Genomic DNA, 57,671 nt, shown 5'->3' with positions numbered 1-57,671 from the left:
TTTTAAAAAACATGGCCTCTGTGCAGGTGACAATAACACTGACTCTGGATGTTGAGGTTACCGAACATAAGCCTTCTGTGGAGTGGGTGGAAACCTGCCCGTTTAATAAGGCTGAAGAAGTCCTGCAGGGAAGTCAGTGCACGGAAGCCGGAGGGAACAGGACGATTAATATCGACGGGAAAACCTATACCGTTTACAGCGACTGCTGGGCCTGGAAAGACACGTATCTGAAACAGGAAGCGGATAACGGCAGTTGTGATGTGTATATGAAGAATCCGGCCTGTACGGCATCGCGCGTGAACTGCCAGGAAAAGAGTGGCAGCGCCTGTCTTCAGGAAGAAGTGACCTTCTCCTGCGAGAAAAAGGTGACCGGTGAAGCGCAGTTATGCAGTGGCCAGCTGGTTTGTGCAAACGGTGAATGTGATGCCATTGAAAACAATACGTCTGATGGTTTCGGTAAGGCTGTTTCGGCGCTGGCTGCGGTGACAGCGGCCGCAAAGGATGTGGCTGCCATGAATGATGTGAATGTCCGGGCATTCACCGGTAAACCAGTGGAGTGCCGGATGGCCATTGCCGGATTCAGCAACTGCTGTAAGGACTCCGGCTGGGGGCAGGGCATTGGTCTGGCACACTGCGACAGCGAAGAGAAGGCGCTGGGAAAAGCCAAAGAGAAACTGCTCACCGTTTATGTCGGCACGTACTGCTCGAAGAAGGTGCTGGGCGTGTGCCTGCAGAAGAAGAAAGCCTACTGTCAGTTTGATTCGAAACTGGCACAGATTGTTCAGGCGCAGGGGCGTAAAGGGCAGCTGGGTATCGGCTTTGGCAGCGGTAAGCATCCTGACTGCCGGGGCATCACGGTGGAAGAGCTGCAGTCGCTGCGGTTTGACCGGATGGATTTCAGTAACTTCTACAGTGACCTGAACGCTGGTACCACCATTCCGTCAGACAGCGAACTGGCTGAACGTGTGAAAGAGCAGGTTGCTTCGGCGCTGCAGCAGTCCGCAGGAAAGGGGCAGTAACATGAAGTCTGCGATGCTGTATCTGGTTGCGACAATAAGTCTGCTGGTATCCGGTCAGACAGTTGCGCAACGTGAACCGGTCCGCACTTATGTGGACGAACCGATAGTGGGCTGGCACTGGTACAACGAACCTCAGAAACAGGATGAGGCGGAAACGCCGCCACCGGCCACTGTTCCCCTGACATCTCTTCCTCCGACAGCACAGATGAAGGTCCTTCAGCGAATGACGGAGGAGCGGCTGAATACCGCCATTCTCTACCCGACAGTGGAGAATTTTACGGCCTACATGAAGATGCAGAACTTCTGGACCAGCCAGGCCAGCCGTTTCAGTGCTGTGGCCACCAAATCCCTGCTGATGCATCCGGAGCTGGATTACAACCTGCAGTACAGCCACTACAACAGCACGGTTCCGCTGCAGCTGCAGGCTGACCAGAACCGTCAGGTGGCTGCCATTCGTCAGCTGGCCAGTCAGTACGGGCTGTTCTTCTTTTACCGGGGGAATGATGCACTGGATGGTGAGCTTGCAAAGGTGGTGCAGCGTTTCTCTGACGAATACAACGTTGCGCTGATTCCGGTCAGTATGGACGGTGCCCGGAGCGAGGCGCTGCCGCAGACGCGTCCTGACAGCGGTCAGGCTCAGCGGCTGGGCGTGACGCATCTCCCGGCACTTTTCCTGGTTGAACCGGGGGCAGAGCGTTACCAGCCGCTGGCTTATGGCTTTATGACGCAGGATGACCTGATGAAACGGTTTTTAAGTGTGGCGACAGATTTTGCGCCACGGTCGTGAAAAACATTTATTTTATCCGGATGGAGATTTTTCTTATGAGTAAGAAATTATGTTTGTCGACTTTATTCTGTGTATCACTTATTTCATTTTCAGCTGTCAGTGCCGGAAATAACACGGATAAATATACGGGAGATTATCTTCAGAAACTGTCCGGTGTTCAGCCGGATATCGCCAGTGTTGCGTCGGATGTTGTGAGTGCAAAAAAACAACGCTGTAATACCAGTGTGACAGTGGAGGAAATTAAAAGAATTATTTCACAGGATAAATCATTTCATCAGTTACTGGAAATAAAAAGTGCCGGACATGGCGGAAATAAACATTATCAGAAAGTCCTGGAAAATATGTGGAAAGAATGTGAGAGGCAATAAATGGAGAGATATATGACTCGCGAACGTTTTACTGAAAATCTGCTGATGTACCCGGGAATGGCGCTGATGGTTGCCTCCGTTATCTGGTTTTATCTGGTCGGTCTTCTGTCCCTGCCTGCAGAGGCTGTCAGCGATGAACTGGCATATGCCCTGTACCAGATGACGCTGGTTCGTGATGCACTGGCGATATTTGTTATCGGGGCGACGCTGGGATTATCCGGTCTGGGGCTGGCTGCTTTTCATGCCTGGAAGAAATGGCATGCAGCACCGGCAGGAGAACAGTGACATGTGGAAGCAGGTCCTGACGGGCGTGTTGCTGATAGCTGCCGGTGCACAGGCGTCCACGCTGGAAGAACTGCGCCAGCTTGAAGCGCATAAGACAACGCCGGGTAAGGCCAGCCAGATACAGGCAGTTGCCACTTCTTCATCACCTGTGGCTCCTGCAGCCCCTGAACGCCGGGATTACCGTCTGCCGGACGGACGGGTAGTCAATCTGAAGAACTACAAACTGGTGTTGTTCATGCAGTCACGCTGTGGTTACTGCCAGCAGTTTGACCCGTTACTGAAGCGTGTAACCGCACAGTTGGGGCTGGATGTTTTCCCGTATACCCTGGACGGTATGGGCGATGTGTCTTTTCCGGATGCCATTCCGGCAACAGAAGCTGTGATTCGTGATATGTGGAGCAATATGCGACCGGTGACCCCGGCAGCGTTCCTGGTGGAAGTGAATACCCTGAAAACACTGCCATTGCTGTATGGCATTGTGGATGAGCAGACGCTCAGGCAGCGTATTGATGAGGGGCTGGGATTTGCGAATGCTGCCGGAACGGGAGTAAAGAGTAAAACAGGAAGTGAAAAATGAGAGCCATGAGTGAAAAAAAGAAGGATATGCAGATCCGGATATTCACGGAAAAGCTATGTATCGTGTTGATAATATGTGGAGCCATGTTTCTGATCGCTGGCTGGATAAGTGACTGGTTATGGCAGGGAATGTTTGCGGCAATATATGGGCAGCATACCGGCGATACAGGGATCGCTGGCATGGCTACTGACCCTGTTATTATCGGGGAATATGCAACACTGAAACCTCGCATCAATCTGGTGATGTACCTTATTCCCTGGACTTTCTATGCACTTGGTTGCGGTGCTATTGTGACAGGTGTTGCGGGACAGTTACTGGATATTACGTATGAAGGGATTTGTCGTATCTTCAGAAAATTGAGGGCAAAACAGCACGTCAGCCGGTAATACCGCAGCGTGGCAGTTTTAAGCTCACCTTCTTCCATTTCTTACCTGATTAATTCCTTACCATTATGAACCGAAAACCTTCTTTCCTGCTCCGGCGGGTAACGTTGTCATGTCTGGTTGCTGCTGTGCTGGCGTTGCCTGCGCAGGCTGACGTCAATAATGACCTGAACAAATTCTTCAACAAGCTGGGCTTTGAGGGGAATGCCACCCGCGCAGCTGTCTGGCAGGGGCAGGCGGCAGGCTATGCCACCGGCGGCAACCTGTTCTTACGCAATCAGGTGAATAATCTGCAGATAGCCTCCTTCACTCCACCGCATATTACCGCCGGTTGTGGTGGTATTGATGCCTATCTGGGCTCCTTTTCCTTTATCAACAGCGAACAGATTGAGCGTTTTGTGAAGCAGCTGATGGGGAACGCTGTGGGGTACTTTTTTGACCTGGCTCTGCAGACTGCCGTACCGGGGATGAAGTCGGTGAAGGACTTTATGCAGAAACTGGCCAGTGAACTGAATAACATGAATATCTCCTCCTGTCAGGCCGCGCAGGGCATCATCGGCGGTCTGTGGCCGAAGAACACCGTACAGTCACAGAAAATCTGTCAGGACATTGCCGGTGAAACCAATATGTTCTCCGACTGGGCTGCCTCGAGGCAGGGATGCACGGTGGGCGGTCAGATGAACAAGGTGCTGGATAAGGCGCCGGAAAACATGAAAGACCAGGTGATGCGTAATAAGAATCTGATGTGGGAGATTCTGAAGAAGAACGACATGATGAACGGTAACACCGAGCTGATGGAGCTGGTGATGAACGTTACCGGAACGCTGATTTTTGATGATAAAGGTGAAATCCAGTTTATCGGGCCACAGGCTAATCACCAGGGGCTTATCCGGGCGCTGATGTATGGCGGACAGGCCACTATCTTTGGCTGTACATCCACGGGGGACTGTCTCAAGACACGCAACCGCACAGTGACGGTCAGCCAGAACAACAGTCTGAATCAGCGTGTACAGAACATGATAAAGAATATCTCTGACAAACTGGTCAGTGATGACCCGCTGACCAGCCAGGAAAAAGGGTTTATTGAAAGCACCAGTGTGCCCATTCTGCGTTACCTGGTGGACCCGCAGATGCTGAACATCTCCACTTTCTACCCGTCACTCTCTGATTACATTGCCTATGACATCCTGCTGCAGTACCTGAACGAACTGTTGAGTCAGGCCCGGGTGCAGGCCGGCAGTAAAAACTTCCCGGAAGAGCAGATGAAAATGTTACGGGAGAACTTCTCTGAAGCCTCCCGCCAGCTGGAAGGACTGCAGGCTCAGGTGGATGTGAAGGCGAACACACTGATGGAGCTGGAGCAGCGCATGGGCTATCTGCGTCAGCAGGTATCCACGCAACTGATGAGTCGTTATGAGCAGAACCTGAACTATACATCTGTATCCTCTGCACAGCTGACGACGGGAGGCAACTGATGAGCATGGTGGATACCGTTTATGTCATGAGTGGTGGCGAGTTCTTCCAGGCGGCATTTAATGGCGTGGCCACGCTTATCGGCACATCCACATGGGATTCCCTGTTTCATATTGTGGGATTCTTCTCCGCGATGGCGCTCTTCTTTGTCTATATCCGGGGGCATGACCCGAAGGAAGTGCTGAAGTTTATTGCGGTGTTCATTCTGATAACCAGTGTGCTGGTTATTCCGAAACGTACCGTGCATATCATCGATATGACGAATCCCACACTGGTGCTGCGGGTGGATAATGTGCCGACCGGGCTGTCGGTGCCGTTCCGGTTTATCACCGGTATTGGTGGCTCTCTGACGAAAATTTATGACTCCGTGTTCCATACACCGGATTCTGTGGCATACAGCAAAACCGGTATGTTGTTTGGTGCCACACTGATGGCCAACACCACGGATGTGGTGGCACAGAACGGTGACCTGGCCATGCTGCTGAACGAATATGTGCAGCAGTGTGTTATTGGCGACATTATGCTGTCACACAAGTACAGCATGGCTGAACTGATGCAGTCATCCGACCCTTATGAAATCATCTTCCGCAAACCCAGCCCGCTGCGTGGCGTGATTGTGCCACGTGGCAACAGCCTTGCACAGGCAGGATTCCAGACCTGTGAGGCGCTGGCCAACAACGTGCTGAAGCGTGAACTGAAAGTGGATACGACAAAGGGCGGAAAAACCTGGGATTATTATGTTAACCGCTTCATTGGCCCCCGTGCCAGCGCCGATACGCTGTTCGGTATGATGATGGCGGACAGCTATGGTTTCTACTATCAGGGCGGACGGGATGCCAGTGAAATCCTGCGTCAGAATGTGGTGATGAATGCCATAAAACAGGGTATCACCACCCATACGGCAGCCAGCGGCAACGTCGCCAGTCTGGTGAATATGGCGGACCAGTCATCAAACAGCAAAATGCGCCTCAGCTGGGCGGCGTCAGGTGGTCTGGCAGCCACATTTGTGCCGGTGATGCATACCGTCCTGATGGCCATGCTGGTCGGGATGTTCCCGATAATCATTCTGCTGGCCACCATTCATGGTCTGACACTGCCGGTGCTGAAAGGCTATGTGTTCTCCCTTGTTTATCTGCAGAGCTGGCCACCACTGTACGCCATTCTGAACTACGCGATGGCGTTTTATCTGAAAGGCGAAACGAAAGGGATGAATTTCTCCCTGTCGAATCTGAACACCATCCAGCAGACTCACAGTGATATCGGGTTGATGGCAGCCTGGCTGTCAAACTCAATTCCGTTTATTGCTGCTGGTCTGGTATTCGGTTTGTGGCGTGTGGTTTCACAGGCAGGGAACTATCTGGGCTCATCCATTAACAGCACCGCCTCGTCTGCTGCCTCTCAGGCTGCAGACGGTACGTGGGCGTTTAACAACATGCAGATGGAGAATGTCTCCGGCTTTAAATGGGACACCAACCAGTCCGTGCGTGACGGTCAGATGCTGACCCAGCATGCCAGCGGTGCGACAACAACAAAAACAGCGGGTGGTGGCATTCTGCATGATGGTAAATCGGCGATTTCCAGTCTGGCGACGGATATTCAGTTTGGTCGCATGCTCAGCAGCAGTTATCAGGCACAGCAACGCGAAGCGGAAAGCCAGGTGCAGAGTCTCAGTAACAGCATCAGTCATGGCAGCCAGCTGGTCGGCAGTCAGCTGACGCAGTGGGCGCAGCAGCGGGGCAACAGCGATACGGTGGTAAGCGGTGCGGACAGCAGCCGGGCCACCACACTGACGCAGGCCATCAACAAACTGAACAGCGTGGCTGATTCACTGGCAAAACGTGCCGGTATCAGTACGTCCGAAGCGGTTACGGAGGTACTGAATAAATCACAGAGCGGTGATTTTACTGCCGGTGGACATGGCGAAGCCGGTATTGATACCAGGAAAAATATTCTCGGAAAAGCTGTTGAGTTAACAACCGGGGCCAGTGCCAGTGGAAAGCTGTATACCGACATTAGCTATAAAGGTTCGGATCGGTCATCGCATGGTATTAATTCAGATATCAGCTCAAAAACAGGGCATGACCGTAGCCTGACAGCGCAGGAAACAAAAGATGTGCGTGATGCCATGGATGTCATTAATAACCATCGCACGACGGATAACAGCAGTCATACTGACAATGCCTCTTCGTCCCTGTCTGAGCAGCTGGCCAGCAACCTGAGCGATTTGCAGAGCCAGATTAAGCAGTATAATGATGCACTTAACCGCAGCCATGAATATGCTCAGATGGCCAGTTATGCGGAAAACAACAGTGCAAGTATTAACAGCAACTACAGTCAGGAGTTTGTTAACTATGTGCATCAGTCTGCTCCGGGACGTGCCACGACCGTGCTGACCGATGCCGGAAATCCGTCACTGCGGGCGGAGCGGGAACAACTGGCGCAGGCATTTGTGGATGAGAAACTGAAACCCCAGCTGGAGCAGGAATTCAGGGAAAACCGGTTGCGGGCTTCAGAAAGTATGGGCAGCGTCGGGCCAGTCGTGGATATGCAGAGTGACCTGAAGCGAGCGTATGCAGAGAATTTTGCTGACATGCAGCAACGGGCTTCCGGCGCATCGGTTCAGGGTGCAGAGCAGATCCAGAAACAGGTGCGTGATACCCGTCAGACTGTGGAATCACAGGTGCTGAAAAATGAGCAGGAAATGGCATCATCCCAACAGGAACTGAAGACACAACGGAACACACTTGCAGAGCAGCATAAGGAGAGTGAAGGAGCATATAACGAAGCATTGAAGCAGGAGCGCTCAGAACAGAAATTTGGATGGAACTCAGATAAAGATGAAGAGAATATGCAACGTCTGAGGGATGCTGCAAAGTGGAAGGATAAATAAGAAAGAGAGAGTTATGTCCGGGCTATTAACTGAAAAATTAAAAACGTTTAACTGGAAAGATGACAGGCTACGTATGTGGCCTGGTTGTAAATCTGGTGTGCAGATAACAGCATGTTGTATTTCAGTATCATTTTTTATGACGTTATGTGCAGCCCTGGTTTACGGTGAAAATGCTATGTGGCTATTAATATGTCTTCTGGTTGTGCACTTTTTCTCTGCAATTATTACAATTGTTGTGCTGTGGGACATAACTTCCACTCAGTATGTTCTTATGAAAATAGAGCCTGAAACGGATATTATTTCAAAATCAGAACAACTGAAAAAACGATGTGTATTATCTGCCTGCAGAGTGGCCCTGGTCATTATCGCTGTTGCTGTTGGATTTGGACTGCAATTTGTCCTTTTCTCGGGGGCGGTGTTTGCTTTATTGGGGGCAATTTTTACATGTGTTTTTTCTTATAAAGTGAGAAAACTATATCCTGACGATTTTGTCCGATTTGTTTATGTTAATCTGCCTGGAGAGAGCCGATCAAAAGACGATGTGTGTTGTTCCAGTAGTAATGAAGTTAACCCGGCAACTGGACTTCTCATGTTAGATGATACAATTGATGTGGGGGGGAATGCCTGGGGTAGTGATGACAATCGCTGGGATGACCGTTGGTGAAAATACAGGTACGATTCATGCGATAACCCAGAGGTGTTATCAGCAATTGTTTTTTGTTTAAGGATAAATTTATGTTGTTAAATCGTAAAAATAACTTTATCGCTGCGATTGTTCTGGGGGCGTTTCTCCTGTCTGGCTGTGGTGCGATGAGCACCGCAATTAAAAAGCGTAATCTGGAAGTCAAAACCCAGATGAGTGAAACCATCTGGCTTGAACCTTCCACTGATCGCACTGTTTATCTGCAAATCAAAAACACCTCCGATAAGGATATGAGTGGCCTTCAGGGAAAAATTAACAGCCAGGTACAGGCTAAAGGCTATCGTATCGTGAATAATCCTGCCGACGCGCATTACTGGATTCAGGCGAATGTGCTGAAAGCCGATAAAATGGATTTGCGGGAAGCACAGGGCTTCCTGAGTCAGGGATACCAGGGCGCTGTTCAGGCTGCGGCGTTAGGAGCAGGCATTACAGCCTATAACTCCAACTCTGCCGGTGCCACGCTGGGGGTGGGACTGGCTGCCGGCCTTGTGGGAATGGCGGCTGATGCGATGGTGGAAGATATCAACTACACCATGGTAACTGATGTGCAGATCGCAGAGCGCACTTCCGCGCAGGTGACGACTGACAATGTGGCTGCGCTGAAGCAGGGAACGTCGGGTTATAAAGTGCAGACCAGCAGTGAAACCGGTAACCAGCATAAATATCAGACGCGTATTGTGTCCAGTGCCAACAAAGTTAACCTGAAATTTGAAGAAGCCAAACCGGTTCTTGAAGATCAGTTAGCAAAATCTATTGCTAATATTCTGTAATTTTTCTGATTCCCGCTGAATCCGCCAGCGGGAATTCCTTTACTGACATTTCACAAAATCTTATTCAACAGCGAAAAAATAATTTCTCTTTTCGCAGTGTCTGACCTGTTCACATAATGGAGTTTCTATGGCTACTCCTGTAGAAGATAAACTTGTTGCGCCGCCAGAATATATTCATGAAGCACCAATACCAACCACGCATATACAATATATCAATAAACCCGCATATAACCTTGTCGATTTCATTAATGATAATATTGGTATAATGACCGTTTTATGTTTTTTTATTCTGGTAATGATAATTGCCTGGTTCTTTTTCCGGAGAAATAAAGAAAATCACGCTGTTGAGTGTTATGACTATTCTGCGTGTCTTTCAACGCGAAAAGAGTACCATCTCCTTACTCTCGTTGTTGTGGCTCCGGATACGTTACCATTGTTACAGCTTTGTCAGCAGATCGGGGATATCATTCGTCAGCATGGGCAACAGCTGGTCTGGATGCCGGGAATAAGCCGTATTGACGGGATTCAGGAGGATAATGTGACCTGGGCATTGCATTCTGCCTGCCTGGATGAAAAATCCGGCGAAATACTTTCAGGAAGAATCAACCCAGAAGGCGGATATTTTTTTCGACCAAAAAAATCTGGCGGCCCGGAAACACATCAGCGCCTGTGTCTGCAAATTCAGTATAAAAGCGGAAAAGATATTCAGTTTGTCACTGGCTTAATTGAAAGAGCATTGCACATGATGAACTGCGGCTATCGTGCCGGAGGGCATATTTTCCGGGGAGAGGGATATACGTGGAATATGAATGGAGACTGATAATAAATGGAGTATGTTGTTTTTCTGGCAGTAATACTGCTTATCCTGATCCTTCCCGGAAGAACGAAAAAATATACCGGAAATCAGAAATACATTGACCGGCTTTTAAAAAAACATCGTTGTTATCAGTCAAAGCATTTTATGACTGCGCGCGAACGTGAATTTTTTCGTGAACTCTGCCGCGCGCTGGCGGGATACCCTTTGCTGGTGATGGCGCAGGTTCGTCTGGTTGATGTGGTTCAGGTTTGCCCCGGGTTCTCTGAGGCAGAGAACAGAAGGTTATTCCGGCAGATTTCACAATGGCACTGTGATTATGTGGTTGTGGATCAGCAGGATTTCACTGTCAGGGCCATTATCGAACTGGATGATCGCTCTCATCTGCGCCCGGAACGTCAGCGCCGGGATACGTTATTTAATCTGGTTGTTATTCAGGCTGGTATTCCGTTGCACCGACCCCGTTCTGTTAAACAGGTGAATGACGTCGCCGCCAGTATTATTCGCCATATCTGACTTTTATTTTTCTGATGTTCTTTAATAACCGGGTACTTATATGAGCTCAACCAAACATATCACGCAGGGTGGGCAGGTATTCAGCTATATGCTGAATATGTTCATGCAGGTAAACAAACGCGTTTCATTCTGGTTAATCTGGTTTTTCGTTATCTTTTTGCCGTTATTTTTCTGGTTGCGTCTGCCCTGGGAAACTATCCGTAATGGCGGGCTGTACTGGTGGTTGTCACTTACTGCCCGTGGAGAAAAGGCGCTGTACCGGGTTCCTCCGGTTTATGACATTCCCTGGAACGGACAGGTGCTGCACGCAACGTCGGAGCAGATTCTGAAAGACGATTATATGGTCTGGGCCGGCAATATGTTCCTCCAGGAGCTGTATCTGGCCCTGTTCTGGGCGTCTGTGGCAGTTGGTGTGCTGGCCTTTCTGATTTTCCGTTTTCTGCGACGTCTGGGGGAAAAACAGGCTCAGGATGAGCGCATGGGGGGGCGTGAGCTGACTGATGATGTAAAAGCGGTGGCCCGGGAGATGCATCGCCGTGGGCAGGCTTCCTCCATCTGTATCGATCAGCTTCCGCTGATATTAAATGGCGAAGTGCAGTATCTGATGATGTATGGCACGCCGGGATCAGGTAAGTCCAACACTATCAACAAGCTGCTGAAGCAAATCCGGGCACGCGGTGATATGGCCATTATTTACGATAAAGGCTGTTCCCTGATTAAAAAGCACTTTAATGAACGGGATGACACCCTGCTTAATGCGCTTGATCGCCGCTGTGCGTACTGGGATATGTTCCGTGAGTTTGAGTCCATTCCGGATTTTGACAGTGCAGCAAGCACGCTTATTCCGATGGGGGCAAAAGAAGATCCCTTCTGGCAAAGTTCAGCCCGTACCATTTTTTCTGCGGTGTCATATCGTCAGAAAAAGAAAGGTATTCACTCCTACAACGCGTTGTTGCGCACGCTGCTTGCCATTGATCTGAAGGCTCTGCGCGACTACCTGGCAGGTACGGAGGCCAGTAACCTGGTGGAAGAGAAGGTGGAAAAGACCGCCATCTCCATCCGCAGTGTGCTGACCAACTATGTCAAGGCATTACGTTATCTGCAGGGTATTGAACGTACCGGACGTCGTCCGTTTACCATCCGGGAATGGATGAGTGCTGTCAACGACCCACAGATTAAGCAACATGGCTGGTTGTGGGTGACCAGTAATGCCCGCCAGCATGAGTCACTGAAGCCACTGATTTCCATGTGGCTGGCCCAGGCGGCTAACTGTCTGCTGGGTATGGGAGAAAATCTGCACCGCAGAGTCTGGTTTATTTACGATGAGCTTCCTTCACTGAACAAACTGCCGGAGCTGCCGGGCGTACTGGCGGAGGCACGACGATTTGGTGGGTGTTTTGTGCTGGGGTTTCAGGCCAAAGCCCAGATGGATTTTACTTACGGAAAAGAGACGGCTGACGCCATGCTGGGGCTGGTGAATACCCGTTTCTTTTTCCGCTCACCATCCAGCACAGAAGCGGAATGGGTGCAGCGTGAGATTGGCCAGCGTCGGGATAAAGTTTTCAGTGAGCAGTACAGCTATGGTGCGGATACCGTGCGTGACGGTGTCTCCTTCAGCAAGGTGGAAGAAGACCGCTATCTGGTGAACTACACCGATATCCAGAAACTGCCCAATCTCAGCTGCTATGTCACGTTTCCCGGTGATTATCCGGCTGTTCGTATGAGTATGCGTTACGAAAAGATAAAGGACTGTGCAGAGGATCTGCAGATGCGGGAAATCAACGACAGCCTTGATCCGGAGATTGAATCTGAAATCAGCCGTCGCGAAGAGGAAGATGGCGATATTACGGCGCTGTTGGCCCGGCTGGAGCAGGGTGAGGTCAGAAAAGATGATGAACAGAACAAAACGGCGTCTCAGGCCGGACAGGCAGAATCGCTTAACAATCCGGTACTGACTGCAGCTGTGACTCAGGGGGCAGCGGCTGCGGTGACGGGCGGAACAGGTGAGAGCAGCCCTGTGGAAGAAAAGGCGCCTGTGGCAGAGCTGACCGAAATTGTGGACAAAGAAACCGGGGAAATCCTGTATCCGGACGATGAGCGGTATGACGAACTCTGCAGAGATTCAGACCAGGCACAGGAAGCAATGCGACAGGATGAACGCAATCTGGTGAGTCACCAGACGAATGAAGCGCGTGAACAGGATGATGACCGCGAGGTAACCTGGTAATGCTGAGTATTGCACCCATTGCCGGTGGTGGCGCAGGCTATTACACATCGCAGGATAACTACTATTTTCTGGGCAGCATGCAGTCCCGGTGGTTAGGGGAAGGGGCAAAATTGCTGCAACTGGAAGGACCGGTGGATGCTTTCCGGCTGGATGAGTTGATTGCAGGACGTCTGCCCAATGGCGTCAGTCTGGAGAGAATGGAAGGCGGCATTAATGTTCATCGCAGCGGTTATGATCTGACATTTTCTGCCCCCAAAAGTGTGTCTGTACTGATTGCGCTGTATGGTGAGAATCGTTTACTGGAGGCCTGGAACAGGGCAGTAAGTGAAACGCTAAAAGAAGTTGAATCGCTGGTTTCCAGTCGGGTGATGAAAGAGGGAGAGACAGAGACACAACTGACACAGAAAGCGGTTATTGCCACATTTAATCATGACACTTCACGGAATCTGGATCCGCAACTTCATACCCATGCTTTGTTCCTGAATATGACACCAACGGAAAGTGGCTGGCGAACGCTGGCAAGCGGTACGGTCAGGAAAGACGGATTTATTGAAGCTGTTTATGCGAACCAGTTAGCTCTGGGGCAGATACAACTGAATTTATTGCGTCGCCAGGTTGAGGCGATGGGCTATGAGACGGTGGATACCGGGAAAAATGGTCTGTGGGAGATTAAAGGTGTTCCGGTCGATATTTTCTCAACCCGCAGTCAGCAAATCCGGGAAGCGGTCGGGGATGATGCATCGGCTAAATCCCGCAGTGTGGCTGCGCTGGATACCCGTCGTGCCAAACAGAAAGAGCCGGACAGAGAAGAGCTGCTGACCGAGTGGCATGAGCGTATTGACCGGACAGGATTCAGTTATCAGGCATTGCGGGAGAAAGCAGCAGAACGGGAAGCCCTGCAGCAGTCTGCCCGTTCTGTTTCTGAACCGGAAAAGGCTGTTTTGTCAGGAGAGGCCGGAGGGTATTCTCAGCGGGAGACATCGTCTTCATCCATTTCTGGTCAGCGTGAAGGTGTGACCGTACCGTCAGTGATGCGGGATGCTGTGTCACAGGCTATTTCCCTGCTGAGTGACCGCAGGGCGCAGTTTACCTACTCCGATGTCCTGAGCAGGACGCTGGCACTGGTGGAGGCTGAACCGGGCAGTATTGCCCTGGCCCGTGCCGGGATTGAGCAGGCCATCAGCAGCGGCGAACTGGTACCACTTGATAAGGAAAAAGGGCTTTTCACCTCCTCCATTCATCTGCTCGATGAGCTGAGCGTGCAGCAGCTGGCACAGCAGGCGCTGCGTGAAAACCGGGTGATGGTGACCATGCGACCTGAAATGCCCCTGCAGGGCGCGGCTGCGATTCTGGCTGACACACTTCCGGCGGTGGCCATTATCAGTACCGGACGGGGAATGGCGGCACAGCGGGAGCAGATACAGGCTGTTGTGGCGATGGCAGAAGGTCAGGGACGTCAGGTGCAGGTGATGGCACCGGACAGGAAGATGACTACTTTTCTGGCAGAGCAGCAGGGGCTGAACGGAAAAGTGAGCGGGAAGGATTTACTGACCGGGGAAGGGCTGAAGCATGACAGCACGCTGGTGATTGCCGGCGCGGAAAAACTGTCTGTTAAGGAGACGGTCACGCTGCTTGACCAGGCGTTGCGTAACAATGTGCAGGTGGTGCTGATGGACGGTGGTGGTCGTAAGGGCACCGGAAATGCGCTGGCCACGCTGGAAGATGCCGGTGTGGTGCGGCTTCAGGGGGGGACGGACAGGGGCGTCAGGGTATCGGTGATAAGTCATGGTGACCGCCGGCAGCGTTATGAACAGCTGGCCCTGGATTATGCTGTTCTGCATGCACAGGGCGAGAGCGTGGTGGCGCAGGCCCCTGGTCGTGAGCAGCGGGCGCTGACGGAGGCCATCCGTCAGTCACTGAAAGCGGCCGGAGAGCTGGGCGACAGGGAAGTAACGGTATCCACGCTGACGCCGGTGTTCCTTGACAGTAAAAGCCGCAGACTGACGGACAGCTACCGGGAAGGACAGATACTGGAGCGGTATGATGCAGAACGCCGGACGTCTGAGCGTTACACTATTGACCGGGTGACGGCCCGCAGTCGCACACTGACGCTGACGGATGAGAAAGGCAGAAGTCAGCTGATAAAGGTCCGGGACATGGACAGCAGCTGGCGGTTGTATCAGCCCGGGACGCTTCCGGTGGCTGAAGGTGAAAAGCTGATGCTGCTCGGCAGTCACGGAAAACTGCGCGCAGGTGACAGTGTCACGGTTGAGCGCATCACAGACCGGGCGCTGACGGTCCGGCAGGGGGAACGCCGGCATCGCCTTCCGGTTGCTGGCAGACTGAAAATCAGTCAGGGATATGTGACCACGCCCGGAAAAACGGTGAGTGAACAGGGGATTGTTCTGGCTGCCGTTTCTGCCCGCGACACGCAGGCACAGACGCTGAATACACTGGCCACCAGTGGTGACCGGGTACAGATTTATACGTCACTGTCAGAAGAAGACGCGCATGCGCGTCTTGCACGTTCTCCACTGTACCGGCAGGCCCAGGAACAGGTCAGTCCGGAGGGTAAGCCACTGGATACAGCCATACAGCAGGCCCGGGACGGTCTGATGCCGGTGACCGAAAAAGCCGTACGTCAGGCCATAACGCTGGCTCAGGGTAGCAACGTGGTCTTTTCCCGTCAGGACGTGGTACTGGAGGCACTGAAAGCGCATCCGTCAGTGACACCAGGCGATATTCACCACACATTTGCTGAACTGGTTCAGCGCGGGGAAATCCTGTCTGTGCCGGGTGACGGGAGTGCCAGTCGTTATGTGCCGGCTGAAACCTGGCTGCAGGAAAAAGCCATCCTTCGCACAATGGCAGAAGGAAAGAACACGCAACGCCCGCTGATGGAAACTGTGGACTCGTCTCTCCTGGCGGGTCTGACGACAGGCCAACAGGCAGCCAGCCGGTTGATTCTTGAAAGCACGGACCGTTTTGTGGCCATTCAGGGCTATGCCGGTGTGGGGAAAACCACACAGTTTCGCAGTGTCCTGGCGGCGCTGGACACGTTGCCGGAAGGGCTGCGGCCGGATGTGGTGGGGCTGGCGCCCACACACCGGGCCGTCAGCGAAATGCAGGGTGTGGGGGTGAAAGCGCAGACCATCGCTTCTTTTCTGATGGACACGGAGCGACGTCAGCAGAGCGGTGAACAGCTTAACTTCTCAAAAACGCTGTTTCTTATTGATGAAAGCTCCATGGTGGGCAACCGGGATATGGCTGACACACTGGCCCGCATTGCCGCCGCAGGTGGGCGTGCGGTTCTGTCCGGTGACAGTCTGCAGTTACAGCCGGTGGCCAGTGGTGCGCCCTTTACCCTGATGCAGCAGCGCAGCGCCATCGATGTGGCGGTGATGAAAGACATTGTGCGTCAGTCACCGGAACTGCGACCAGCGGTGTATGCACTGCTGGAAGGGCGTACCGGCGAGGCGCTGGACACGATACGCCGCGTTTCACCGGAACAGGTGCCCCGGGATAATGGTGCATATGTACCGGCATCATCGGTGACTGAAATTCGCCAGACCCGCGAACAGAGAGAAACGCAGGGAGACAGGGTGATATCTGCCATCGTGGATGATTACACCGGGCGCACCGCAGAGGCCCGGCGTCAGACGCTGATTGTCACCCAGACAAACGCGGATGCAATGGCCATCAATGCCGGCATTCATGACCGTCTGCATGAGGCAGGAAAAACCGGTGGGTATGAGCTTCCTGTAACGGTGCTGGTCAGGGAGAAAACGCAGACGGAAGCCCTGAAATCCGTGGCAGGACTGGCGCAGCACAGCGGCCACATTGCCCTGATAAACCAGCAGTATTACACCATTCACAGCCCTGATGCAGCAAACGGTGTGGTGATGCTGCGTGATGCAGAAGGCCGGGACCATCTGCTTTCCGCTTTTGAAAGCAGTCTGCGGGATATTGCGGTATTTTCCCGGCGTGAAATCCGGCTGTCAGAAGGTGACCTGGTGCGCTTCACTCGTCAGGACCGGGAGCAGGGACGGGATACCCAGGTGCTGTGGGAGGTCATCCGGGTGGCAGATAACGGCGATATCACGCTGAAGCACGGTGAACATACACGGCTGATTCAGCCGGGGCGTGAGATGTCGGATATGCATCTGGATTACGGCTATGCCGGTACGGCACACCGTGCTCAGGGGGCCAGCGAGGCCTTTGTGATAGCCCTGGCCGGTGCAACCGGCGCACGCCAGCGGCTTGCCTCCCTCAGTGATGCGTATGTGGCGCTCTCGAGGATGAAGCAGCATGTGCAGGTGTATACCGATGATATCGGGAAATGGCAGGCATCCGTGGCGGCCAGTAAAAGCAGGGAGACAGCCCATGATGTGCTGGACGTTCAACAGGATTTTCGTGCCACAACAGCACAGAATCTGTGGGACAGTGCCCGGACGCTTAATCAGAATGCGCTGGGGCGGGCGTTGTTGCGGGAAACCGGGTTACCGGACCACAGTGAAGCCCGCTTCATCAGTGGCAGCCGCAAATATCCGGCACCGCATGTGGCCTGGCCGGCTTACGACCGGAACGGCAGACAACAGGGTATCTGGTTGCAGGAAATCCGTATGGATGAAGAGGGGCGAATGCAGGGACTGGATGAGCAGGGAAGATGGCTGGGGCGTGATGATGCCGGCGTTGTGGTTCTGCAGCAGAGCCATAATGGCGTAACGCTGACGGCATCAGACCCGGCATCTGCACTGGCGCTGGCCCGCCAGCACCCTGAGAGTGGTGTTGTGCTGCAACAGGATACCGCGCCACTTCCCGGCTGGCTGCTTCAGAAGTTAACGCAGGGACAGGGAGAAACGACACCTGAAGCCATAAAAACTGTGCAGGCTGTACAGAATACCGACGCAGAACTGCTCAGTCTGCAGACGCCGGAAGAGCGGGCACGCCAGGAAGCAGAAAAAGCGGTCAGGGAAACCCTGCGACAGGATGAAACGCGGAACATCCTGCCGGCAGAGAGTGAGACCCTGCAGGCTGCAGAAAACGTGGTGGCAGAACAGGAAATCAGGGCAGCCAGACAGGCGGCAGCCCGTGAAGAGAAAGAAAACGCGCAATTACTTCAGCATGAAGTGGCTGCCCTGAAACACATAAACGGACAGGAGCAACTGCGGCAGATGGAGAAAGAACTGGTGATTGACAGGGAGAAGACGCTCTGATGGAAAACCAGGAATGTTTCTGCGAGGATGATGTACGGAATCCCGGTGCTTTGCCTTTGCTGTCTCTGGCACCATTACAACGTGACATTATCAAAATCGTGGCATTTCTGGCGATGACAGGTGACCACATTGCTACAGCATTTCATGTGGGGACTCCCTGGCTTAACCTGACCGGGCGGTGCGCATTCCCGCTTTTCGCACTGATGGCGGGCTGCAACCTGGCGGGGCGGCAGATACGACAGGCTGCCGTAAATCGCCTGTGGCTGATGGCAGTGCTGGCGCAACCGGTATTCTGGCTGGCATTTCGGGGTACAGGAAATCAGTGGTGGGAGCTGAACATTCTGTTCTGCTTTGCCGTGGTGATGCAGGCGGTCTGTTTCTGGCAACGCCCTGATGCCATAAAAGGTGCCATAACCGGCACCATGCTGGCACTGTATCTGTCGTTCAGTACTGCCAGTTATGGCTGGCAGGGGCTGGTGATGCTGCTGGCAGCCGTATCCGTCTGGCAGGTGCCGGAGCAGTACCAGGGGCGGTTATTTTTACTGTGGCTGTGCTCTGTTGTATGGCTGAACGGTGCAAACGGTGCCGTCCCCGTGCTGGCCGGTATGGGCATGACACTGCTGGTATTGTGTCTTGTGCATGAGTATGTACCTGCATCATCAAAGCGCCTGCAGATAAGCCGGTGGTTTGCAGAAGGTTATGCCCTGCATCTGCTGATTATTGCCGTCATTGTTTACGGGCCGCAGACTTAACATACCGTGATGAAATGTGGCATAAAAGCGTCGAAGTAACGCCAGCGGCAGAATATAACGACAGGTATTCGCAAATGACAGAACAGAAACGACCGGTACTGACACTGAAGCGGAAAACAGAGGGAACAACACCTGTCCGCAGCCGGAAAACCATCATCAATGTTACCACGCCACCAAAATGGAAGGTGAAAAAGCAGAAACTGGCGGAGAAAGCGGCCCGGGAAGCAGAGCTGGCGGCTAAAAAGGCGCAGGCCAGACAGGCGCTGTCCATTTATCTGACCCTGCCCACGCTGGATGAGGCCGTGAACACCCTGAAACCCTGGTGGCCGGGATTATTTGACGGTGACACACCCCGGCTTCTGGCCTGTGGTATCCGGGACGTGTTACTGGAAGACGTATCAAAGCGGAATATCCCGCTCTCGCATAAAAAACTGCGCCGGGCGCTGAAAGCCATTACCCGTTCAGAAAGCTATCTTGGTGCAATGAAAGCCGGTGCCTGCCGGTATGACACGCAAGGGTATGTGACTGAGTATATTTCTCAGGAGGAGGAAGCGTATGCGGCAGAGCGTCTGGCAAAAATCTGCCGTCAGAACCGGAGAAAAGCTGAACTTCGGGCTGTGCTTGATGAGTAATAAAAAGGCCTCCCTCAGAAGCAAGGGAGGCAACAATAAGGCTTAAAAGGAAATAGCTTCCCTTCCCGAAAAGAAGCCAGTCCACTGAATTATTTAACACAGAAATACTGACAGGGGAAAGAGAGGGCAGATACAAATGAACGGATTCAGAAGCCATTCACGGGACGCTCAGGTCTGGCGTTACCAGCGCACCGGAAACCGGGCCGTCAGTCTGGAGCTCAGGGGATTCTGGAAGGAGGCCGCTGAAGCATGGCTCCAGGCTGCCCGTGTGGCGCCCCGTACAGACTGGCAGCAGTTTGCCCGACAGAGAGCTGAACGCTGCCAGCGGCGGGGATAATGAAAAAACGGCAAAAAAAAGACCTCCCCTGAGCAAGGGAGGCCAAAAATCATTCATGACGTATCACTGGCATTGAATGAATGCTCTGTACATCAACCCTGTGAAGCTACCACCGGTTAATGCCGGGAGGTTGCGGGAAAGAAAGATAACACACAGTAATTACATGGTTAATACCCGTGGGGATGTTTTTGCGACAGGAAAGCGTCAGGTGAATAAAAAAAGACCGCCATGTGACGGTCAACGTTGTCCTGTCAGGGACAAATGCATTCAGTAAGGAGAGCAAATAATAACATCACGTTGCCCGGTTGTTAATATCAGGCGATGTTAAGTGTTATTTATGACTCTTTTATCTGGTTGTGAAGTCTGTTAATCAGGAAGAGAAAATGGCGACCGGAAAATCAGAGAAGCAACAGGTGATTGCCTTTATCGATTACGAGAACTGCAGTAATCTGACAGAAATTGCCTTAAATATATATACGGAGTTAATTATATTCGCGGGCGCGAAACAGAATAATGTGGCACTGCCAGTAAACGCTTTCCCTGAAGCAGTAAAAGTTACACTCCGGCATGTCAGCGAAGTCTCCAGGAACAATGTTGATTTTCATCTGGTGCTGGAGCTGGGGCAGTGTGTATGCCATTACGGGCCGGAGAAGGAATACCATATTGTTTCCGCTGACAAGGGATATGACGGTATTGTCCGGACACTGCAGGCGCGCGGGATTTGCTGCCGTCGCGTCTCCCCGGATAAGGCGTCATCAGTAAAGATGGCTGCACCCGACATGGATATCGTTATCCGGTGGGCAAACAAAATTCAACAGGCAGCGCGGGAGGTTCGTAATATGCCGGTAACAGCAGAGACATTTAATAATTATTTAAAATCACAGATGCGCGGTGAATGGCGTGATGTCCTGACCAGAGGTATCCGGGATGAACTGGTTCGTCGCGGGGTAATGAAAATTCAGGGGAATAAAATCATCTGGTAAGACTGCCAGAAGAAAATAAAATGATATTTATTTTATTTATAAAAACAGAAAGGTCGAAAATCAATAATGGCATTTATTTCCATGACAAGACAGAGAGCGCCGCACAGATATAAAAGTAAGACCCGGTTATCGATAAGGCGAATAGATTCAGGCTCTGCCGGGTGTTATGTGACGGTTGCCGTTCGGGGGGAGCAGGAATTTATTATTGCTGAACTCGATTCAGAAGCCCGGAAAATCAGACTGAAACTGACGGACTCCTGTGAAGAAGGGGTAAGGCTGTCTTCGGGCACGTTTACGCTTCCGGCCAGATTCTGCAGGGAAATACTGCCGGATGACGTCAGGAGTATCACTATTATTCTGGAAAAAAGCGACGATGAGTGGTGGTACGGGAGCTACTGATACGGGGCAAAACCCCGTACAAATGTAACACTGACGCCTTCGCGTTGCTCAGTTGTCCAACTCCGGAAGCGGGAAAAAGCAAGTTTTCCCCGCTTCCGGCGTTTTCATAACTGAAAACCATACTATTTCACAGTTTAAATCACATTAAACGACAGTAATCCCCGTTGATTTGTGCGCCAACACAGATCTCCATCACAATTCTCAAGTCGCTGATTTCAAAAAACTGTAGTATCCTCTGCGAAACGATCCCTGTTTGAGTATTGAGGAGGCGAGATGTCGCAGACAGAAAATGCAGTGACTTCCTCATCTGGCGCAAAACGAGCATACAGAAAGGGGAATCCGCTTTCTGATGCAGAGAAACAAAGATTATCAGTGGCCCGTAAAAGAGCTTCGTTCAAGGAAGTAAAAGTATTTCTTGAACCAAAGTATAAGGCCATGCTCATGCAAATGTGTCATGAAGATGGTCTGACCCAGGCTGAAGTTCTGACCGCACTGATAAAAAGTGAAGCGCAAAAACGATGCATGTGATGATGGGCTTACATTCTTGAGTGTTCAGAAGATTAGTGCTAGATTACTGATCGTTTAAGGAATTTTGTGGCTGGCCACGCCGTAAGGTGGCAGGGAACTGGTTCTGATGTGGATTTACAGGAGCCAGAAAAGCGAAAACCCCGATAATCTTCTTCAACTTTGGCGAGTACGAAAAGATTACCGGGGCCATCTAAAAACCGTATAGCCAACAATTCAGCTATGCGGGGAGTATAGTTATATGCCCGGAAAAGTTCAAGACTTCTTTCTGTGCACACTCCTTCTGCGCATTGTAAGTGCAGGATGGTGTGACTGATCTTCAACAAACGTATTACCGCCAGGTAAAGAACCCTAATCCGGTATTCACACCCCGTGAAGGTGCCGGAACGCTGAAGTTCTGCGAAAAACTGATGGAAAAGGCGGTTGGCTTCACCTCCCGTTTTGATTTCGCCATTCATGTGGCACATGTCCGTTCGCGTGGTCTGCGCCGGCGCATGCCACCGGTGCTGCGTCGACGTGCCATTGATGCGCTGCTGCAGGGGCTGTGTTTCCACTATGACCCGCTGGCCAACCGCGTCCAGTGCTCCATCACCACGCTGGCCATTGAGTGCGGACTGGCGACAGAGTCTGCTGCCGGAAAACTCTCCATCACCCGTGCCACCCGCGCCCTGACGTTCCTCGCAGAGCTGGGCCTGATTACCTACCAGACGGAATATGACCCGCTTATCGGGTGCTACATTCCGACCGACATCACGTTCACACCGGCACTGTTTGCCGCTCTCGATGTGTCTGAGGTGGCGGTGGCAGCTGCGCGCCGCAGTCGTGTGGAATGGGAAAACAGACAGCGCAAGAAGCAGGGACTGGATGCACTGGGTATGGATGAACTGATAGCGAAAGCCTGGCGTTTTGTGCGTGAGCGTTTCCGCAGTTACCAGACAGAGCTTAAGTCCCGGGGAATAAAGCGTGCCCGTGCGCGTCGTGATGCGGACAGGGAACGTCAGGATATTGTCACCCTGGTGAAACGGCAGCTGACGCGCGAAATCGCGGAAGGGCGCTTCACTGCTAATCGTGAGGCAGTAAAACGCGAAGTGGAGCGTCGTGTGAAGGAGCGCATGATTCTGTCACGTAACCGTAATTACAGCCGGCTGGCCACAGCTTCCCCCTGAAAGTGACCTCCTCAGAATAATCCGGCCCGCGCCGGAGGCATTCGCACGCCTGAAGCCTGTCAGCGAACAAAAAAGCAGCACTACATACAAAAAACAATCTCATCATCCACCTTCAGGTGCATCCGGTTCCCCCTGTTTTTGATGCAAAACACCTCCCACAGACGGGGAATTTTGCTTATCCACATTTAACTGCAAGGGACTTTCCCATAAGGTTACAACCGATCATGTCGTAAAGCGCCAGCCGACAGCCTTACAGGGTGCAATGTATCTTTTAAACACCTGTTTATATCTCCTTTAAACTACTTAATTGCATTCATTTAAAAAGAAAACCTATTCACTGCCTGTCCTGTGGACAGACAGATATGCACCTCCCACCGCAAGCGGCGGGCCCCGACCGGAGCCGATTTAGTTACAACATGCAAAAACAGACCCCGGAAAAACCCCGGTTCAGCGCAGAACTGAAACCACAAAGCCCCTCCCTCATAACTGAAAAGCGAGGCCGCCCCCGCCCAAAGGGCGGGAACAACATCGCTTTTAATTATGAATGTTGTAACTAAACATCATCATCGCTGTCAGTCTTCTGGCTGGAAGTATTGAGAACACGCTCGTAAGCGGCCCTCACGGCCCGCTAACGCGGAGATACGCCCCGACTGCGGGTAAACCCTTGTCGGGACCACTCCGACCGCGCACAGAAGCTCTGTCATGGCTGAAAGCGGGTATGGTCTGGCAGGGCTGGAATGGGATAGGTGAACTCTATCAATCAGTACCGGCTTACGCCGGGCTTCGGCGGTTTTACTTCAGTATCATATGAAACCACAGCGTGCCGCCTTACATGCCGCTGATGCGGCATCAGAGCAATACAAGCAGTATTTAATGCATTTGCAAAAGTATGAGTAGTAAAGACTTGTTAAGAGGTCTTTTCAGAGATATCGTTAAGACTTGTTAAACAGTCTCAAAGGTGCGTTATGCCTAACATTATTCTGTCTGACACCAGTGCAAGTGTCAGTGAACTGAAAAAAAATCCTATGGCTACAGTCAGTGCCGGAGATGGTTACCCTGTCGCCATCCTTAACCGGAATCAGCCGGCATTCTACTGTGTGCCTGCTGAACTGTATGAAAGGATGCTTGATGCTCTGGATGACCAGGAACTGGTGAAACTGGTTACTGAACGCAGCAATCAGCCACTGCATGATGTGGATCTGGACAGTTATTTATGACTTATACGGTCAAATTCAGAGATGATGCGCTGAAAGAGTGGCTGAAGCTGGATAAAGTCATTCAACAGCAATTTGCGAAAAAGCTAAAGAAGTGCAGTGAAAATCCGCACATCCCTTCAGCAAAACTGCGAGGGATAAAGGACTGCTACAAAATCAAGCTTCGAGCCTCTGGTTTTCGTCTGGTCTATCAGGTGATTGACGATCAATTAATTATCGCTGTTGTAGCTGTAGGAAAACGTGAACGTAGTGACGTTTATAATCTTGCCAGTGAGCGAATGAGATAATCATTCATTTTTACGATAATTAATTTGCACGTTTTAAACGTGCAATATCCACCCTCACTTCTGGTATCGAGCACGTGTACCAGCGGAAAATAACAAGAAAAGAGCTGGCCGAAATGGCTGGATTTTCTGCTGCTGCTATTTACTCGTACACTGCAACTCCGTCAGCGAGAGACTACCACACAATATCTGATGATATGAGAAAGCAGATGGGGGTTACACCTCCGTTTATTGAATGAAGGGAAATTACACCAGAGTGGCCATAAAGGGGCTGTATGGAATCAGTTGTGAATTACGACAAAGAAATATTGGGGCGAGCACAGATACACTGTGGGCCTCCAGCTTCAACGAATACCGACAGAGCAACAACCCAGCTAGCCATTATTAATTTTAGATTGAAGGTTGATTTCTTCATACTGGTTTCCTTGATTTCCTGGGCAATTAGGGTCGGTTGTTCTTTGTTGTCAGTGGGAATTTCTCCCAATTGTCGGATGGTTCTTTCGGTCTTCTGAATCTGTTGATACGTCAGGCTGAACGAACTATCGGTCTTCTCGCTCCAATGTTTCTTCTACGGTACATTATGCTAAATTATCAATAAAAAGGAAATATTAGAATACTCTTTTATTGATTCATCATGATCAGCTATCGCCTTTAAGTTATTGCTTTTCTCTTATCGCATTTAGGTTATCTCATGTCCCTAAAGGTCTGCCAAACACCCTACCGCGTACAATATTGTACGGTTCCCAAACGCAGCCCTATAAGGGGGAACCGCAGAATTCGGAAAAAATCGTACGCTAAGCTAACGGTGTTCTCGTGACAGCTCTTTGACTAGGCTTTCTAAGGCCATTCTGATAGCCCTGACTTCCTGAAAAGCCATGGCTAAAATTTGTGCGGCTAAAAGGGATAACCGATGGTAAAGTAAGTTATCCCTGTCGAGATACTGAAAAGCGTTATCCTCGTTTTTCCCAAAACTGTTTTGCCAGTTCGCTCAGAGCGCTAGTTAACTGAGCGACAGATTTCGCACTTTGCAAATTATTCTGCCCGGTCTGTACATTGGTATCAGCAGCATCGCGTATATTGATAATACTGCGGTTTATGTCTTCACTTACTGCTCCCTGCTGCTCGACCGCAGTCGCTATTTGCGCGTTCATGTCGGTAATTTCGTTAACGCGTTGGCCAATTCCATCAAGAGCTGTAGCTGCTTCCTCTGCGTGAGCTACACTCGTGTGCGCTTGCCGACTACTTTGCTCCATGACTGTAACAGCGGATTGCGCTCGCTCTTGTAGAGCGCTGATCATGCTTTGAATATCCGTTGTCGATTGCTGTGTGCGAGCAGCAAGACTGCGAACCTCATCGGCGACAACAGCAAAACCACGCCCCTGCTCACCAGCACGCGCGGCCTCAATTGCTGCGTTGAGTGCCAACAAATTCGTTTGCTCGGCGATCCCTCGTATAAGGGGTCTGACGCTCAGTGGAACGAAAACTCACGTTAAGCAACGTTTTCTGCCTCTGACGCCTCTTTTAATGGTCTCAGATGTCCTTTGGTCACCAGTTCTGCCAGCGTGAAGGAATAATGGCCGAGCATATTGATATGTCCGTGGCAAAGCGGGGAGAGGCGTGCGATATCTTCATCATTCAGTGTTTCACCCTGCGCCCGGAGATGATCCAGGGCTGCCTGCATATAAATAGTGTTCCATAACACGACGGCGTTAGTGACCAGCCCCAGTGTGCCCAGTTGATCTTCCTGACCGTCGGTATATCGTTTTCTTATCTCACCTTTTTGACCGTGACAGATGGCTCTGGCAACGGCATGGCGACTTTCTCCCCGATTAAGCTGGGTCAGAATGCGCCGGCGGTAATCTTCATCATCAATATAATTAAGCAGATACAGCGTTTTGTTGATGCGCCCCACTTCAATGATTGCCTGAGTCAGTCCGGAAGGACGTTCACTTTTCAGCAATGAACGGACCAGCACTGAAACCTGTACTTTGCCCAGCTTCAGGGAGCCAGCGGTCCGGATCATTTCGTCCCACTGAAGGACTATTTTTCGGGGATCTGATTGCCCTCTGGCAATATCATTCAGCACGCCATAGTCGGCATCATGGTCCATTCGCCAGAAAACCGAAGCACCGGCATCAGCCAGGCGTGGAGAAAACTGGTATCCCAGCAGCCAGAAAAGGCCAAAGACAAGTTCGCTGGCACCTGCTGTATCGGTCATAATTTCGGTTGGATTCAGCCCGGTCTCCTGTTCCAGAAGACCTTCCAGCACAAAGATAGAGTCCCTCAGCGTCCCCGGTATAACGATGCCATGAAAGCCGGAATACTGATCGGACACAAAGTTGTACCAGGTGATCCCTCTGTTATTACCAAAGTATTTGCGGTTCGGTCCGGCATTGATTGTTCTGACTGGCGTAACAAAGCGCATTCCATCTGCAGATGCCACTTCTCCTCCACCCCATATCTGTGCCAGTGGCAGCGTTGCCTGAAAATCAACCAGTCTGGCATTAGCGCTGGTGATAGTTTCAGCCCGCAGATAGTTCGCTTTTGTCCAGTTCAGCCGGTGTCGGGTCAGTGCAGGAACATTTGATCTGATCAGTGGTTCCAGACCGATATTGCAGGCTTCAGCCATCAGCACGGCGCTGATGCTGACGGGCAGATCATCAACTCTGGCACTGGCTTCACTAGCATGGAAAAACTCATCAGCAAATCCGGTATGGGCGTTAATTTCGAGCAGCAACTCCGTTAAATCCACCGGAGGGAGTAGATCACTGATCATTTTGCTCAGTCGTTTCAGACTGTCCGGCTCATCAAGACTGGCGAGGGGAGAAATTGTCAACCGGGGCTTCGGGCCAGAAACATCGAGTTCGACAGCCTCATTTTCGCAAAGACGTGCAGCAACCTGTCTGTAACGACTATCAAGCTGATGACCCAGAGATTTTATTGCTTCCTGCGGGTCTGTCGGGTGCCCCAAAGAACGATAAACCTTAATCCGGTTTGCCTGCCAGTCAGCACCCTGTAGTAATCTTGCACGAGGATCTCCCCACCGGTTACTGCCGGTAACGTAGACATCCCTCCGCCTCAGACTATCCTGCAGTTTACTGAGAAAGCAGAGCGTGTATCCCCTGCGGGTGATATGTTTTTCCTTGTTAATCACCAGCCGTTTCCATGACCGACTGATAATTTCCGTTGGTGCGTCGTCAAAAAACTGCCGCCGTGAGCTGAACTCCCGGCTGAGGTAGTCACAGGCATTCAGAGTGGTAACCCCGGCAGGTGCGGATGAAAATTTAACGGTATTCAGCAGATGGGGCAGGAAACGACGAACGCGCCCGTACTGCTCCACCATTTCTTCATGAAAATTATCGTCTGAGGGCCGGGCAATTTCACGGACAAGCGTGATGATTTCAGCCAGCTTTTGCCTTGGGATGTAGCTGAACACCTCAGCACGAATCGATTCGTCCGGTGTTTCTTCTTTCAGCAGGTACGAACATGCGCTGGCGAGCGCCAATGCAGATTTATCCAGATCCTTCAGCGAGCGGAGCCGTTTTTTCTGCCCAATCTTTCTGGCGTCACGGATGATAACGGCCAGCATGGCGTCCAGAACGTCCAATGCATCATCCAGCGCCAGCGTTTCCCATGCAAGGACAAAGGCAACCAGAACCGCCATCCTTTTCTGCGGTGACATCCTGGCAATATTGAACACCGAAGTCATACCAGCATAACGTGCGAGATTTTTCAGGCGCACAGCCGGGAGTGTACTCAGGTTTTCAGCATGCAGGCCAAAATCGTTCAGAGTTTTCCAGCGTTCAATTGCTTCATTAAACGCCGGACCACTGATGGTCACAGGGCCCTTTTTCAGTGATTCCAGTAAAGACAGGCGGCTGCAATCAGTTGGCCCCAGCAGCATCTCCAGCTGTGAACGCTGTTCGGCTGACGGTATCAGTGCCAGTTTGTTCCACAGGCGCAACGTCGCCTTTTCCCTTACCTCTGAAATCAACCGGGTCAGCGTAGTGGCTCCGGGGAGAATAATACGATGTTGCATAAGCCACCCTGTCGCCAGATCGAAAAGCAGGCCAGGACGTTCGTTGCTTATCCAGCTCCGGGTATATAAAAGACGGGTAAGGCGAAATGTCCAGGGCCAGGCAAATTCACGATACTGATAGTGCTGACGTATCAGCGCTGCATGCTCACGGCGGGTATTTTCCCTCTGACCGTATTCTGCAAGAACGGTGATATCACGAATCTCGAGCTGTCTGGCGGTAAAATGCCGGACGCCGGAAGGAATATGATTCATATCGGTGAGGAAGGTGCCCAGAAAACGGACACATCCAATTTGCAGGGCAATGCCCAGACGGTTGTGATCACCTCTGCTTTTTCCGATAAATTCCTTGTCTGCTTCATCAAGGTGAAAATATCGTGCCAGCTGAAGCTCATCCGGTTCACCGGTGAATCTGCCATAGCTTTCAGTCTGCTCAGTGGTCAGAAAGTCAACGGGCATATCGGCCTCCCTGCCTGACGGGCATTTAGTAACATTTTTCCAACCGTACGAAATGTTATAAATTATCGGACATCGTAAAACTGTTACATTAATATGTCTATTAAATCGTAAATTTGTAATAATAGACATGAGTTGTCCGATATTCGATTTAAGGTACATTTTTATGCGACTTTTTGGTTACGCTCGGGTCTCAACCAGTCAGCAGTCTCTTGATCTTCAGGTCAGAGCACTCAAAGACGCAGGTGTGAAAGCAAACCGTATATTTACCGATAAGGCATCCGGCAGTTCAACAGACCGGGAAGGGCTGGATTTGCTGAGGATGAAGGTGGAGGAAGGTGATGTCATTCTGGTTAAGAAGCTCGACCGTCTTGGCCGCGACACTGCCGATATGATCCAACTGATAAAGGAATTTGACGCTCAGGGCGTGGCAGTCCGGTTCATTGATGACGGGATCAGTACCGACGGTGATATGGGGCAAATGGTGGTCACCATCCTGTCGGCTGTGGCACAGGCTGAACGCCGGAGGATCCTAGAACGCACGAATGAGGGCCGACAGGAAGCAAAGCTGAAAGGAATCAAATTTGGCCGCAGGCGTACCGTGGACAGGAACGTCGTGCTGACGCTTCATCAGAAGGGCACTGGTGCAACGGAAATTGCTCATCAGCTCAGTATTGCCCGCTCCACGGTTTATAAAATTCTTGAAGACGAAAGGGCCTCGTGATACGCCTATTTTTATAGGTTAATGTCATGATAATAATGGTTTCTTAGACGTCAGGTGGCACTTTTCGGGGAAATGTGCGCGGAACCCCTATTTGTTTATTTTTCTAAATACATTCAAATATGTATCCGCTCATGAGACAATAACCCTGGTAAATGCTTCAATAATATTGAAAAAGGAAGAGTATGAGTATTCAACATTTTCGTGTCGCCCTTATTCCCTTTTTTGCGGCATTTTGCCTTCCTGTTTTTGCTCACCCAGAAACGCTGGTGAAAGTAAAAGATGCTGAAGATCAGTTGGGTGCACGAGTGGGTTACATCGAACTGGATCTCAACAGCGGTAAGATCCTTGAGAGTTTTCGCCCCGAAGAACGTTTTCCAATGATGAGCACTTTTAAAGTTCTGCTATGTGGTGCGGTATTATCCCGTGTTGACGCCGGGCAAGAGCAACTCGGTCGCCGCATACACTATTCTCAGAATGACTTGGTTGAGTACTCACCAGTCACAGAAAAGCATCTTACGGATGGCATGACAGTAAGAGAATTATGCAGTGCTGCCATAACCATGAGTGATAACACTGCTGCCAACTTACTTCTGACAACGATCGGAGGACCGAAGGAGCTAACCGCTTTTTTGCACAACATGGGGGATCATGTAACTCGCCTTGATCGTTGGGAACCGGAGCTGAATGAAGCCATACCAAACGACGAGCGTGACACCACGATGCCTGCAGCAATGGCAACAACGTTGCGCAAACTATTAACTGGCGAACTACTTACTCTAGCTTCCCGGCAACAATTAATAGACTGGATGGAGGCGGATAAAGTTGCAGGACCACTTCTGCGCTCGGCCCTTCCGGCTGGCTGGTTTATTGCTGATAAATCTGGAGCCGGTGAGCGTGGGTCTCGCGGTATCATTGCAGCACTGGGGCCAGATGGTAAGCCCTCCCGTATCGTAGTTATCTACACGACGGGGAGTCAGGCAACTATGGATGAACGAAATAGACAGATCGCTGAGATAGGTGCCTCACTGATTAAGCATTGGTAACTGTCAGACCAAGTTTACTCATATATACTTTAGATTGATTTAAAACTTCATTTTTAATTTAAAAGGATCTAGGTGAAGATCCTTTTTGATAATCTCATGACCAAAATCCCTTAACGTGAGTTTTCGTTCCACTGAGCGTCAGACCCCTATAACGTCAAGAACTTTTGATATCTCGTTACTTTGACCTTCAAGCTCATGAATAACCTGAGTGGCTTGCCTAATTTCACCTTCAAGGGCAGTGATTGACTGGCTTGTGTGGGCTACCAGACGCTGGCCAGATGCCGTCTCAGTGTCTGCTCTTCCGGCCGCATCTGCAGCATGCTGTGCATTGCTCGCAACCTCTTGAATGCTTGCCACCATTTGGTTTACTGCCGTTGCTATTTGATCTGTCTCTGCCTGCTGCTCAACTGTAAGTACATTGCTTGACTCAATATCCTTTAGTAGGCCTCGGGTGTGTTCGCTAAGCCGATTTGATGCATCACCTATGCGACCTACTATGGCGCCTGTTTCAGCTTGCATCATTCGTAAAGCAAACTCTATTTGGCCAAACTCATCGGTGCGCCCAGTGTAGAGGGATTGACTTAATGGGTTATTGGAAATATTCCTGGCTCTTTCAACCAGTCTTCCAAGAGGAGAGAGAATAGCCAAAACACTAACAGAGCTTAAGCTTCCTGACATTAAAGTGGCTAACAATAAGCTGCTTATTGATGTATCAGTAAGCATGCCGGCAGCCATTGCGCTTGATATAATACTACCCCATATGAGCAAGAGTATTTTCACGGAAAAGCTAGCAGCCAATTTCGGCCTCGCGGCCTTCCCGCTTCTCAATTGAGCATATAATTTTTCCGCAGCCAAAACCTGCTCAGGTTCAGGCTTGGTCCTTACAGACTGGTATTCAACAATCGAACCATTCTTAGCTATTGGCGTTACATAAGCACTTACCCAATAGTGGTCGCCATTTTTACAGCGATTTTTTACTAGCCCCATCCATGAGCGGCCAGATTTTAATGTACTCCACATATGCTCAAATGCAGCAGGCGGCATATCTGGGTGTCTTACGATGTTGTGAGGCTGGCCTAATAGTTCTTCCTCAGTGAAACCACTGATTTTAATGAAGTCAGGATTAACGTACGTGATATGGCTTTGAGGGGAGGTAGTCGAAAGAATATTGGCATCTTTTGGGAGTTCTAAGTTTCGACCCGTCACTGGTAAATTCTGGCGCATAAGAACCTCAAGGGTTGGCTGTTTTATTTTATTGTTTTCGGCATTAAGCCCAATTTCTTGAGCGTTACGATAAAGCTAGCATGGAAACGATAGGTGCAAGCAAGTTAAGGGTTGCATCGCGCATGTCAATCTAGGCTATACCCTAACTTGATGTCAGGCAGGGCCGCGCCGCTTCGTCAGAATAGAGTCTGCTTTCCCATTTTTTGACACATGCCCGCGAAGGTTATAGATTTCAGCCTGACAGAAATGGGCTTTGAGGCACAACGGAACAGAAAGTGCACTTAAGCCGCCTTCAACCAAGGAGACATCGTGCAGGGGCACCGCATCGGCTACGTCCGGGTCAGCAGCTTTGACCAGAACCCGGAACGCCAGCTGGAACAAACCCAGGTGAGCAAGGTGTTCACCGACAAGGCATCGGGCAAGGACACCCAGCGCCCCCAGCTCGAAGCGCTGCTGAGCTTCGTCCGCGAAGGCGATACAGTGGTGGTGCACAGCATGGATCGGCTGGCCCGCAACCTCGATGACCTGCGTCGCTTGGTACAGAAGCTGACTCAGCGCGGCGTGCGCATCGAGTTCCTGAAGGAGGGCCTGGTGTTCACTGGCGAGGACTCGCCGATGGCCAACCTGATGCTGTCGGTGATGGGGGCCTTCGCTGAGTTCGAGCGCGCCCTGATCCGCGAGCGGCAGCGTGAGGGCATCGCCTTGGCCAAGCAGCGTGGCGCGTACCGGGGCCGCAAGAAAGCCCTGTCCGATGAGCAGGCTGCTACCCTGCGGCAGCGAGCGACGGCCGGCGAGCCCAAGGCGCAGCTTGCCCGCGAGTTCAACATCAGCCGGGAAACCCTCTACCAGTACCTCCGCACGGACGACTGACACATGCCGCGTCGCTTGATCCTCTCGGCCACGGAGCGGGACACCCTGCTTGCGCTGCCGGAAAGCCAGGATGACCTGATCCGCTACTACACCTTCAACGACTCCGACCTGTCGCTGATCCGCCAGCGACGCGGCGACGCCAACCGCCTCGGCTTCGCCGTGCAGCTCTGCCTGCTGCGCTACCCCGGTTACGCGCTGGGAACCGACAGCGAGCTGCCCGAGCCGGTCATCCTGTGGGTGGCGAAGCAAGTCCAGGCCGAGCCGGCGAGCTGGGCAAAGTACGGCGAGCGCGACGTGACCCGTCGCGAGCATGCCCAGGAACTGCGCACCTACCTGCAACTGGCCCCGTTCGGCCTGTCCGACTTCCGCGCCCTGGTGCGCGAGCTAACCGAGCTGGCCCAGCAGACCGACAAAGGCTTGCTGCTGGCCGGTCAGGCCCTGGAGAGCCTACGGCAGAAACGACGCATCCTGCCGGCGCTGAGCGTGATTGACCGGGCCTGCTCGGAAGCCATTGCGCGAGCCAATCGGCGGGTCTACCGCGCCCTGGTCGAACCACTCACGGACTCGCATCGGGCCAAGCTGGACGAGCTGTTGAAGCTCAAGGCCGGCAGCAGCATCACCTGGTTGACCTGGCTGCGCCAGGCACCGCTGAAACCCAACTCTCGGCACATGCTGGAACACATCGAGCGGCTGAAGACATTTCAGTTGGTGGACTTGCCCGAAGGCCTGGGCCGGCACATCCACCAGAACCGCCTGCTCAAGCTGGCCCGCGAGGGTGGGCAGATGACGCCCAAAGACCTCGGTAAGTTCGAGCCGCAGCGCCGCTACGCGACCCTGGCCGCCGTGGTGCTGGAGAGCACCGCGACCGTGATCGATGAGCTGGTCGATCTGCATGACCGCATCCTGGTCAAGCTGTTCAGCGGCGCGAAGCACAAGCATCAGCAGCAGTTCCAGAAGCAGGGCAAGGCGATCAACGACAAGGTGCGCCTGTACTCCAGGATCGGCCAGGCGCTGCTGGAAGCGAAGGAAAGCGGCAGCGACCCCTATGCCGCCATCGAGGCGGTGATTCCCTGGGACGAGTTCACCGAGAGCGTCAGCGAGGCCGAGCTGCTGGCCCGGCCGGAAGGCTTCGACCACCTGCACCTGGTCGGCGAGAACTTCGCCACCCTGCGCCGTTACACGCCGGCCTTGCTGGAGGTGCTGGAACTGCGCGCCGCGCCGGCCGCGCAAGGCGTGCTGGCAGCCGTGCAGACCCTGCGTGAGATGAACGCCGACAACCTGCGCAAGGTGCCGGCCGATGCACCCACGGCCTTCATCAAGCCGCGCTGGAAGCCGCTGGTGATCACCCCGGAAGGCCTCGACCGGAAATTCTACGAAATCTGCGCCCTGTCCGAGCTGAAGAACGCCCTGCGCTCCGGCGACATCTGGGTCAAGGGCTCGCGGCAGTTCCGCGACTTCGACGACTACCTGCTGCCGGCCGAGAAGTTCGCCGCACTCAAGCGCGAGCAGGCCCTGCCCCTGGCGATCAACCCGAACAGCGACCAGTACCTGGAAGAGCGTTTGCAGCTGCTGGACGAGCAGTTGGCCACCGTCACCCGCCTGGCCAAGGACAACGAGCTGCCCGATGCCATCCTCACCGAGTCAGGGCTGAAAATCACCCCGCTGGATGCGGCGGTGCCGGATCGGGCGCAGGCGCTGATCGACCAAACCAGCCAGTTACTGCCGCGCATCAAGATCACCGAACTGCTGATGGACGTGGACGACTGGACGGGCTTCAGCCGCCACTTCACCCACTTGAAGGACGGGGCCGAGGCCAAAGACAGGACGTTGCTGCTGTCCGCAATCCTCGGTGATGCGATCAACCTCGGGCTGACCAAGATGGCCGAGTCGAGCCCCGGCCTGACCTACGCCAAGCTGTCCTGGCTGCAAGCCTGGCACATCCGCGACGAAACCTATTCGGCGGCCTTGGCCGAGCTGGTCAACCACCAGTATCGCCACGCCTTTGCCGCCCACTGGGGCGACGGCACGACCTCATCCTCCGATAGCCAGCGCTTCCGCGCGGGTGGCCGGGGCGAGAGCACCGGGCACGTCAACCCGAAGTACGGTAGCGAGCCGGGACGGCTGTTCTATACCCATATCTCCGACCAGTACGCGCCGTTCAGCACCCGCGTGGTGAATGTCGGCGTCCGCGATTCCACCTATGTGCTCGACGGCCTGCTGTACCACGAGTCCGACCTGCGGATCGAGGAGCACTACACCGACACGGCCGGCTTCACCGATCACGTCTTTGCCCTGATGCACCTGCTAGGCTTCCGCTTCGCGCCGCGCATCCGCGACCTCGGCGAAACCAAGCTGTACGTGCCGCAGGGCGTGCAAGCCTACCCGACGTTGCGCCCGCTGATCGGCGGCACCCTGAACATCAAGCACGTGCGTGCCCACTGGGACGACATCCTGCGCCTGGCCAGCTCGATCAAGCAGGGCACCGTCACCGCCTCGCTGATGCTGCGCAAGCTCGGCAGCTACCCGCGCCAGAACGGACTGGCCGTGGCCCTGCGCGAGCTGGGCCGGATCGAGCGCACGCTGTTCATCCTGGACTGGCTGCAAAGTGTTGAACTGCGCCGCCGCGTGCATGCCGGCCTGAACAAAGGTGAGGCGCGCAACTCGCTGGCCAGGGCGGTGTTCTTCAACCGCCTTGGGGAAATCAGGGATCGGAGCTTCGAGCAGCAGCGCTACCGGGCCAGCGGCCTCAACCTGGTGACGGCGGCTATCGTGCTGTGGAACACGGTGTACCTGGAACGCGCCACCCAGGGGTTGGTCGAGGCCGGCAAGCCGGTGGACGGCGAGCTGCTGCAATTCCTGTCGCCGCTGGGCTGGGAGCACATCAACCTAACCGGCGATTACGTCTGGCGGCAGAGCCGCAGACTGGAAGACGGGAAGTTTCGGCCCTTACGGATGCCCGGAAAACCTTAGCGTACGATTTTTTCCGAATTCTGCGGGCTCCCCTATCTCATCTGCGCAAGGCAGAACGTGAAGACGGCCGCCCTGGACCTCGCCCGCGAGCGCCAGGCGCACGAGGCCGGCGCGCGGACCCGCGCCACGGCCCACGAGCGGACGCCGCAGCAGGAGCGCCAGAAGGCCGCCAGAGAGGCCGAGCGCGGCCGTGAGGCTTGGACGCTAGGGCAGGGCATGAAAAAGCCCGTAGCGGGCTGCTACGGGCGTCTGACGCGGTGGAAAGGGGGAGGGGATGTTGTCTACATGGCTCTGCTGTAGTGAGTGGGTTGCGCTCCGGCAGCGGTCCTGATCAATCGTCACCCTTTCTCGGTCCTTCAACGTTCCTGACAACGAGCCTCCTTTTCGCCAATCCATCGACAATCACCGCGAGTCCCTGCTCGAACGCTGCGTCCGGACCGGCTTCGTCGAAGGCGTCTATCGCGGCCCGCAACAGCGGCGAGAGCGGAGCCTGTTCAACGGTGCCGCCGCGCTCGCCGGCATCGCTGTCGCCGGCCTGCTCCTCAAGCACGGCCCCAACAGTGAAGTAGCTGATTGTCATCAGCGCATTGACGGCGTCCCCGGCCGAAAAACCCGCCTCGCAGAGGAAGCGAAGCTGCGCGTCGGCCGTTTCCATCTGCGGTGCGCCCGGTCGCGTGCCGGCATGGATGCGCGCGCCATCGCGGTAGGCGAGCAGCGCCTGCCTGAAGCTGCGGGCATTCCCGATCAGAAATGAGCGCCAGTCGTCGTCGGCTCTCGGCACCGAATGCGTATGATTCTCCGCCAGCATGGCTTCGGCCAGTGCGTCGAGCAGCGCCCGCTTGTTCCTGAAGTGCCAGTAAAGCGCCGGCTGCTGAACCCCCAACCGTTCCGCCAGTTTGCGTGTCGTCAGACCGTCTACGCCGACCTCGTTCAACAGGTCCAGGGCGGCACGGATCACTGTATTCGGCTGCAACTTTGTCATGCTTGACACTTTATCACTGATAAACATAATATGTCCACCAACTTATCAGTGATAAAGAATCCGCGCGTTCAATCGGACCAGCGGAGGCTGGTCCGGAGGCCAGACGTGAAACCCAACAGACCCCTGATCGTAATTCTGAGCACTGTCGCGCTCGACGCTGTCGGCATCGGCCTGATTATGCCGGTGCTGCCGGGCCTCCTGCGCGATCTGGTTCACTCGAACGACGTCACCGCCCACTATGGCATTCTGCTGGCGCTGTATGCGTTGATGCAATTTGCCTGCGCACCTGTGCTGGGCGCGCTGTCGGATCGTTTCGGGCGGCGGCCGGTCTTGCTCGTCTCGCTGGCCGGCGCTGCTGTCGACTACGCCATCATGGCGACGGCGCCTTTCCTTTGGGTTCTCTATATCGGGCGGATCGTGGCCGGCATCACCGGGGCGACTGGGGCGGTAGCCGGCGCTTATATTGCCGATATCACTGATGGCGATGAGCGCGCGCGGCACTTCGGCTTCATGAGCGCCTGTTTCGGGTTCGGGATGGTCGCGGGACCTGTGCTCGGTGGGCTGATGGGCGGTTTCTCCCCCCACGCTCCGTTCTTCGCCGCGGCAGCCTTGAACGGCCTCAATTTCCTGACGGGCTGTTTCCTTTTGCCGGAGTCGCACAAAGGCGAACGCCGGCCGTTACGCCGGGAGGCTCTCAACCCGCTCGCTTCGTTCCGGTGGGCCCGGGGCATGACCGTCGTCGCCGCCCTGATGGCGGTCTTCTTCATCATGCAACTTGTCGGACAGGTGCCGGCCGCGCTTTGGGTCATTTTCGGCGAGGATCGCTTTCACTGGGACGCGACCACGATCGGCATTTCGCTTGCCGCATTTGGCATTCTGCATTCACTCGCCCAGGCAATGATCACCGGCCCTGTAGCCGCCCGGCTCGGCGAAAGGCGGGCACTCATGCTCGGAATGATTGCCGACGGCACAGGCTACATCCTGCTTGCCTTCGCGACACGGGGATGGATGGCGTTCCCGATCATGGTCCTGCTTGCTTCGGGTGGCATCGGAATGCCGGCGCTGCAAGCAATGTTGTCCAGGCAGGTGGATGAGGAACGTCAGGGGCAGCTGCAAGGCTCACTGGCGGCGCTCACCAGCCTGACCTCGATCGTCGGACCCCTCCTCTTCACGGCGATCTATGCGGCTTCTATAACAACGTGGAACGGGTGGGCATGGATTGCAGGCGCTGCCCTCTACTTGCTCTGCCTGCCGGCGCTGCGTCGCGGGCTTTGGAGCGGCGCAGGGCAACGAGCCGATCGCTGATCGTGGAAACGATAGGCCTATGCCATGCGGGTCAAGGCGACTTCCGGCAAGCTATACGCGCCCTAGGAGTGCGGTTGGAACGTTGGCCCAGCCAGATACTCCCGATCACGAGCAGGACGCCGATGATTTGAAGCGCACTCAGCGTCTGATCCAAGAACAACCATCCTAGCAACACGGCGGTCCCCGGGCTGAGAAAGCCCAGTAAGGAAACAACTGTAGGTTCGAGTCGCGAGATCCCCCGGAACCAAAGGAAGTAGGTTAAACCCGCTCCGATCAGGCCGAGCCACGCCAGGCCGAGAACATTGGTTCCTGTAGGCATCGGGATTGGCGGATCAAACACTAAAGCTACTGGAACGAGCAGAAGTCCTCCGGCCGCCAGTTGCCAGGCGGTAAAGGTGAGCAGAGGCACGGGAGGTTGCCACTTGCGGGTCAGCACGGTTCCGAACGCCATGGAAACCGCCCCCGCCAGGCCCGCTGCGACGCCGACAGGATCTAGCGCTGCGTTTGGTGTCAACACCAACAGCGCCACGCCCGCAGTTCCGCAAATAGCCCCCAGGACCGCCATCAATCGTATCGGGCTACCTAGCAGAGCGGCAGAGATGAACACGACCATCAGCGGCTGCACAGCGCCTACCGTCGCCGCGACCCCGCCCGGCAGGCGGTAGACCGAAATAAACAACAAGCTCCAGAATAGCGAAATATTAAGTGCGCCGAGGATGAAGATGCGCATCCACCAGATTCCCGTTGGAATCTGTCGGACGATCATCACGAGCAATAAACCCGCCGGCAACGCCCGCAGCATCGCGACCGTCATCGGTGAGAAGTTCGGCAGGTATTGGGTGGTGACAATGTAGGTGCTGCCCCAAATGGCAGGTGCTATCGCTGTGAACAATAAATCGGACGTGCGTAATGACATGCGATTACAAGACCTCCGCTACGGCGATGGGTTTTTGAGAGTTGCAGGCGCCGCGATGACCGCACCCTGACTTGGACTGGCCCTGCCTCGCACCAATCCACCTGCGGCTATGGCCGCGATCATGCGAGGCCCGAAAATTACACGACCTGTACACGTCCGCCGAACCCGGAACGCAACAGAGCTTCGTGGGCATCCCGATCCGGGTCGTAGCAGCAGTCCTGGACCAAACGCACGTCGTAGTCCGCATCACTAGCCCAGGCGACGCTTGAAAGAACAACGCCGGTGGTGCTTATCCCGGCCATGACAAGCGTGCTTACGCCGCGCGTCCGAAGGTCGGCGTCGAGCGCCGTGCCATAAAAGACGCTGGCTCGCGGACATGCATAGAAAAGGTCGCCCCGTTCGATCGCAAGCCCTTCGACGGGCAGACCGGTGCGAAATCGTCCGCTCGGGAGATACGGTGAGATTTGGCGATTCGTCGCCGGCGGCGCATGTTCATACTCTTCGCCGAGCGAAAAGTTGGGGAACAGCACGGGCCGGCCGCGCAAGGCGTGCTGGCAGCCGTGCAGACCCTGCGTGAGATGAACGCCGACAACCTGCGCAAGGTGCCGGCCGATGCACCCACGGCCTTCATCAAGCCGCGCTGGAAGCCGCTGGTGATCACCCCGGAAGGCCTCGACCGGAAATTCTACGAAATCTGCGCCCTGTCCGAGCTGAAGAACGCCCTGCGCTCCGGCGACATCTGGGTCAAGGGCTCGCGGCAGTTCCGCGACTTCGACGACTACCTGCTGCCGGCCGAGAAGTTCGCCGCACTCAAGCGCGAGCAGGCCCTGCCCCTGGCGATCAACCCGAACAGCGACCAGTACCTGGAAGAGCGTTTGCAGCTGCTGGACGAGCAGTTGGCCACCGTCACCCGCCTGGCCAAGGACAACGAGCTGCCCGATGCCATCCTCACCGAGTCAGGGCTGAAAATCACCCCGCTGGATGCGGCGGTGCCGGATCGGGCGCAGGCGCTGATCGACCAAACCAGCCAGTTACTGCCGCGCATCAAGATCACCGAACTGCTGATGGACGTGGACGACTGGACGGGCTTCAGCCGCCACTTCACCCACTTGAAGGACGGGGCCGAGGCCAAAGACAGGACGTTGCTGCTGTCCGCAATCCTCGGTGATGCGATCAACCTCGGGCTGACCAAGATGGCCGAGTCGAGCCCCGGCCTGACCTACGCCAAGCTGTCCTGGCTGCAAGCCTGGCACATCCGCGACGAAACCTATTCGGCGGCCTTGGCCGAGCTGGTCAACCACCAGTATCGCCACGCCTTTGCCGCCCACTGGGGCGACGGCACGACCTCATCCTCCGATAGCCAGCGCTTCCGCGCGGGTGGCCGGGGCGAGAGCACCGGGCACGTCAACCCGAAGTACGGTAGCGAGCCGGGACGGCTGTTCTATACCCATATCTCCGACCAGTACGCGCCGTTCAGCACCCGCGTGGTGAATGTCGGCGTCCGCGATTCCACCTATGTGCTCGACGGCCTGCTGTACCACGAGTCCGACCTGCGGATCGAGGAGCACTACACCGACACGGCCGGCTTCACCGATCACGTCTTTGCCCTGATGCACCTGCTAGGCTTCCGCTTCGCGCCGCGCATCCGCGACCTCGGCGAAACCAAGCTGTACGTGCCGCAGGGCGTGCAAGCCTACCCGACGTTGCGCCCGCTGATCGGCGGCACCCTGAACATCAAGCACGTGCGTGCCCACTGGGACGACATCCTGCGCCTGGCCAGCTCGATCAAGCAGGGCACCGTCACCGCCTCGCTGATGCTGCGCAAGCTCGGCAGCTACCCGCGCCAGAACGGACTGGCCGTGGCCCTGCGCGAGCTGGGCCGGATCGAGCGCACGCTGTTCATCCTGGACTGGCTGCAAAGTGTTGAACTGCGCCGCCGCGTGCATGCCGGCCTGAACAAAGGTGAGGCGCGCAACTCGCTGGCCAGGGCGGTGTTCTTCAACCGCCTTGGGGAAATCAGGGATCGGAGCTTCGAGCAGCAGCGCTACCGGGCCAGCGGCCTCAACCTGGTGACGGCGGCTATCGTGCTGTGGAACACGGTGTACCTGGAACGCGCCACCCAGGGGTTGGTCGAGGCCGGCAAGCCGGTGGACGGCGAGCTGCTGCAATTCCTGTCGCCGCTGGGCTGGGAGCACATCAACCTAACCGGCGATTACGTCTGGCGGCAGAGCCGCAGACTGGAAGACGGGAAGTTTCGGCCCTTACGGATGCCCGGAAAACCTTAGCGTACGATTTTTTCCGAATTCTGCGGGCTCCCCTATAATATCTAATGGCACATCTGAAGCATTCGATTAACCAAGGGGGGGATCAGAGCCTTCAGATTGTGCCGTTAGCATGAAAAGGAGAACATGATGAAAGAGAAACTTCTTGGGCTTTGAACCCTAGGGAAGGTCAGGCTGCACATGCTGTGCCAAATCTAATCCAAAACCATACTAACTGAATTTCAAGATACAAAGGGAAGTCAGTAGCGGTTTACTCTGCATTTGCTTGACCGCCAGGCGTTCATTGAGGATAGCGTTGCATCGACCCATTGAACTCACTGCCAGAAGCGTACATAGCTAAGGAAATAGAATAAGGATTATGGCATCATTAATCAGCAGAATACGGTAATTAACCACTCTATAACTAATAGGGGATCTTCGGAGTAAATATGGAATTTGAGATTAGTCATGAATTCTTACGGAGTATAAAATTTAATCTTATAGACAGTGATAAAACCATGCATTTTCATGGTAAGTGCCCTCACTGTACAACTACGATTGGGTATCACGAAGTTCATACATCTTCAACTACACTTCCAGGAAGGAGCATCATTATTCCTGATATAGAAGAGGATGGAGTGATGATTGGGACCTGTAATAAATGTGCTGGAATATTTAAAGTTAATATCGTAAATCCAGACTACTCTGGACCTAGTAGCGGTTGGGAGAAAACAGATTTTTATATAAACTCTGACAATGATGAAGCCAAACTATTAAAATACAAAGATCTACCACTGCTAACAGACTTCATTGATAAAAATACTGTATTAACAGAGAGGAATACGGATTACGATTTTTACAATCACCCTCTTTACGTATGTGATGACTGTGAAGAGAATCTGGAAATAATTTCATTTGAGCTTCTAAAGAGCAAATGGAAAATAATAGCAAAAAAACACTGGGAGTACACAAATTGGTCTCTCTCTCAATCTAGAGGGCTGGGTCCAAATAATATCCTGATTAAGTTTCCTTTTGAATGTAAATGCGGGAAAAAACATGTGGCGAATTTTGTAAGTCGATATCAAGAAAATAGCTCATTCGAGGCACAAGCATTCTCAATTGTGAATATATTTGGTTCACGAGAACTAACAGATGTGATTTTTGGCGTTTATTCGAAAACCACCATAATGACATGGCTTTATAAATTGATTGCTAGGTGGAATTTCCTTTATGCGAAAATCTACATAATATCTCCTTTTGTTGGCCATCAGTTCCTTAAAAGCCAAGGGAAAGTAGATTCTTGGCTTAAGGTGCTAAACCGTTTAAATCCAGAAAAAACCTCCATGTTAGTAAGGAATGGTCAATCTAAAGTGTTTAAAGAGTCCTTTTCAAAAACAAATGAAATAAGCTATGAACAGATGGAAAGTTTTAACTTGGGATCCGAGTTGATTGGCGAATTAAAAAATAAAAATGATTTTCATGCCAAGATATACTGCGCCATTAGCAATGGGAGGTGTGAGATAATGAATGGCTCAAGTAACCTAGTTGAAGGGAAATCATATGAAGTAATTAATTTTGACGTGATAGACTCTTACACAAAAACATTTGAAAAATTTTTAAAGCCTCTAGGTATTGATAATATATCGAATGATTTATCAACTTTGAGATCAAATGAATATACGCTGATCTTTGATGAAGAAAATTCATATAATGCATTTGCCTATCATCTTTATCCCCAGGATTACATCAACTTTTCAATTTTTAACATCAACCCCAATTCATCGCGACGATGAAAAAAACTGCTAATTAAGCGTGTGAGTCGTATGCCCGTTCCTCGCTTACAGCGGATCTTCAGCTTAGCAGCTAGTCGCTTCGTACAGTGAGTTCAACCAATGGATGCAACACTTTTATTCAACAGTTGAGCTCACACTAGATCATACAAGATAATCTCTTATCATTGACGCCAATTCAACATTAGAAAACTCAAGGTAATATTTCACATAGAATCGCTCAACGAACACGCTTGACCCGCTGGCTGACACACCTGCAGAACGGTGTGCTACTGGATGAACAAAACTGCCTGATGCTGCATGAACTCTGGCTGCAGAGCGGTACTGGACTGAATCGCCACGGGTTTAACAGACACCTCAGAGTCATTTAAGATGGCTTAAAGAGAGGTGCCCATGAGCGGTAAGCGTTATCCCGAAGAGTTTAAAATTGAAGCAGTCAAACAGGTTGTTGATCGCGGTTATTCTGTTGTGTTAGCGCCAGCGTTGCAACACGTCTCGATATCACCACCCACAGCCTTTACGCCTGGATAAAGAAGTACGGTCCGGATTCTTCCGCTAATAAAGAACAGTCAGATGCTCAGGCCGAGATCCGCCGTCTCCAGAAAGAGCTGAAGCGGGTTACCGACGAACGGGACATATTAAAAAAAGCCGCGGCGTACTTCGCAAAGCTGTCCGACTGAGGTACGCCTTTATCCGTGACAACACCTGTTGCTGGCCTGTTCGCCTGCTCTGTCGGGTGCTGGATGTTCATCCCAGTGGTTTTTACGCCTGGCTTCAGCAGCCGCATTCACAACGCCATCAGGCAGACCTGAGGCTGACAGGGCAGATTAAACAGTTCTGGCTGGAATCGGGATGCGTCTATGGTTATCGCAAAATCCATCTGGATCTGCGGGACAGCGGGCAACAGTGCGGAGTGAACAGAGTCTGGCGACTGATGAAACGTGTCGGGATAAAGGCTCAGGTCGGATACCGGAGCCCGCGGGCACGTAAAGGCGAGGCCAGTATCGTGTCGCCCAACAGGCTCCAGCGACAGTTCAATCCGGATGCTCCGGATAAGCGTTGGGTAACGGACATAACCTACATCAGGACCCACGAAGGCTGGCTGTATCTTGCCGTGGTTGTTGATCTGTTCTCACGCAAAATTATCGGCTGGTCCATGCAATCCCGGATGACAAAGGACATTGTCCTGAACGCACTGCTGATGGCTGTATGGCGCCGTAATCCCCAAAAACAGGTGCTGGTTCATTCGGATCAGGGCAGTCAGTACACAAGCCATGAGTGGCAGTCGTTCCTGAAATCACACGGCCTGGAGGGCAGCATGAGCCGTCGCGGTAACTGCCATGATAATGCGGTTGCAGAAAGCTTTTTCCAGTTGTTGAAACGCGAACGGATAAAGAAAAAGATCTACGGAACGCGGGAAGAAGCCCGCAGCGATATTTTTGATTACATCGAAATGTTTTATAACAGTAAGCGTCGGCATGGTTCCAGCGATCAGATGTCACCGACAGAATATGAAAACCAGTATTATCAACGGCTCGGAAGTGTCTAGATTATCCGTGGCGATTCAAAACCTCACCCTCAACAGGATTGGTTGTTAATGTAACAGGCGCATCATAGGTGTAATCAGTCATATGAATGCCTTCACAGGGAGTTGTGTATACCTAAGAATAACGGGCTAGATCACGGTGAATCAATCAGGTGCTTATCCAAATCGGTTAAAAGGTGCAAAGAGTTATTTTTCTGAGACCGAAAATCCACTGACGATGCGGGCAATAAAGACCAGTGAGTAAATATAGCCCGTGAGAATAACCAGAATAGTGGCATTACGAGCCGGCCAGCTGACGGCAACAATATCGCCATAGCCTACGGTCAGAATACTGATAAAAGAATAATAAAAAAGTTCATTCATCATCTGCAACTCATCATTTGACAGTCCACGAAACGCGCCAGGCATATGATTTTCTATCGCAGAAAACATGAAAAATCCCATATAGCCAATAAGCAGAAAGCCACTCAGCGCAGCGCAGATGGACTCTGTGTTTATCCGGGCGGAGAAAATCACCTGGCGGAACACAATCACTGACAGAATGATGAAAAAGACCAGATAACTCCCGTAGAACAGTTGTGTCATGGCGTTGATGGGGGGCAGCCAGTGTGTGGTGACAAAAATTATCAGCAACACAATAAATGAAACGACCTGATGGCGACGCTGCAACAGATTAACGCCCGCCACAATCTGTAGCACGGTATTCAACGCGTACCCTGCAGCGTTCGGTGGAAACATATTGAGAAAGAAGGTGCTCAGCAGTGCTGTGAGAAGAAAAGCAAATTTGTGTTGTTTTATTATCTTTAACATAAAGGAAGCATTTCTGTTTGTTCAAATACCAAAGAGCAAAAGTAGTCTGTGAGTATGTGGAAAAGTTGAGCAGAATTCCCCCCGGTGGCTCTCAGGTGCACCACCGCATCGGGGCAGTGACTCATACATCTGCCCCAGCTCTGGCAGACGGTAGCCCCGCCCAGGAAATAGTGTTAACAGGACGCATTAACGAGCAATATAAAACAAATATATTTATAGTTATTGATATTAGCAGAATTACTTGCTCTGCTAATAATGTCCAATCAAATGGCAATATTATAATAAAAATGAAGATCATATATTCAATAGCAATGCCTGAACATGTTATTGCAAGAACATAGAAATCTGTACGACTAACCTTGAGGTTTGCAGTAGTAATTATATTGTTATGTTTGAAATAAAAATAACATACATATGATGCCCAATAACTGTATATGATAGAAAAGAACCCACTTATGTAGATAATGTATGTGGTTGTTTCTTTGTGTTGTAAAAAGTAAGACATCATAATAGAAAATAAAGTTTTGATTCCGAAAGCAGCAAAAATAATAATCAATATGGAAAGTAATGTGCAGGCTGTAACTTTTATGCCTTTCAGTAAACTCGTTTTTAAAATCTCTCGCTTGCGCTCCATGATTTTTTCTTTATGAAAATTTATTTTGTGTTTTTGGGAATTTTGCATTTCTTTGCGCTATCACTCTTAATTTTAATATTGCAATATTGTATGAATAACGACGGATTTGTCCATCGTTTTTTGATGATTATCCTAAAGCGTTTTAAACACTTTTTTTGTTGTGAGCGTTTGTGATAATCTTTAAACGATTATATGTCGTACATATGGCTTCAATAAAATTATTGGTAGATTTATCTATGAGCTGGTTTGAAAACATTTTTGGATTTGAAGAAACGTCATACTATGATACACAAGCTAAATTCTGCCAGCATGGCACTGAGTTATTTACGATAGATACACCATCGCGCTCCTTTCATTCTGGTTCACTTATTTTGCCAAGTCTTGCAGAACTACGAAAAGAAGTCTTAACCTTACCAGTTAAGCCTGTTGGAAAAATTAAACTGAGTGGGGTGCAGATTGACGCTTATGAACTGCATCGACGACCTGAAGTGTGTGGTGCATTAATTCAGGTTGCCAGCCAGTTCAATTTATTGGAAATGCCAACCCAGTACACAACACCAGAGAAGGGTATCACCGGATATCAAAATGATAATACGCAAGGACCTGCGTGTGCTATGGCTTGTGCTGCAGCAACTGTATACCGAAACTATCTGGTCAGAACGGGAGGGCAGATAGGGCAAACCAGTGATATCCAGCTTAATACCCTGGCTGACATGGATAAACTCATCGGCATTCCTGGAATCCAGATGCAAAATGGATATGCCATGATGCCACAAAAAACGTTGCTGGCTATTAGCCGCCATATTGAGTCGCTGGATGAATCATTACTGGATAAATTAAGGCAATCCCTTCGTGTAGGGCTGCATGTTAATACTGAAGTAACGATCCCCGGTGTCTCAAAGGAGCATCGGGTAACACAAGTATTATGTTCTGCGTTACCAGTGGCATATCATCGTTACCCGGTTAATGACTGGAAACCTTTTGCATTATTGATACTTCAGGCATGTTATGAAGCAACTTTATTGGCCGGATTGATTAACTATCATTATACAGGAAACCCCAGAGTATATTTAACCCTGGTTGGTGGTGGAGTTTTTGGCAACTCTCCAGAATGGATAACATCAGCACTCAGACGTGCTTTATGTCTTTTCAGAAATTACCCTCTGGATGTTTATCTGGTAAGCAATAGAAAATTGCCTGTAGAGATATATGGTTTTTTACATGAGATTGCTTGTCAATTATAAAATATTTATATATGTGTTCAGATTGTAAATATATATAGTAGGTGGCTAAATCTGCGGCGCAAATCAGTATGACTATAGACTGTCAATCTGTTCGGGGTATTGATGCACCTTTACCCTACCTGTAATAGGTTAAAGTGCATCAATAATAATTGAATTAATTTATTAGTTTCATCGCATTTTTTTTTGTCTCTTCATCACTTTTTTGCTCTTGTTGTGAAGAGGATTGAGAGATTGTTGAAGAATTAAAATCGGCTATCTCTTTTGGAAATAGCGATCTCAATATATTCACGATATCTGAAAATGTGGTTTCTTTCGTCAGCAGCTCACATAAAAGGAAAGGGGTCCGGGGATCTTGTCTGTATAAGGCCAGACCTGCCGTTAGCGCGGCCCGGTTAAGGCGGCTTCGTTCCCCTTGCGGGATACTGTCCAGTGTATCACAAACAATTTTATCTGTTTGATTTACATCTGGATTTAGTTTGAAGGCAATGGTTCTGCGCTTGTCCATCATTAATTACCTATGAGATACATACCGTTAACTAAATCATATTGAGAGTTATTGGTTTTGAAAAAACGTTCATCACGAATCTGTGTGTGTTTTTTTACTGCATCGCATATTAATTCTGCGCCACCACCTATAACCATAACATGAGTATAACCAGAAAATTCATTGAGCGTATTTAATACACGTTGCTCAAGTTTACGAAGTGCTTCATTCATTGCTTCGGTGACTATTGATATTTTGTTCTCATCATTAATTCGTTGCTTCAGATAGTTATTATCTTTTCTGTGAATGATTATATCGTCAGCAAGATAGCTACTTCCTTTTGTTCTCGCAAGAGAAAGGGCGTCTTTTACTGCAGATGTGACCAGAGAGACACCAAGAGATGAGTCTCCGTATATTTTACTGATCCCCGATAATTTCCCCATTACCTGAGAAATATCTAATGTGGTGCCCCCGAGATCTATAATTAATAAAGAATCTAACTCATCCAGTTCTTGTAGAACTTCATAACCTGCCGGTATAGATTCAGGCATGACTTTTACATCTTTTATTGTGAATGTATCCCCACCATTTAATGTAATTTTTTTCCGAAAGTTTGCTTTCTTACGCTCAATATTTTCCGTATTGGGTTGGTTATTTCTGTCGTAATACTCTGTCAGAGGAAGTGTGCAAACAATATCCACTTCGCTTACCGGCAGACCACTGGTCAGTAAGGCGTGGTGCACCGCAACGACATTAACGTCGCTGTATTGCCATGCGATATTGGTTGTGACTACAGCATCCGGGCTGATTGGATCAAATGAATACTGTTCGCCGTTCAGTGTGTAGTTAAAGATCTTTTTATCACCAAAAGAGACTGCCCACTCGCGTTTGAAGCTGTTCGGGCTAATGTGCTGTTTAATTATTCCGTCGTTTTCCTGCCACTGTAGTTTGATGTTTGTTGAACCGTCATCAATGAATACCAACATTTATAAAACTCCTTATGGTGTTTTTGTGGTGTGTATTTGGGTGTGTTTTGGGTTTTAAATGGGTTTGTTTGTCAAGTTTACCCCATTTTAACCATCAATCAATGATTATTTGTCTTGTTTTTGGTGTTTTGTTGGGTTTTTTATGGGTTGTTTTTGGGTTTTGTTTGGTGGGTAACAAAAGATGTCGCCGGGCTCCTCTTTTTACTGCGCCGGCTGACGCGGCGCGGCATAAACGCTGCCTGTGGTCAGTGTCCCGCGTCCGGCGGGCACGGGACGGGCGCTTTTACCGCTCCCGGCTGGCGTCGGTGACAGTGTACGCCAGCCCGTCGCCCTTTTCTGATGAACGCCCTTCAAGCCGCTTTCGCGGCATAGCCTTGCCGTCAAAAAGACGACGGCTGCGGTATTCCACGGTCGGCCTGACCCGTTACCGGACGCGGTGAACAGCCCACAGGCAGCGGGGAACGGGCGCTACAGGGGCGCCCTCCCGGTGCTCTCTGCTGAAGCAGAAGTGAGAGGAGAATTCCCATGCCAAACTGGTGCAGTAACCGTATGTATTTTTCTGGTGAACCGGCACAGATCGCTGAGATTAAACGACTGGCCAGCGGTGCAGTCACACCGCTTTATCGCCGCGCCACAAATGAAGGTATTCAGCTGTTTCTGGCCGGAAGTGCCGGACTTCTGCAGACTACTGAAGATATCCGGTTTGAACCGTGCCCTGGACTGACGGATGCCGGACGTGGTGTTGTATCGCCGGAGAATATCGCGTTCACCCGCTGGCTGACACACCTGCAGAACGGTGTACTGCTGGATGAGCAAAACTGCCTGATGCTGCATGAACTCTGGCTGCAGAGCGGTACTGGACAGCGTCGCTGGGAAGGATTACCGGATGATGTCAGGGAAACCATCACTGTGCATTTCACCGCAAAAAGAGGTGACTGGTGTGATATCTGGGGTAACGAGGATGTATCGGTGTGGTGGAACCGTCTGTGTGACAACGTCCTGCCGGAAAAAACCATGCCGTTTGACCTGCTGACGGTTTTGCCGACCCGCCTGGATATTGAAGTGAATGGCTTTAACGGCGGTGTTCTGAACGGTGTTCCTTCTGCATATCACTGGTATACAGAACGGTATGGCGTGAAGTGGCCTTGTGGGTATGACCTGAATATCAGCAGTCAGGGGGAAAACTTCATTCAGGTAGATTTCGACACGCCGTGGTGTCAGCCGGAAAGCGACGTTGTTGCAGAATTAAGCCGCCGTTTCGGCTGCACGCTGGAGCACTGGTACGCCGAACAGGGCTGCAATTTCTGTGGCTGGCAGTTGTATGAGCGCGGAGAGCTCGTTGATGTGCTGTGGGGGGAACTGGAATGGTCTTCCCCGACAGATGACGATGAGCTGCCGGAAGTCACCGGACCTGCGTGGATAGTCGACAATGTGGCGCATTATGGCGGATGAAGTATGACGGAGACGGGCGGGCAACCGCCCGTTTCTTTTCCGACAAAGGATGTCGCCGTGCTCCTCTTTTTACTGCGCCGGCTGACGCGGCGCGGCATAAACGCTGCCTGTGGTCAGTGTCCCGCGTCCGGCGGGCACGGGACGGGCGCTTTTACCGCTCCCGGCTGGCGTCGGTGACAGTGTACGCCAGCCCGTCGCCCTTTTCTGATGAACGCCCTTCAAGCCGCTTTCGCGGCATAGCCTTGCCGTCAAAAAGACGACGGCTGCGGTATTCCACGGTCGGCCTGACCCGTTACCGGACGCGGTGAACAGCCCACAGGCAGCGGGGAACGGGCGCCACAGGGGCGCCCTCCCGGTGCTCTCTGTAAGAGAAGGAGTTTTGTATGTCCCGTTTTATCCAGGGTAACTGCGTGCGTGTTATGGCCACGTTTCCGGGCAATGCTGTCGATTTCATCCTTACCGACCCGCCATATCTCGTCGGTTTTCGTGACCGACAGGGGCGTACCATCGCCGGCGATAAAACCGATGAATGGCTGCAACCGGCCTGTAATGAAATGTACCGCGTACTCAAAAAAGACGCGCTGATGGTCAGCTTCTACGGCTGGAACCGTGTCGATCGCTTTATGGTCGCCTGGAAAAATGCGGGATTCAGCGTGGTTGGCCACCTGGTGTTTACCAAAACCTACACATCGAAGGCCGCATATGTGGGCTATCGTCACGAATGCGCCTACATCCTGGCAAAAGGACGTCCGGCGCTGCCTCAGAAGCCATTGCCCGACGTGCTGGGCTGGAAATATTCAGGCAACCGCCATCACCCGACGGAAAAGCCCGTTACCAGCCTGCAACCGCTCATTGAGAGCTTCACACACCCGAACGCGATTGTGCTGGACCCGTTTGCAGGCAGCGGCTCAACCTGCGTCGCCGCCCTCCGGTCCGGACGCCGGTATATCGGTATCGAGCTGCTTGAGCAGTATCACCGTGCCGGACAGCAACGCCTTGCCGCCGTGCAGCGGGCCATGCAGCAGGGGGCCGCGAATGATAACTGGTTTGAACCGGAGGCGGCGTAAATGAACTATGCCGGACACGAAAAACTTCGCGCCGAAGTGGCGGAGGTGGCCAACACCATGTGTGACCTTCGGGCCAGGCTGAACGATATGGAGCATCGCTGTCGCTTTGATTCCGATGTGCTTGTTGAACGCCTGACACGCCAGACGCTGTATCGCGCCAATCGCCTGTTCATGGAGGCATATACCGAAATTCTGGAACTGGATTCCTGCTTCAAAGATTGAGGAGAGAGAGTATGTACGGAACATGCGAAACGCTCTGCCGGGAGCTGGCAGCGCAGTATCCGGGAGACACGCCGCTGATGCTGGTTGTCTGGTCCCCGGAAGAGATTCAGGCACTGGCTGACGGTATGGAAATTTCTCTGACCGATCATGAAATCAGGACCGTCCTGGCGCGCCTGGAGGACATCCCGGAAGACCAGCGGACTGAATCCGGTATTTCTTCCGCCGCGGCGATGGAGATTATCAGCAACGTGAGCGAAAACCGCCAGGTGACCGTCCCGGCTGAACTGCTGGCGTCCCTGATTCAGATCGCCGAACAGGCATTGTGGAAACGTGAATGGGCCGCCCGGGATCATGGCCTCGCCGTCCCGGAATGCGTCACCCGCCGTCAGACGGTGGTTAATCAGGCCCGCACCCTGCTGAAAAACAACACACACGAAAACGACTGATGTTATCGCCGCCTTCGGGCGGCGATTCAGGGAGACCATGAATCATGAACGAAAACACAACGCTGAATGCACTGATTTATCGCCACGCCCGTAACCTGCTGCTGGCGCAGGGCTGGCCGGAAGAGACGGATGTTGACCAGCGGAACCCGAAGTATCCGGGCTGGATCAGCATTTATGTTCTGCTGGATGCGCCCCGGCTGGCGACGTTACTTATCAACCGCCACGGCGGCGTACTGCCGCCGCTCCTGGCCTCCGCCATTCAGAAATTGACCGGAACCGGGGCGGAACTGGTACTGTCCGGCAGTCAGTGGCAGTCGCTGCCGGTACTTCCGGCAGACGGAACGCAGGTGTCTTTCCCGTATGCCGGAGAATGGCTGACCGAAGACGAAATCAGGGCTGTTCTTGATGCGGTGCACGATGCGGTACGAAGCATCTGTTACCAGGTGGCAGAAGATGCGCGGCGTATCCGTGCGGCGCTGACCACCACCGGTCAGACGTTGCTGACCCGCCAGACGCGCCGCTTTCGCCTGGTCGTGAAGGAAAGCGATCACCCCTGCTGGCTCGATGAAGATGACGAAAACCTGCCCGTGGTGCTCGATGCCATCGTGAACCGGGGAGCACGTTTTTCGTCGGTGGAAATGTATCTGGTCAGTGAGTGTATTGAGCATATCCTGTCCAGTGGGCTGGCCTGCGATGTGCTGCGTATACCGGATGAACCGCCCCGCCGCTGGTTTGACCGTGGTGTTCTGCGGGAAGTTGTCCGGGAAGCCCGGGCCGAAATCCGCAGCATGGCGGATGCCCTGACAAAAATCAGGGGCTGATGATGGCGGGGAAAATCCCCGCCTTTTTCCTGCCGGTCCCCGGACAGAGCACAAAGGAAGTCGCCGCCGGCTCCGCTTTACCCGGCCATGCAGGCATGGCCTTGTGGGTTTTCAGTTATGTGGCTTCAGCGCCGTGTGCGGGCGGTGCCGTGCCTCCATCTTAGCCGGGCTGGCGGGGATGCAAGGGTACGCTTCGCCGCTGCGGTCACCCGGTCCCTCCTTCCCGCCTGCCGTGATTTTCCGGTCGTTCGTCCGCTCAGGTTTCGCGGCCTCACCCTGCAACTCCCGTCAGCCGTGTGCGTCAGGCTGCGGCTTCCCTTGCGCCCTGTGCATCCCCGCCTTATCGCCCGGCTTTTATGGAGGCACGGCACCGCCCGGTGTCGCGGAATATGTGAACAACGGAGGAAATCCCATGCAGTATGCGAAACCTGTCACTCTGAATGTTGAAGAGTGCGACCGTCTCTCCTTTCTGCCTTACCTGTTTGGCAACGATTTTCTGTATGCCGAGGCGTATGTGTACGCGCTGGCGCAAAAAATGATGCCGGAATATCAGGGCGGCTTCTGGCACTTCATCCGCCTGCCGGACGGTGGCGGTTACATGATGCCGGATGGCGACCGTTTTCATCTGGTTAACGGTGAAAACTGGTTTGACCGTACCGTGAGTGCTGATGCCGCAGGCATCATTCTGACTTCCCTTGTGATTAACCGCCAGTTGTGGCTGTACCACGACAGCGGGGATGCAGGACTGACCCAGCTTTACCGGATGCGCGATGCGCAGTTGTGGCGTCACATCGAATTTCACCCCGAATGCAACGCGATTTACGCGGCTCTGGACTGATTAACGGACGGGGCGGCAATGCCGCCCCTGTAAAGGAGACGAGAACATGTACTGTACTGTTAAAGAAATTATCCGCGAAGTGCTGGATACAGACGTGCCGGACAGTGAATGCGTTTTTGCCGTAGTGCTGACCCGTGGGGATGTGCGTCACATAGCCCAGGACTGGAGTCTGACAGACGATGAGCTGGAAACCGTCATGCAGCGGCTGGACGATGCTTTTGTATATGGCGCATGTGACAGAGTTGTTTCCGATATTGTCAATGAACTGATGGAGGAAAAGCGCGTAAACCGTCTTGTAACAGTCCCTGCGGTGCTGCTGGAAAAAGTGATGGTGATGGCTGGTAGTGAAATTTATCGCCTCCATGCTGTCGGGAGCGAGAACGGGGGCGACGGTGACGCATTTGTCAGGGAAGAACGTGAGATTATGCGGGTGATGCGTCAGGCGCTGGACGGGGAGAACGGGTAATGAATATCAGCACGGAAACCCGCGAAATTCTGCGCAATTACAAAGCCGTGATTAATGCGCGACGTCGTGAAATGGGGCAGAAACCGCTCACCACCGCGCAGGTTGTTGATGAAATCTGCGATTTTGTGGCGAATCAGCAGGCGGTTTTCCTCGGTGGTCACTACATCCTGCAGGGTAACAGAAACAGGTGATACAGAGGCAGGCGGTGGAGGCCGCCTGTCAGCCCGCGCGAAAACCCCTGGCAGGCTGGCGCCTGCCGGAAGGGAAGCGGGCCACGCTGGCGCGTCGCCCGTTACCCTTCCCGTTTGTGATGTGTCCGGAATGTTTTTTTCTGATGGTATGACCCTGTTCCTGTTGTTGTTCTTTTCTCTGCTGCTCTGATTCTGACTACTGCAGTGTTGTCCTGTCTGCCTGCGCACCTTCGGCTCCCGGCTGCCTGGCGGCATCCGGTCGTCAGGCCCGACTCCGACAGGCAGCTGCTGACGCACCCGCCAGTCTCCGCCGAACCCGCTGGCGCGGTTTCGGGCTGTCGCTACGGTCCGATGCGTGAAAACCCCGGGCTTGCAGCGACCGTTCCGGTCGCGCCGCCTCTGTCGCGCCGTGGCCTGCGCTCCTGGCATCCCGGCAAAAGGCCGCCGGGATGTAAGGCGCAACGCCGTTTCGCGCACGCGCTCTCCGTCGTTGCGGCGGGTCCCTGCTCATTGCCTGCCGGGTGCCACACACCCGTATGAGTCCCTGTCGCCGGGGGCTGATACAGCCACAACCTGCCGCACTGACTGTCCAGGGTAAATGAACAGCCCACAAAATTTTTTACCCAAAACCCGGTAAAAAATTTTGCGTTCTGCCCAGGACAGGTGCGTCAGGCCGTGGCAGTGATGCCCCTTGCGGCGAAGGTTCTCAAACGGGTGAAGTTCATACCACAGGGAATACAGCAGCAGGTTCCCGCGAAACGTCAAAACCGCGGCTCCCGAAACTCAACGGGTGATGTTCTTTAAAAATCAGGATTTATTTCAGGCTCCGGCAATACGCATTTATTTGTTCTGTCAGTCATCCGGCTGGCAGGTAATGAGAACGCAGGAACAGAAGGAGGAAAACACCGGAAAGCGTCAGATGCAGATATGAAAAAAGCAGGTCAGGGACCTGCTTAATCCACGCCGTAGAAATCGCCGCAATCGATTTTCACGGCTTCACTAACCTGTGTCATAAGGAGTTTCATTTATGACAGTAAGTATTGTTTCACCTTCCGCAGCGGCTGTAAAGCCCCGCCGTCATCCCCGTTTCAGACGCGAAGACATCCCCGCGCCGGAAATTGACCCCGTGCTGAAAGCCTTCGGGCGACACATTGCCCGGAGTTTTCACCGGGGGCGTGGTGTACACATCCCCGCCATGAAAAACACGGCCTTCGGGCAGGTGCTCCGCACACTCGAACTGAAACGCGCTTTTAACTGATGAGGTGAGCCGCCCCGCGAGGGGCGGCAACAGACGGAAGGAGAACATTTTATGACATTAGCAGCAATCACCATGACCGCCCCGGAAGCCGCCAGCCCTGTGCAGATGTACCGCGCGACCTACTCACCTGATGACAACAAACTGCGCCTGTATGCCGTGTCACGTCTTGACCCGGAGACGTATAAAAAAGTGCATGATGCCGGTTTTCGCTGGGCACCAAAACAGGCGCTGTTTGTGGCGCCAGCCTGGACACCGGGCCGGGAAGACGTGCTCCTCTCACTTGCCGGAGAGATTGAGGATGAAGACAGCACGCTCGCTGAACGTCAGGAAGCACGGGCGGAGCGGTTTACCGGATACAGTGGGAAGCGGGCCAGTGAATCCGCACAGGCACTTGATGAAGTGGAAAGACTGGCCGCGATGATCCCGCCCGGTCAGCCCATTCTTGTGGGGCATCACAGCGAACGCCGTGCCCGTCGTGATGCACAGCGTATTGAAAACGGCATGAAACGTGCCGTGATGCTCTTTGAACGTGCGGAATACTGGGAAGAGCGGGCGCGGTCGGCACGGCTTCACGCGAAGTATAAAGAACGTCCGGACGTTCGCTGGCGTCGCATCAAAAAAATCGAAGCTGATTTGCGCAAGGCTGAAAAGACCATCGCACAGTCGCAGAAATATCTGACGATGTGGCGGGCTGAATCGCTGGATCTGAATATGGCAAAATTCATCAGCAGTTATGACCGTATCAGTGCCTGTTTCCCGCTGGATACGTATCCGCGCCCGGCAGAAAAAAGCCAGTATGAAGGAAGTCGATCGCTGTGGTCGGCCCTGGATGATGACATCATCACCACGGAGCAGGCCCGCGAAATTGCGATCCGCTGTCATGAACGGCAGATTCAGCATCAACAACGCTGGGTTAACCACTATCAGAACCGCCTGATCTATGAGCGTGCCATGCTGGACGAAAGCGGCGGCGTGGTTACCCGGACACAGGATTTTGAGCCGGGCGGACAGGTTTTCAGCCGGGGCGAGTGGCTGACCATCATCCGTGTGAACAAAAGCAACGGGGCGGTGAGTTCAGTCACAACGCCAAATTACAGTTTTCTCGGGTACAGCGGCACGATGAAAGTGACGCCCGATCGCATCACGGACTACAAAGCACCATCGGCAGAAGAGGCTGCCGTCGCCAGTCAGGCCGCGAAGCGTCCGCCGGTAGTCAACTATCCGGGGGAAGGTTTCCGGGAAATGACAAAGGCACAGTGGGCCGCCCTGCCCCGGGACTGTAAGGCCGTGCGCAGTGTGGCAGAGACAGAAGACCACGGGGCATACCGCTACCGCCGCACAATGGACAATAATTTCCGCCTGGTGAATGTGTATATTACCGACATGAAAATCACGGAAATCCCACAGAAATAAGGTATATCCCCCCGGGAAATCCCCGGGGGATGACGGAGATAATGACATGCACAGTCAGTTAAGAGAACGTATCCGGCTGATGCGCGCAAGGCTGGATAACGCCGCGCCGGTTGCTGAAATCCGGGCTGAATCTCAGCTTTTTGTGGCTCCTGCCCCGGTCTGTGATCGCCTGGTGACGCTGGCGGAAATCAGCAACCGTGATCACATTCTGGAACCCTCTGCCGGCACCGGGGCCATACTGCGGGCGATTCGGGATACCGCGCCGGGGGCCATGTGTGATGCGGTGGAAATCAACAGCGGGCTGGTCCGGTATCTGCGGGAAAATTTTAACGGTGTCAGGGTTCAGTGTGGCGACTTCATGGAATGGCAGCCGGCGCAGTATTACAGCCGGGTTATCATGAATCCGCCGTTCAGCCACGGGCAGGATATCCGGCATATCCTGCGGGCCTTTTCCCTGTTGCGTCCGGGTGGCGTGCTGGTCGCCGTCTGTCTCAACGGACCACGCCAGCAGGAGAAGCTGTTACCGTTTTCTGACGTCCGCGAGGAGCTGCCGCGCGGCACGTTTGCTTATACCGATGTCCCGACGATGATTATTCGTCTGCGTGCCTGAAGACGCCGGGCAGGCGGGAGGATAAATGCCCGTCTGCCCGCGCCGGGAAAAGACCGCGCGCCGGTGGCGCTGAAAGGGGCCGCGCTCACGCGCCGCCCCTTTCATTACGCGGACGTTCTGATGGGGGCTTCTGTTTCTTCATGCCTGTCATTTGTCTGTTACTGATGTTGTTGTTCCTGCTACTGCTACTGTTCTTCTTTTTCCTGCTGCTCTGATTCTGACTACTGCAGTGTTGTCCTGTCTGCCGGGTCGGGTAGCAGCGGCACATTGCTGCGCCGCCGCCCCC

General features: G+C 52.8%; 51 protein-coding genes and 7 pseudogenes (1 of these 58 running past the window's edge). 46 read left to right on the top strand and 12 right to left on the bottom strand.

The features are described 5' to 3' along the window. The 19 genes from traN to FQZ95_RS23920 form a co-directional block, all read left to right on the top strand. Window positions 1-1,019: the 3' portion of a type-F conjugative transfer system mating-pair stabilization protein TraN gene (gene traN / locus FQZ95_RS24010; protein WP_160530807.1), read on the top strand. The gene continues 916 nt to the left of window position 1, outside the view; 1,019 of the gene's 1,935 nt are visible here — the last part of the coding sequence; the start codon falls outside the window, past its left edge; it ends in the stop codon at window positions 1,017-1,019. Between the two features lies 1 nt (window position 1,020). Beyond that, window positions 1,021-1,806 carry a type-F conjugative transfer system pilin assembly protein TraF gene (traF, locus tag FQZ95_RS24005; RefSeq protein ID WP_001401966.1) on the top strand — a complete coding sequence of 262 codons (786 nt, stop codon included), beginning with the start codon at window positions 1,021-1,023 and terminating at the stop codon, window positions 1,804-1,806. 35 nt (window positions 1,807-1,841) lie between these two features. Continuing rightward, complete coding sequence (locus FQZ95_RS24000) at window positions 1,842-2,174, top strand: hypothetical protein (protein WP_097311412.1); 333 nt, start codon at window positions 1,842-1,844, stop codon at window positions 2,172-2,174. Window positions 2,175-2,186: 12 nt separating this feature from the next. Beyond that, on the top strand, window positions 2,187-2,459 hold the full coding sequence (locus FQZ95_RS23995) for a hypothetical protein (protein ID WP_061330027.1): 273 nt from the start codon (window positions 2,187-2,189) through the stop codon (window positions 2,457-2,459). 1 nt (window position 2,460) lies between these two features. Next, the gene (gene trbB / locus FQZ95_RS23990) at window positions 2,461-3,036 is read left to right on the top strand and encodes a type-F conjugative transfer system pilin assembly thiol-disulfide isomerase TrbB (protein ID WP_097311413.1); all 576 of its coding nucleotides are present in this window, start codon (window positions 2,461-2,463) and stop codon (window positions 3,034-3,036) included. 5 nt (window positions 3,037-3,041) lie between these two features. Further along, window positions 3,042-3,422 (top strand): hypothetical protein, encoded by a 381-nt coding sequence (locus tag FQZ95_RS23985; protein ID WP_227645584.1) that lies wholly within the window; start codon window positions 3,042-3,044, stop codon window positions 3,420-3,422. A 65-nt stretch (window positions 3,423-3,487) separates the two neighbouring features. Then, window positions 3,488-4,894: a conjugal transfer pilus assembly protein TraH gene (gene traH, locus FQZ95_RS23980; RefSeq protein WP_012564993.1), complete on the top strand. Its 1,407-nt coding sequence runs from the start codon at window positions 3,488-3,490 to the stop codon at window positions 4,892-4,894. Beyond that, on the top strand, window positions 4,894-7,782 hold the full coding sequence (gene traG, locus FQZ95_RS23975; RefSeq protein ID WP_160530805.1) for a conjugal transfer mating-pair stabilization protein TraG: 2,889 nt from the start codon (window positions 4,894-4,896) through the stop codon (window positions 7,780-7,782). Before traH ends, traG begins: the two co-directional genes overlap by 1 nt. Before the next feature lie 13 nt (window positions 7,783-7,795). Next, complete coding sequence (locus FQZ95_RS23970) at window positions 7,796-8,446, top strand: hypothetical protein (RefSeq protein WP_000015960.1); 651 nt, start codon at window positions 7,796-7,798, stop codon at window positions 8,444-8,446. Window positions 8,447-8,517: 71 nt separating this feature from the next. Then, window positions 8,518-9,255 carry a conjugal transfer complement resistance protein TraT gene (traT, locus tag FQZ95_RS23965; protein ID WP_160530803.1) on the top strand — a complete coding sequence of 246 codons (738 nt, stop codon included), beginning with the start codon at window positions 8,518-8,520 and terminating at the stop codon, window positions 9,253-9,255. A gap of 127 nt (window positions 9,256-9,382) precedes the next feature. Next, on the top strand, window positions 9,383-10,075 hold the full coding sequence (locus FQZ95_RS23960; RefSeq protein WP_089571012.1) for a hypothetical protein: 693 nt from the start codon (window positions 9,383-9,385) through the stop codon (window positions 10,073-10,075). Between the two features lie 141 nt (window positions 10,076-10,216). Then, the gene (locus FQZ95_RS23955; protein ID WP_224491916.1) at window positions 10,217-10,585 is read left to right on the top strand and encodes a DUF2726 domain-containing protein; all 369 of its coding nucleotides are present in this window, start codon (window positions 10,217-10,219) and stop codon (window positions 10,583-10,585) included. A gap of 40 nt (window positions 10,586-10,625) precedes the next feature. Then, window positions 10,626-12,812 (top strand): type IV conjugative transfer system coupling protein TraD, encoded by a 2,187-nt coding sequence (gene traD / locus FQZ95_RS23950; RefSeq protein WP_160530802.1) that lies wholly within the window; start codon window positions 10,626-10,628, stop codon window positions 12,810-12,812. Further along, the gene (gene traI / locus FQZ95_RS23945) at window positions 12,812-18,028 is read left to right on the top strand and encodes a conjugative transfer relaxase/helicase TraI (RefSeq protein WP_160530800.1); all 5,217 of its coding nucleotides are present in this window, start codon (window positions 12,812-12,814) and stop codon (window positions 18,026-18,028) included. The genes traD and traI overlap by 1 nt, the downstream gene beginning before the upstream one ends. Next, window positions 18,028-18,780 (top strand): type-F conjugative transfer system pilin acetylase TraX, encoded by a 753-nt coding sequence (traX, locus tag FQZ95_RS23940; protein ID WP_160530798.1) that lies wholly within the window; start codon window positions 18,028-18,030, stop codon window positions 18,778-18,780. The genes traI and traX overlap by 1 nt, the downstream gene beginning before the upstream one ends. A 74-nt stretch (window positions 18,781-18,854) precedes the next feature. Next, entirely contained in the window at window positions 18,855-19,412 is a 558-nt protein-coding gene (locus FQZ95_RS23935; protein ID WP_160530796.1) for a fertility inhibition protein FinO, read from the top strand. A 136-nt stretch (window positions 19,413-19,548) separates the two neighbouring features. Then, the gene (locus FQZ95_RS23930; RefSeq protein ID WP_001013083.1) at window positions 19,549-19,749 is read left to right on the top strand and encodes an ANR family transcriptional regulator; all 201 of its coding nucleotides are present in this window, start codon (window positions 19,549-19,551) and stop codon (window positions 19,747-19,749) included. Between the two features lie 383 nt (window positions 19,750-20,132). Then, the gene (locus FQZ95_RS23925) at window positions 20,133-20,732 is read left to right on the top strand and encodes a PIN domain-containing protein (protein ID WP_160530794.1); all 600 of its coding nucleotides are present in this window, start codon (window positions 20,133-20,135) and stop codon (window positions 20,730-20,732) included. A gap of 672 nt (window positions 20,733-21,404) precedes the next feature. Next, on the top strand, window positions 21,405-21,659 hold the full coding sequence (locus FQZ95_RS23920) for a replication regulatory protein RepA (RefSeq protein WP_000083830.1): 255 nt from the start codon (window positions 21,405-21,407) through the stop codon (window positions 21,657-21,659). Window positions 21,660-21,697: 38 nt separating this feature from the next. Here the strand turns inward: FQZ95_RS23920 and FQZ95_RS26875 are convergent, their stop codons facing one another. Next, the gene (locus FQZ95_RS26875) at window positions 21,698-21,934 is read right to left on the bottom strand and encodes a replication protein RepA (RefSeq protein ID WP_282648993.1); all 237 of its coding nucleotides are present in this window, start codon (window positions 21,932-21,934) and stop codon (window positions 21,698-21,700) included. Here FQZ95_RS26875 and FQZ95_RS26870 point away from each other — a divergent pair. The 4 genes from FQZ95_RS26870 (at window position 21,925) to FQZ95_RS23900 (ending at window position 24,323) form a co-directional block, all read left to right on the top strand. Next, window positions 21,925-21,972: a hypothetical protein gene (locus tag FQZ95_RS26870; protein WP_235588261.1), complete on the top strand. Its 48-nt coding sequence runs from the start codon at window positions 21,925-21,927 to the stop codon at window positions 21,970-21,972. The genes FQZ95_RS26875 and FQZ95_RS26870 overlap by 10 nt on opposite strands. Next, window positions 21,965-22,822, top strand: a complete 858-nt coding sequence (repA, locus tag FQZ95_RS23910) for an incFII family plasmid replication initiator RepA (protein WP_160530792.1) — start codon at window positions 21,965-21,967, stop codon at window positions 22,820-22,822. Before FQZ95_RS26870 ends, repA begins: the two co-directional genes overlap by 8 nt. Before the next feature lie 965 nt (window positions 22,823-23,787). Beyond that, the gene (locus tag FQZ95_RS23905; RefSeq protein ID WP_001132900.1) at window positions 23,788-24,039 is read left to right on the top strand and encodes a type II toxin-antitoxin system Phd/YefM family antitoxin; all 252 of its coding nucleotides are present in this window, start codon (window positions 23,788-23,790) and stop codon (window positions 24,037-24,039) included. Continuing rightward, the gene (locus FQZ95_RS23900; RefSeq protein WP_000222768.1) at window positions 24,036-24,323 is read left to right on the top strand and encodes a type II toxin-antitoxin system RelE family toxin; all 288 of its coding nucleotides are present in this window, start codon (window positions 24,036-24,038) and stop codon (window positions 24,321-24,323) included. The genes FQZ95_RS23905 and FQZ95_RS23900 overlap by 4 nt, the downstream gene beginning before the upstream one ends. A gap of 947 nt (window positions 24,324-25,270) precedes the next feature. Here the strand turns inward: FQZ95_RS23900 and FQZ95_RS23895 are convergent. Further along, window positions 25,271-25,777: pseudogene (locus tag FQZ95_RS23895) on the bottom strand (methyl-accepting chemotaxis protein); the annotation flags it as partial. A gap of 32 nt (window positions 25,778-25,809) precedes the next feature. After that, window positions 25,810-28,815, bottom strand: coding sequence for a Tn3-like element Tn3 family transposase (locus FQZ95_RS23890; protein WP_160530789.1), 3,006 nt, complete (start codon window positions 28,813-28,815; stop codon window positions 25,810-25,812). A 163-nt stretch (window positions 28,816-28,978) separates the two neighbouring features. Between FQZ95_RS23890 and FQZ95_RS23885 the strand changes: the two genes are divergently transcribed. Both FQZ95_RS23885 and FQZ95_RS23880 read left to right on the top strand, forming a co-directional pair. Then, entirely contained in the window at window positions 28,979-29,536 is a 558-nt protein-coding gene (locus FQZ95_RS23885) for a recombinase family protein (protein ID WP_001235713.1), read from the top strand. Window positions 29,537-29,718: 182 nt separating this feature from the next. Further along, window positions 29,719-30,579 carry a broad-spectrum class A beta-lactamase TEM-1 gene (locus tag FQZ95_RS23880; RefSeq protein ID WP_000027057.1) on the top strand — a complete coding sequence of 287 codons (861 nt, stop codon included), beginning with the start codon at window positions 29,719-29,721 and terminating at the stop codon, window positions 30,577-30,579. 138 nt (window positions 30,580-30,717) lie between these two features. On the opposite strand, the gene FQZ95_RS23875 is transcribed toward FQZ95_RS23880, so the two are convergent. Beyond that, window positions 30,718-31,803: a methyl-accepting chemotaxis protein gene (locus FQZ95_RS23875; RefSeq protein ID WP_237428048.1), complete on the bottom strand. Its 1,086-nt coding sequence runs from the start codon at window positions 31,801-31,803 to the stop codon at window positions 30,718-30,720. Between the two features lie 309 nt (window positions 31,804-32,112). Here FQZ95_RS23875 and FQZ95_RS23865 point away from each other — a divergent pair, with 309 nt between their 5' ends. After that, complete coding sequence (locus tag FQZ95_RS23865; protein WP_001161490.1) at window positions 32,113-32,673, top strand: recombinase family protein; 561 nt, start codon at window positions 32,113-32,115, stop codon at window positions 32,671-32,673. Window positions 32,674-32,676: 3 nt separating this feature from the next. Then, entirely contained in the window at window positions 32,677-35,643 is a 2,967-nt protein-coding gene (locus tag FQZ95_RS23860; protein WP_129950184.1) for a Tn3-like element TnAs1 family transposase, read from the top strand. 331 nt (window positions 35,644-35,974) lie between these two features. Here the strand turns inward: FQZ95_RS23860 and tetR(A) are convergent, their stop codons facing one another. After that, entirely contained in the window at window positions 35,975-36,625 is a 651-nt protein-coding gene (gene tetR(A) / locus FQZ95_RS23850) for a tetracycline resistance transcriptional repressor TetR(A) (RefSeq protein ID WP_000164043.1), read from the bottom strand. Between the two features lie 105 nt (window positions 36,626-36,730). On the opposite strand from tetR(A), the gene tet(A) reads away from it, so the two are divergent. Further along, window positions 36,731-37,930 carry a tetracycline efflux MFS transporter Tet(A) gene (tet(A), locus tag FQZ95_RS23845; RefSeq protein ID WP_000804064.1) on the top strand — a complete coding sequence of 400 codons (1,200 nt, stop codon included), beginning with the start codon at window positions 36,731-36,733 and terminating at the stop codon, window positions 37,928-37,930. Between the two features lie 31 nt (window positions 37,931-37,961). On the opposite strand, the gene FQZ95_RS23840 is transcribed toward tet(A), so the two are convergent. Together FQZ95_RS23840 and FQZ95_RS23835 are read right to left on the bottom strand one after the other, a co-directional pair. After that, window positions 37,962-38,846: a DMT family transporter gene (locus tag FQZ95_RS23840; protein WP_160530788.1), complete on the bottom strand. Its 885-nt coding sequence runs from the start codon at window positions 38,844-38,846 to the stop codon at window positions 37,962-37,964. A gap of 137 nt (window positions 38,847-38,983) precedes the next feature. Continuing rightward, complete coding sequence (locus FQZ95_RS23835; protein WP_001351729.1) at window positions 38,984-39,376, bottom strand: cysteine hydrolase family protein; 393 nt, start codon at window positions 39,374-39,376, stop codon at window positions 38,984-38,986. Window positions 39,377-39,379: 3 nt separating this feature from the next. Between FQZ95_RS23835 and FQZ95_RS23830 the strand changes: the two are divergent. The 4 genes and pseudogenes from FQZ95_RS23830 to FQZ95_RS23820 all read left to right on the top strand — a co-directional run. Then, a pseudogene (locus tag FQZ95_RS23830) lies at window positions 39,380-41,131 on the top strand (Tn3-like element TnAs1 family transposase); the annotation flags it as partial. A 425-nt stretch (window positions 41,132-41,556) separates the two neighbouring features. Beyond that, a complete protein-coding gene (locus FQZ95_RS23825; protein ID WP_160530786.1) occupies window positions 41,557-42,900 on the top strand; it encodes a hypothetical protein in 1,344 nt (447 codons plus the stop codon). 233 nt (window positions 42,901-43,133) lie between these two features. Then, window positions 43,134-43,235, top strand: a pseudogene (locus FQZ95_RS26635) (DUF1281 domain-containing protein); the annotation flags it as partial. Window positions 43,236-43,290: 55 nt separating this feature from the next. Continuing rightward, window positions 43,291-44,446 (top strand): annotated as a pseudogene (locus tag FQZ95_RS23820) (IS3 family transposase). Window positions 44,447-44,629: 183 nt separating this feature from the next. On the opposite strand, the gene FQZ95_RS23815 reads toward FQZ95_RS23820, so the two are convergent. Next, window positions 44,630-45,253 (bottom strand): potassium channel family protein, encoded by a 624-nt coding sequence (locus tag FQZ95_RS23815; protein ID WP_052929187.1) that lies wholly within the window; start codon window positions 45,251-45,253, stop codon window positions 44,630-44,632. 870 nt (window positions 45,254-46,123) lie between these two features. Here FQZ95_RS23815 and FQZ95_RS23810 point away from each other — a divergent pair. After that, a complete protein-coding gene (locus tag FQZ95_RS23810) occupies window positions 46,124-47,131 on the top strand; it encodes a hypothetical protein (RefSeq protein ID WP_160530784.1) in 1,008 nt (335 codons plus the stop codon). A 154-nt stretch (window positions 47,132-47,285) separates the two neighbouring features. Here the strand turns inward: FQZ95_RS23810 and FQZ95_RS23805 are convergent, their stop codons facing one another. Together FQZ95_RS23805 and parM are read right to left on the bottom strand one after the other, a co-directional pair. Then, the gene (locus FQZ95_RS23805) at window positions 47,286-47,636 is read right to left on the bottom strand and encodes a plasmid partitioning/stability family protein (protein ID WP_127766657.1); all 351 of its coding nucleotides are present in this window, start codon (window positions 47,634-47,636) and stop codon (window positions 47,286-47,288) included. 2 nt (window positions 47,637-47,638) lie between these two features. Beyond that, window positions 47,639-48,601: a plasmid segregation protein ParM gene (parM, locus tag FQZ95_RS23800; protein WP_000959870.1), complete on the bottom strand. Its 963-nt coding sequence runs from the start codon at window positions 48,599-48,601 to the stop codon at window positions 47,639-47,641. Between the two features lie 128 nt (window positions 48,602-48,729). Here parM and FQZ95_RS26630 point away from each other — a divergent pair, with 128 nt between their 5' ends. From FQZ95_RS26630 to FQZ95_RS23750, 10 genes and pseudogenes are all read left to right on the top strand, one after another. Next, window positions 48,730-49,041, top strand: coding sequence for a hypothetical protein (locus tag FQZ95_RS26630; protein WP_237428050.1), 312 nt, complete (start codon window positions 48,730-48,732; stop codon window positions 49,039-49,041). A 109-nt stretch (window positions 49,042-49,150) separates the two neighbouring features. Beyond that, window positions 49,151-50,053 carry a DUF1281 domain-containing protein gene (locus FQZ95_RS23795; RefSeq protein ID WP_160530818.1) on the top strand — a complete coding sequence of 301 codons (903 nt, stop codon included), beginning with the start codon at window positions 49,151-49,153 and terminating at the stop codon, window positions 50,051-50,053. After that, complete coding sequence (locus FQZ95_RS23790; RefSeq protein WP_032143956.1) at window positions 50,050-50,361, top strand: hypothetical protein; 312 nt, start codon at window positions 50,050-50,052, stop codon at window positions 50,359-50,361. The genes FQZ95_RS23795 and FQZ95_RS23790 overlap by 4 nt, the downstream gene beginning before the upstream one ends. Before the next feature lie 75 nt (window positions 50,362-50,436). Next, window positions 50,437-51,120, top strand: coding sequence for a DNA methylase (locus FQZ95_RS23785; RefSeq protein WP_054192066.1), 684 nt, complete (start codon window positions 50,437-50,439; stop codon window positions 51,118-51,120). Then, window positions 51,121-51,342, top strand: a complete 222-nt coding sequence (locus FQZ95_RS23780) for a hypothetical protein (protein WP_001104893.1) — start codon at window positions 51,121-51,123, stop codon at window positions 51,340-51,342. After that, window positions 51,272-51,788 (top strand): annotated as a pseudogene (locus tag FQZ95_RS23775) (DUF1380 family protein). The gene FQZ95_RS23780 and the pseudogene FQZ95_RS23775 overlap by 71 nt, the downstream one beginning before the upstream one ends. Before the next feature lie 44 nt (window positions 51,789-51,832). Next, on the top strand, window positions 51,833-52,609 hold the full coding sequence (locus FQZ95_RS26215; protein ID WP_202384197.1) for a hypothetical protein: 777 nt from the start codon (window positions 51,833-51,835) through the stop codon (window positions 52,607-52,609). Between the two features lie 412 nt (window positions 52,610-53,021). Then, window positions 53,022-53,447, top strand: a complete 426-nt coding sequence (locus FQZ95_RS23760) for an antirestriction protein (protein ID WP_001198918.1) — start codon at window positions 53,022-53,024, stop codon at window positions 53,445-53,447. A gap of 46 nt (window positions 53,448-53,493) precedes the next feature. Then, window positions 53,494-53,913, top strand: coding sequence for a DUF1380 family protein (locus FQZ95_RS23755; RefSeq protein ID WP_096975490.1), 420 nt, complete (start codon window positions 53,494-53,496; stop codon window positions 53,911-53,913). Then, window positions 53,913-54,104: a hypothetical protein gene (locus tag FQZ95_RS23750; protein WP_053528602.1), complete on the top strand. Its 192-nt coding sequence runs from the start codon at window positions 53,913-53,915 to the stop codon at window positions 54,102-54,104. Before FQZ95_RS23755 ends, FQZ95_RS23750 begins: the two co-directional genes overlap by 1 nt. Before the next feature lie 357 nt (window positions 54,105-54,461). On the opposite strand, the pseudogene FQZ95_RS26625 reads toward FQZ95_RS23750, so the two are convergent. Next, a pseudogene (locus tag FQZ95_RS26625) lies at window positions 54,462-54,615 on the bottom strand (hypothetical protein); the annotation flags it as partial. A gap of 516 nt (window positions 54,616-55,131) precedes the next feature. Here FQZ95_RS26625 and FQZ95_RS23745 point away from each other — a divergent pair. Genes FQZ95_RS23745 through FQZ95_RS23735 form a run of 3 tightly spaced genes read left to right on the top strand, consistent with a single transcriptional unit; the run spans window position 55,132 to window position 57,385 of the window. Then, window positions 55,132-55,362, top strand: a complete 231-nt coding sequence (locus FQZ95_RS23745; protein ID WP_000218642.1) for a hypothetical protein — start codon at window positions 55,132-55,134, stop codon at window positions 55,360-55,362. 51 nt (window positions 55,363-55,413) lie between these two features. Then, entirely contained in the window at window positions 55,414-56,775 is a 1,362-nt protein-coding gene (locus FQZ95_RS23740; RefSeq protein WP_086625665.1) for a DUF3560 domain-containing protein, read from the top strand. Window positions 56,776-56,821: 46 nt separating this feature from the next. Beyond that, complete coding sequence (locus FQZ95_RS23735) at window positions 56,822-57,385, top strand: class I SAM-dependent methyltransferase (RefSeq protein ID WP_086625666.1); 564 nt, start codon at window positions 56,822-56,824, stop codon at window positions 57,383-57,385. Between the two features lie 85 nt (window positions 57,386-57,470). Here FQZ95_RS23735 and FQZ95_RS27085 read toward each other — a convergent pair. Then, window positions 57,471-57,671 (bottom strand): annotated as a pseudogene (locus tag FQZ95_RS27085) (hypothetical protein); the annotation flags it as partial.

This window comes from Escherichia sp. HH41S, assembly GCF_009820115.1.
In the GTDB taxonomy this organism is placed as follows: Bacteria; Pseudomonadota; Gammaproteobacteria; order Enterobacterales; family Enterobacteriaceae; genus Escherichia; species Escherichia coli_F.
Note: the sequence above shows the minus strand (reverse complement) of the source record. Positions and strands in the feature narration are given on the sequence as shown.

Bases quoted from the DNA above. Each gene is read 5' to 3' on its own strand.
- FQZ95_RS23875 (WP_237428048.1), bottom strand. From the start codon at position 31,803: ATGCGCCAGAATTTACCAGTGACGGGTCGAAACTTAGAACTCCCAAAA.
- FQZ95_RS23815 (WP_052929187.1), bottom strand. From the start codon at position 45,253: ATGTTAAAGATAATAAAACAACACAAATTTGCTTTTCTTCTCACAGCA.
- FQZ95_RS23890 (WP_160530789.1), bottom strand. From the start codon at position 28,815: ATGCCCGTTGACTTTCTGACCACTGAGCAGACTGAAAGCTATGGCAGA.
- FQZ95_RS23905 (WP_001132900.1), top strand. From the start codon at position 23,788: ATGCCTAACATTATTCTGTCTGACACCAGTGCAAGTGTCAGTGAACTG.
- FQZ95_RS23955 (WP_224491916.1), top strand. From the start codon at position 10,217: ATGACTGCGCGCGAACGTGAATTTTTTCGTGAACTCTGCCGCGCGCTG.
- FQZ95_RS23740 (WP_086625665.1), top strand. From the start codon at position 55,414: ATGACATTAGCAGCAATCACCATGACCGCCCCGGAAGCCGCCAGCCCT.
- FQZ95_RS23810 (WP_160530784.1), top strand. From the start codon at position 46,124: ATGAGCTGGTTTGAAAACATTTTTGGATTTGAAGAAACGTCATACTAT.
- FQZ95_RS23840 (WP_160530788.1), bottom strand. From the start codon at position 38,846: ATGTCATTACGCACGTCCGATTTATTGTTCACAGCGATAGCACCTGCC.
- traX (WP_160530798.1), top strand. From the start codon at position 18,028: ATGGAAAACCAGGAATGTTTCTGCGAGGATGATGTACGGAATCCCGGT.
- FQZ95_RS23785 (WP_054192066.1), top strand. From the start codon at position 50,437: ATGTCCCGTTTTATCCAGGGTAACTGCGTGCGTGTTATGGCCACGTTT.
- traG (WP_160530805.1), top strand. From the start codon at position 4,894: ATGAGCATGGTGGATACCGTTTATGTCATGAGTGGTGGCGAGTTCTTC.
- FQZ95_RS23825 (WP_160530786.1), top strand. From the start codon at position 41,557: ATGGAATTTGAGATTAGTCATGAATTCTTACGGAGTATAAAATTTAAT.
- trbB (WP_097311413.1), top strand. From the start codon at position 2,461: ATGTGGAAGCAGGTCCTGACGGGCGTGTTGCTGATAGCTGCCGGTGCA.
- FQZ95_RS23745 (WP_000218642.1), top strand. From the start codon at position 55,132: ATGACAGTAAGTATTGTTTCACCTTCCGCAGCGGCTGTAAAGCCCCGC.
- traF (WP_001401966.1), top strand. From the start codon at position 1,021: ATGAAGTCTGCGATGCTGTATCTGGTTGCGACAATAAGTCTGCTGGTA.
- traT (WP_160530803.1), top strand. From the start codon at position 8,518: ATGTTGTTAAATCGTAAAAATAACTTTATCGCTGCGATTGTTCTGGGG.
- FQZ95_RS26215 (WP_202384197.1), top strand. From the start codon at position 51,833: ATGAACGAAAACACAACGCTGAATGCACTGATTTATCGCCACGCCCGT.
- FQZ95_RS23930 (WP_001013083.1), top strand. From the start codon at position 19,549: ATGAACGGATTCAGAAGCCATTCACGGGACGCTCAGGTCTGGCGTTAC.
- traD (WP_160530802.1), top strand. From the start codon at position 10,626: ATGAGCTCAACCAAACATATCACGCAGGGTGGGCAGGTATTCAGCTAT.
- FQZ95_RS23750 (WP_053528602.1), top strand. From the start codon at position 53,913: ATGAATATCAGCACGGAAACCCGCGAAATTCTGCGCAATTACAAAGCC.
- FQZ95_RS23780 (WP_001104893.1), top strand. From the start codon at position 51,121: ATGAACTATGCCGGACACGAAAAACTTCGCGCCGAAGTGGCGGAGGTG.
- FQZ95_RS23795 (WP_160530818.1), top strand. From the start codon at position 49,151: ATGTATTTTTCTGGTGAACCGGCACAGATCGCTGAGATTAAACGACTG.
- parM (WP_000959870.1), bottom strand. From the start codon at position 48,601: ATGTTGGTATTCATTGATGACGGTTCAACAAACATCAAACTACAGTGG.
- FQZ95_RS23960 (WP_089571012.1), top strand. From the start codon at position 9,383: ATGGCTACTCCTGTAGAAGATAAACTTGTTGCGCCGCCAGAATATATT.
- FQZ95_RS23885 (WP_001235713.1), top strand. From the start codon at position 28,979: ATGCGACTTTTTGGTTACGCTCGGGTCTCAACCAGTCAGCAGTCTCTT.
- FQZ95_RS23985 (WP_227645584.1), top strand. From the start codon at position 3,042: ATGAGTGAAAAAAAGAAGGATATGCAGATCCGGATATTCACGGAAAAG.
- traH (WP_012564993.1), top strand. From the start codon at position 3,488: ATGAACCGAAAACCTTCTTTCCTGCTCCGGCGGGTAACGTTGTCATGT.
- FQZ95_RS23760 (WP_001198918.1), top strand. From the start codon at position 53,022: ATGCAGTATGCGAAACCTGTCACTCTGAATGTTGAAGAGTGCGACCGT.
- FQZ95_RS23880 (WP_000027057.1), top strand. From the start codon at position 29,719: ATGAGTATTCAACATTTTCGTGTCGCCCTTATTCCCTTTTTTGCGGCA.
- FQZ95_RS23755 (WP_096975490.1), top strand. From the start codon at position 53,494: ATGTACTGTACTGTTAAAGAAATTATCCGCGAAGTGCTGGATACAGAC.
- FQZ95_RS23995 (WP_061330027.1), top strand. From the start codon at position 2,187: ATGACTCGCGAACGTTTTACTGAAAATCTGCTGATGTACCCGGGAATG.
- FQZ95_RS23735 (WP_086625666.1), top strand. From the start codon at position 56,822: ATGCACAGTCAGTTAAGAGAACGTATCCGGCTGATGCGCGCAAGGCTG.
- FQZ95_RS24000 (WP_097311412.1), top strand. From the start codon at position 1,842: ATGAGTAAGAAATTATGTTTGTCGACTTTATTCTGTGTATCACTTATT.
- FQZ95_RS23790 (WP_032143956.1), top strand. From the start codon at position 50,050: ATGAAGTATGACGGAGACGGGCGGGCAACCGCCCGTTTCTTTTCCGAC.
- FQZ95_RS23925 (WP_160530794.1), top strand. From the start codon at position 20,133: ATGGCGACCGGAAAATCAGAGAAGCAACAGGTGATTGCCTTTATCGAT.
- FQZ95_RS23900 (WP_000222768.1), top strand. From the start codon at position 24,036: ATGACTTATACGGTCAAATTCAGAGATGATGCGCTGAAAGAGTGGCTG.
- FQZ95_RS23860 (WP_129950184.1), top strand. From the start codon at position 32,677: ATGCCGCGTCGCTTGATCCTCTCGGCCACGGAGCGGGACACCCTGCTT.
- FQZ95_RS23935 (WP_160530796.1), top strand. From the start codon at position 18,855: ATGACAGAACAGAAACGACCGGTACTGACACTGAAGCGGAAAACAGAG.
- FQZ95_RS23805 (WP_127766657.1), bottom strand. From the start codon at position 47,636: ATGGACAAGCGCAGAACCATTGCCTTCAAACTAAATCCAGATGTAAAT.
- FQZ95_RS23970 (WP_000015960.1), top strand. From the start codon at position 7,796: ATGTCCGGGCTATTAACTGAAAAATTAAAAACGTTTAACTGGAAAGAT.
- traI (WP_160530800.1), top strand. From the start codon at position 12,812: ATGCTGAGTATTGCACCCATTGCCGGTGGTGGCGCAGGCTATTACACA.
- FQZ95_RS23920 (WP_000083830.1), top strand. From the start codon at position 21,405: ATGTCGCAGACAGAAAATGCAGTGACTTCCTCATCTGGCGCAAAACGA.